The sequence below is a fragment of the Paenibacillus glucanolyticus NBRC 15330 genome (genome assembly GCF_004000885.1).
In the GTDB taxonomy this organism is placed as follows: domain Bacteria; phylum Bacillota; class Bacilli; order Paenibacillales; family Paenibacillaceae; genus Paenibacillus_AQ; species Paenibacillus_AQ glucanolyticus.
On sequence record NZ_BIMC01000001.1, the window covers coordinates 692060 to 749730 of the forward strand.

60 protein-coding genes (2 of these 60 running past the window's edge) are annotated in these 57671 nt (G+C 48.6%); 22 read left to right on the forward strand and 38 right to left on the reverse strand.

Features of this window, described 5'->3' with window-relative positions; translation table 11 throughout:
* Positions 1 to 131, reverse strand: the 5' portion of a protein-coding gene (locus PGL02S_RS02950) for a DivIVA domain-containing protein (protein ID WP_036642178.1). Its footprint begins 247 nt before the window's first position; the window shows 131 of its 378 coding nt (coding positions 1–131); its start codon is at positions 129 to 131; its stop codon lies off the left edge, out of view.
* A 235-nt stretch (positions 132 to 366) separates the two neighbouring features.
* On the opposite strand from PGL02S_RS02950, the gene PGL02S_RS02955 reads away from it, so the two are divergent.
* Entirely contained in the window at positions 367 to 930 is a 564-nt protein-coding gene (locus PGL02S_RS02955; protein WP_036642174.1) for a TraR/DksA C4-type zinc finger protein, read from the forward strand.
* A 65-nt stretch (positions 931 to 995) separates the two neighbouring features.
* On the opposite strand, the gene PGL02S_RS02960 is transcribed toward PGL02S_RS02955, so the two are convergent.
* From PGL02S_RS02960 to hrpB, 7 genes are all read right to left on the reverse strand, one after another.
* Complete coding sequence (locus tag PGL02S_RS02960) at positions 996 to 1556, reverse strand: winged helix-turn-helix domain-containing protein (protein ID WP_036642173.1); 561 nt, start codon at positions 1554 to 1556, stop codon at positions 996 to 998.
* Positions 1557 to 1639: 83 nt separating this feature from the next.
* Positions 1640 to 2914 (reverse strand): MFS transporter, encoded by a 1275-nt coding sequence (locus PGL02S_RS02965; protein WP_036642172.1) that lies wholly within the window; start codon positions 2912 to 2914, stop codon positions 1640 to 1642.
* Between the two features lie 196 nt (positions 2915 to 3110).
* Positions 3111 to 4115, reverse strand: a complete 1005-nt coding sequence (locus PGL02S_RS02970; RefSeq protein WP_006211191.1) for a Gfo/Idh/MocA family protein — start codon at positions 4113 to 4115, stop codon at positions 3111 to 3113.
* A 42-nt stretch (positions 4116 to 4157) separates the two neighbouring features.
* Positions 4158 to 4517, reverse strand: coding sequence for a helix-turn-helix transcriptional regulator (locus tag PGL02S_RS02975; RefSeq protein WP_006211192.1), 360 nt, complete (start codon positions 4515 to 4517; stop codon positions 4158 to 4160).
* A 310-nt stretch (positions 4518 to 4827) separates the two neighbouring features.
* A complete protein-coding gene (locus PGL02S_RS02980; protein WP_036642170.1) occupies positions 4828 to 6015 on the reverse strand; it encodes an acyltransferase in 1188 nt (395 codons plus the stop codon).
* 183 nt (positions 6016 to 6198) lie between these two features.
* The gene (locus PGL02S_RS02985; protein WP_006211194.1) at positions 6199 to 6750 is read right to left on the reverse strand and encodes a general stress protein; all 552 of its coding nucleotides are present in this window, start codon (positions 6748 to 6750) and stop codon (positions 6199 to 6201) included.
* A gap of 81 nt (positions 6751 to 6831) precedes the next feature.
* Positions 6832 to 9342, reverse strand: a complete 2511-nt coding sequence (gene hrpB, locus PGL02S_RS02990; RefSeq protein ID WP_036642474.1) for an ATP-dependent helicase HrpB — start codon at positions 9340 to 9342, stop codon at positions 6832 to 6834.
* A gap of 191 nt (positions 9343 to 9533) precedes the next feature.
* Between hrpB and gluQRS the strand changes: the two genes are divergently transcribed.
* Positions 9534 to 10511 carry a tRNA glutamyl-Q(34) synthetase GluQRS gene (gene gluQRS / locus PGL02S_RS02995; RefSeq protein WP_036642168.1) on the forward strand — a complete coding sequence of 326 codons (978 nt, stop codon included), beginning with the start codon at positions 9534 to 9536 and terminating at the stop codon, positions 10509 to 10511.
* 60 nt (positions 10512 to 10571) lie between these two features.
* Here the strand turns inward: gluQRS and PGL02S_RS03000 are convergent, their stop codons facing one another.
* The 10 genes from PGL02S_RS03000 to PGL02S_RS03045 form a co-directional block, all read right to left on the reverse strand.
* Positions 10572 to 10952, reverse strand: coding sequence for a DnaJ family domain-containing protein (locus PGL02S_RS03000; protein ID WP_036642167.1), 381 nt, complete (start codon positions 10950 to 10952; stop codon positions 10572 to 10574).
* Positions 10953 to 10954: 2 nt separating this feature from the next.
* Entirely contained in the window at positions 10955 to 11752 is a 798-nt protein-coding gene (locus PGL02S_RS03005; protein ID WP_036642472.1) for an SDR family oxidoreductase, read from the reverse strand.
* A gap of 185 nt (positions 11753 to 11937) precedes the next feature.
* Positions 11938 to 12777, reverse strand: a complete 840-nt coding sequence (locus tag PGL02S_RS03010) for a PP2C family protein-serine/threonine phosphatase (protein ID WP_036642165.1) — start codon at positions 12775 to 12777, stop codon at positions 11938 to 11940.
* Positions 12778 to 12781: 4 nt separating this feature from the next.
* The gene (locus PGL02S_RS03015) at positions 12782 to 13534 is read right to left on the reverse strand and encodes a vWA domain-containing protein (protein ID WP_036642471.1); all 753 of its coding nucleotides are present in this window, start codon (positions 13532 to 13534) and stop codon (positions 12782 to 12784) included.
* A 43-nt stretch (positions 13535 to 13577) separates the two neighbouring features.
* The gene (locus PGL02S_RS03020) at positions 13578 to 15674 is read right to left on the reverse strand and encodes a protein kinase family protein (RefSeq protein WP_036642163.1); all 2097 of its coding nucleotides are present in this window, start codon (positions 15672 to 15674) and stop codon (positions 13578 to 13580) included.
* 165 nt (positions 15675 to 15839) lie between these two features.
* A complete protein-coding gene (locus PGL02S_RS03025; protein WP_006211202.1) occupies positions 15840 to 16115 on the reverse strand; it encodes a WXG100 family type VII secretion target in 276 nt (91 codons plus the stop codon).
* Positions 16116 to 16272: 157 nt separating this feature from the next.
* On the reverse strand, positions 16273 to 16785 hold the full coding sequence (locus PGL02S_RS03030) for a WXG100 family type VII secretion target (protein ID WP_036642160.1): 513 nt from the start codon (positions 16783 to 16785) through the stop codon (positions 16273 to 16275).
* A 27-nt stretch (positions 16786 to 16812) separates the two neighbouring features.
* The gene (locus PGL02S_RS03035) at positions 16813 to 17619 is read right to left on the reverse strand and encodes a hypothetical protein (protein ID WP_006211204.1); all 807 of its coding nucleotides are present in this window, start codon (positions 17617 to 17619) and stop codon (positions 16813 to 16815) included.
* A 16-nt stretch (positions 17620 to 17635) separates the two neighbouring features.
* Positions 17636 to 21625, reverse strand: a complete 3990-nt coding sequence (gene essC / locus PGL02S_RS03040; RefSeq protein WP_036642158.1) for a type VII secretion protein EssC — start codon at positions 21623 to 21625, stop codon at positions 17636 to 17638.
* A gap of 91 nt (positions 21626 to 21716) precedes the next feature.
* The gene (locus PGL02S_RS03045; protein ID WP_036642155.1) at positions 21717 to 22028 is read right to left on the reverse strand and encodes a hypothetical protein; all 312 of its coding nucleotides are present in this window, start codon (positions 22026 to 22028) and stop codon (positions 21717 to 21719) included.
* Positions 22029 to 22394: 366 nt separating this feature from the next.
* Here PGL02S_RS03045 and PGL02S_RS03050 point away from each other — a divergent pair, with 366 nt between their 5' ends.
* Complete coding sequence (locus tag PGL02S_RS03050; RefSeq protein ID WP_006211206.1) at positions 22395 to 22634, forward strand: hypothetical protein; 240 nt, start codon at positions 22395 to 22397, stop codon at positions 22632 to 22634.
* A 36-nt stretch (positions 22635 to 22670) separates the two neighbouring features.
* On the opposite strand, the gene PGL02S_RS28665 is transcribed toward PGL02S_RS03050, so the two are convergent.
* The gene (locus PGL02S_RS28665; protein ID WP_006211207.1) at positions 22671 to 22805 is read right to left on the reverse strand and encodes a hypothetical protein; all 135 of its coding nucleotides are present in this window, start codon (positions 22803 to 22805) and stop codon (positions 22671 to 22673) included.
* Between the two features lie 276 nt (positions 22806 to 23081).
* Here PGL02S_RS28665 and PGL02S_RS03055 point away from each other — a divergent pair, with 276 nt between their 5' ends.
* The 4 genes from PGL02S_RS03055 (at position 23082) to PGL02S_RS03070 (ending at position 25514) form a co-directional block, all read left to right on the forward strand.
* The gene (locus tag PGL02S_RS03055; RefSeq protein WP_006211208.1) at positions 23082 to 23411 is read left to right on the forward strand and encodes a PadR family transcriptional regulator; all 330 of its coding nucleotides are present in this window, start codon (positions 23082 to 23084) and stop codon (positions 23409 to 23411) included.
* Positions 23404 to 23964, forward strand: coding sequence for a DUF1700 domain-containing protein (locus PGL02S_RS03060; RefSeq protein WP_036642153.1), 561 nt, complete (start codon positions 23404 to 23406; stop codon positions 23962 to 23964). Before PGL02S_RS03055 ends, PGL02S_RS03060 begins: the two co-directional genes overlap by 8 nt.
* Positions 23961 to 24809 (forward strand): DUF4097 family beta strand repeat-containing protein, encoded by an 849-nt coding sequence (locus PGL02S_RS03065; protein WP_006211210.1) that lies wholly within the window; start codon positions 23961 to 23963, stop codon positions 24807 to 24809. Before PGL02S_RS03060 ends, PGL02S_RS03065 begins: the two co-directional genes overlap by 4 nt.
* A gap of 78 nt (positions 24810 to 24887) precedes the next feature.
* The gene (locus PGL02S_RS03070) at positions 24888 to 25514 is read left to right on the forward strand and encodes an FMN-dependent NADH-azoreductase (RefSeq protein WP_006211211.1); all 627 of its coding nucleotides are present in this window, start codon (positions 24888 to 24890) and stop codon (positions 25512 to 25514) included.
* Positions 25515 to 25669: 155 nt separating this feature from the next.
* Here PGL02S_RS03070 and PGL02S_RS03075 read toward each other — a convergent pair whose 3' ends face one another.
* The gene (locus tag PGL02S_RS03075; RefSeq protein WP_235187430.1) at positions 25670 to 25978 is read right to left on the reverse strand and encodes a DUF2087 domain-containing protein; all 309 of its coding nucleotides are present in this window, start codon (positions 25976 to 25978) and stop codon (positions 25670 to 25672) included.
* Between the two features lie 212 nt (positions 25979 to 26190).
* On the opposite strand from PGL02S_RS03075, the gene PGL02S_RS03080 reads away from it, so the two are divergent.
* From PGL02S_RS03080 to PGL02S_RS03120, 9 genes are all read left to right on the forward strand, one after another.
* Positions 26191 to 27168: a YpdA family putative bacillithiol disulfide reductase gene (locus tag PGL02S_RS03080; protein WP_036642150.1), complete on the forward strand. Its 978-nt coding sequence runs from the start codon at positions 26191 to 26193 to the stop codon at positions 27166 to 27168.
* 18 nt (positions 27169 to 27186) lie between these two features.
* Positions 27187 to 27630 (forward strand): DUF441 domain-containing protein, encoded by a 444-nt coding sequence (locus tag PGL02S_RS03085; RefSeq protein WP_006211214.1) that lies wholly within the window; start codon positions 27187 to 27189, stop codon positions 27628 to 27630.
* 231 nt (positions 27631 to 27861) lie between these two features.
* On the forward strand, positions 27862 to 28767 hold the full coding sequence (locus PGL02S_RS03090) for a decaprenyl-phosphate phosphoribosyltransferase (protein WP_036642148.1): 906 nt from the start codon (positions 27862 to 27864) through the stop codon (positions 28765 to 28767).
* 28 nt (positions 28768 to 28795) lie between these two features.
* Positions 28796 to 29428: an HAD-IB family hydrolase gene (locus PGL02S_RS03095; protein WP_006211216.1), complete on the forward strand. Its 633-nt coding sequence runs from the start codon at positions 28796 to 28798 to the stop codon at positions 29426 to 29428.
* Positions 29416 to 29757 (forward strand): DMT family transporter, encoded by a 342-nt coding sequence (locus PGL02S_RS03100; RefSeq protein WP_006211217.1) that lies wholly within the window; start codon positions 29416 to 29418, stop codon positions 29755 to 29757. The genes PGL02S_RS03095 and PGL02S_RS03100 overlap by 13 nt, the downstream gene beginning before the upstream one ends.
* Positions 29747 to 30067: an EamA family transporter gene (locus PGL02S_RS03105; RefSeq protein WP_006211218.1), complete on the forward strand. Its 321-nt coding sequence runs from the start codon at positions 29747 to 29749 to the stop codon at positions 30065 to 30067. Before PGL02S_RS03100 ends, PGL02S_RS03105 begins: the two co-directional genes overlap by 11 nt.
* Positions 30068 to 30144: 77 nt before the next feature.
* A complete protein-coding gene (locus PGL02S_RS03110) occupies positions 30145 to 31419 on the forward strand; it encodes a DUF6080 domain-containing protein (RefSeq protein WP_255308608.1) in 1275 nt (424 codons plus the stop codon).
* Positions 31420 to 31690: 271 nt separating this feature from the next.
* Positions 31691 to 32065: a BlaI/MecI/CopY family transcriptional regulator gene (locus tag PGL02S_RS03115; protein ID WP_036642147.1), complete on the forward strand. Its 375-nt coding sequence runs from the start codon at positions 31691 to 31693 to the stop codon at positions 32063 to 32065.
* A gap of 9 nt (positions 32066 to 32074) precedes the next feature.
* Positions 32075 to 33499: a M56 family metallopeptidase gene (locus tag PGL02S_RS03120; RefSeq protein WP_036642146.1), complete on the forward strand. Its 1425-nt coding sequence runs from the start codon at positions 32075 to 32077 to the stop codon at positions 33497 to 33499.
* Between the two features lie 118 nt (positions 33500 to 33617).
* On the opposite strand, the gene PGL02S_RS03125 is transcribed toward PGL02S_RS03120, so the two are convergent.
* The gene (locus PGL02S_RS03125; protein WP_036642144.1) at positions 33618 to 35363 is read right to left on the reverse strand and encodes an ABC transporter ATP-binding protein; all 1746 of its coding nucleotides are present in this window, start codon (positions 35361 to 35363) and stop codon (positions 33618 to 33620) included.
* Positions 35364 to 35611: 248 nt separating this feature from the next.
* Here PGL02S_RS03125 and PGL02S_RS03130 point away from each other — a divergent pair, with 248 nt between their 5' ends.
* Positions 35612 to 36124: a hypothetical protein gene (locus PGL02S_RS03130; RefSeq protein WP_006211223.1), complete on the forward strand. Its 513-nt coding sequence runs from the start codon at positions 35612 to 35614 to the stop codon at positions 36122 to 36124.
* A gap of 148 nt (positions 36125 to 36272) precedes the next feature.
* On the opposite strand, the gene PGL02S_RS03135 is transcribed toward PGL02S_RS03130, so the two are convergent.
* Together PGL02S_RS03135 and PGL02S_RS03140 are read right to left on the reverse strand one after the other, a co-directional pair.
* Positions 36273 to 36722, reverse strand: a complete 450-nt coding sequence (locus PGL02S_RS03135; protein WP_006211224.1) for an NUDIX domain-containing protein — start codon at positions 36720 to 36722, stop codon at positions 36273 to 36275.
* A gap of 47 nt (positions 36723 to 36769) precedes the next feature.
* Positions 36770 to 37075, reverse strand: a complete 306-nt coding sequence (locus PGL02S_RS03140; RefSeq protein WP_006211225.1) for a HesB/YadR/YfhF family protein — start codon at positions 37073 to 37075, stop codon at positions 36770 to 36772.
* Between the two features lie 577 nt (positions 37076 to 37652).
* Between PGL02S_RS03140 and PGL02S_RS03145 the strand changes: the two genes are divergently transcribed.
* Together PGL02S_RS03145 and PGL02S_RS03150 are read left to right on the forward strand one after the other, a co-directional pair.
* Positions 37653 to 39410 carry an ABC transporter ATP-binding protein gene (locus tag PGL02S_RS03145; RefSeq protein ID WP_036642464.1) on the forward strand — a complete coding sequence of 586 codons (1758 nt, stop codon included), beginning with the start codon at positions 37653 to 37655 and terminating at the stop codon, positions 39408 to 39410.
* Complete coding sequence (locus tag PGL02S_RS03150) at positions 39411 to 41516, forward strand: ABC transporter ATP-binding protein (RefSeq protein WP_036642143.1); 2106 nt, start codon at positions 39411 to 39413, stop codon at positions 41514 to 41516.
* Positions 41517 to 41624: 108 nt separating this feature from the next.
* Here PGL02S_RS03150 and PGL02S_RS03155 read toward each other — a convergent pair whose 3' ends face one another.
* The 4 genes from PGL02S_RS03155 to PGL02S_RS03170 form a co-directional block, all read right to left on the reverse strand.
* Positions 41625 to 42551 (reverse strand): S-layer homology domain-containing protein, encoded by a 927-nt coding sequence (locus tag PGL02S_RS03155; protein WP_006211228.1) that lies wholly within the window; start codon positions 42549 to 42551, stop codon positions 41625 to 41627.
* Positions 42552 to 42618: 67 nt separating this feature from the next.
* Entirely contained in the window at positions 42619 to 43083 is a 465-nt protein-coding gene (locus tag PGL02S_RS03160; RefSeq protein ID WP_006211229.1) for a hypothetical protein, read from the reverse strand.
* A gap of 80 nt (positions 43084 to 43163) precedes the next feature.
* A complete protein-coding gene (locus PGL02S_RS03165) occupies positions 43164 to 43871 on the reverse strand; it encodes a hypothetical protein (protein ID WP_244892280.1) in 708 nt (235 codons plus the stop codon).
* A 20-nt stretch (positions 43872 to 43891) separates the two neighbouring features.
* Positions 43892 to 44791, reverse strand: a complete 900-nt coding sequence (locus tag PGL02S_RS03170) for an ABC transporter ATP-binding protein (RefSeq protein ID WP_228030027.1) — start codon at positions 44789 to 44791, stop codon at positions 43892 to 43894.
* 286 nt (positions 44792 to 45077) lie between these two features.
* Here PGL02S_RS03170 and msrA point away from each other — a divergent pair, with 286 nt between their 5' ends.
* Positions 45078 to 45599, forward strand: a complete 522-nt coding sequence (gene msrA / locus PGL02S_RS03175; protein ID WP_036642461.1) for a peptide-methionine (S)-S-oxide reductase MsrA — start codon at positions 45078 to 45080, stop codon at positions 45597 to 45599.
* A gap of 177 nt (positions 45600 to 45776) precedes the next feature.
* Here the strand turns inward: msrA and PGL02S_RS03180 are convergent, their stop codons facing one another.
* Together PGL02S_RS03180 and PGL02S_RS03185 are read right to left on the reverse strand one after the other, a co-directional pair.
* Entirely contained in the window at positions 45777 to 46115 is a 339-nt protein-coding gene (locus PGL02S_RS03180; protein ID WP_006211234.1) for a four-helix bundle copper-binding protein, read from the reverse strand.
* A 126-nt stretch (positions 46116 to 46241) separates the two neighbouring features.
* Positions 46242 to 47336 carry a CobW family GTP-binding protein gene (locus tag PGL02S_RS03185; RefSeq protein WP_036642139.1) on the reverse strand — a complete coding sequence of 365 codons (1095 nt, stop codon included), beginning with the start codon at positions 47334 to 47336 and terminating at the stop codon, positions 46242 to 46244.
* Between the two features lie 108 nt (positions 47337 to 47444).
* On the opposite strand from PGL02S_RS03185, the gene PGL02S_RS03190 reads away from it, so the two are divergent.
* On the forward strand, positions 47445 to 47963 hold the full coding sequence (locus PGL02S_RS03190) for a MogA/MoaB family molybdenum cofactor biosynthesis protein (RefSeq protein WP_036642137.1): 519 nt from the start codon (positions 47445 to 47447) through the stop codon (positions 47961 to 47963).
* Positions 47964 to 48039: 76 nt separating this feature from the next.
* Here PGL02S_RS03190 and PGL02S_RS03195 read toward each other — a convergent pair whose 3' ends face one another.
* Together PGL02S_RS03195 and PGL02S_RS03200 are read right to left on the reverse strand one after the other, a co-directional pair.
* Complete coding sequence (locus tag PGL02S_RS03195; RefSeq protein ID WP_036642135.1) at positions 48040 to 48567, reverse strand: hypothetical protein; 528 nt, start codon at positions 48565 to 48567, stop codon at positions 48040 to 48042.
* 87 nt (positions 48568 to 48654) lie between these two features.
* Complete coding sequence (locus tag PGL02S_RS03200) at positions 48655 to 49653, reverse strand: NADPH:quinone oxidoreductase family protein (RefSeq protein WP_036642133.1); 999 nt, start codon at positions 49651 to 49653, stop codon at positions 48655 to 48657.
* Between the two features lie 475 nt (positions 49654 to 50128).
* Here PGL02S_RS03200 and PGL02S_RS03205 point away from each other — a divergent pair, with 475 nt between their 5' ends.
* Positions 50129 to 50683 (forward strand): hypothetical protein, encoded by a 555-nt coding sequence (locus PGL02S_RS03205; protein ID WP_234973026.1) that lies wholly within the window; start codon positions 50129 to 50131, stop codon positions 50681 to 50683.
* Between the two features lie 82 nt (positions 50684 to 50765).
* On the opposite strand, the gene PGL02S_RS03210 is transcribed toward PGL02S_RS03205, so the two are convergent.
* The 7 genes from PGL02S_RS03210 to PGL02S_RS03240 form a co-directional block, all read right to left on the reverse strand.
* A complete protein-coding gene (locus tag PGL02S_RS03210) occupies positions 50766 to 52220 on the reverse strand; it encodes a nicotinate phosphoribosyltransferase (RefSeq protein ID WP_036642127.1) in 1455 nt (484 codons plus the stop codon).
* Positions 52221 to 52300: 80 nt separating this feature from the next.
* Positions 52301 to 52855: a cysteine hydrolase family protein gene (locus PGL02S_RS03215; protein WP_036642124.1), complete on the reverse strand. Its 555-nt coding sequence runs from the start codon at positions 52853 to 52855 to the stop codon at positions 52301 to 52303.
* Between the two features lie 64 nt (positions 52856 to 52919).
* Positions 52920 to 53705 (reverse strand): NUDIX hydrolase, encoded by a 786-nt coding sequence (locus PGL02S_RS03220; RefSeq protein ID WP_036642123.1) that lies wholly within the window; start codon positions 53703 to 53705, stop codon positions 52920 to 52922.
* Between the two features lie 162 nt (positions 53706 to 53867).
* On the reverse strand, positions 53868 to 54317 hold the full coding sequence (locus PGL02S_RS03225) for a RicAFT regulatory complex protein RicA family protein (protein ID WP_006211244.1): 450 nt from the start codon (positions 54315 to 54317) through the stop codon (positions 53868 to 53870).
* Between the two features lie 109 nt (positions 54318 to 54426).
* Positions 54427 to 55986 (reverse strand): tRNA (N6-isopentenyl adenosine(37)-C2)-methylthiotransferase MiaB, encoded by a 1560-nt coding sequence (gene miaB, locus PGL02S_RS03230; protein WP_006211245.1) that lies wholly within the window; start codon positions 55984 to 55986, stop codon positions 54427 to 54429.
* A 244-nt stretch (positions 55987 to 56230) separates the two neighbouring features.
* On the reverse strand, positions 56231 to 56803 hold the full coding sequence (gene pduL / locus PGL02S_RS03235; protein ID WP_006211246.1) for a phosphate propanoyltransferase: 573 nt from the start codon (positions 56801 to 56803) through the stop codon (positions 56231 to 56233).
* 176 nt (positions 56804 to 56979) lie between these two features.
* Positions 56980 to 57671: the 3' portion of a dipeptidase gene (locus PGL02S_RS03240; protein ID WP_036642119.1), read on the reverse strand. Its footprint extends 268 nt past the window's final position; only the last 692 of its 960 coding nucleotides appear in the window; the start codon falls outside the window, past its right edge — the gene reads right to left on this strand; it ends in the stop codon at positions 56980 to 56982.

The window sequence follows — 57671 nt, forward strand, 5'->3', positions numbered from 1 at the left end:
TCCTCCTGATCATAACCCCGCAGCTTATTCGAAAAATTCTTTTCATGGATAGACAAAGCGTCCAGTTGAATGCCTAGTTGCCGAAAAAGCTTTTTCTGTTTATCCAATCGGCGTTTCATGTGTTCATCCATAATGATTTACCTCCAAATATTGGCGCAGCCCGTCTTTAAAGACTTCTCTCTCCATCTTTGTTTATATCATATTAAGCACATCGATTAAAACACTCCGGGGCTTTTTTGGAGAATGTTCCAAAAACGATAGGCCGCCATTCCCATAATAAATGTGATTGTTACCAACACATTTCGGGTATTGAAAATACATGGGCAGCTTTTAATGGAGCTAAGCTAGAGAGGAGCGACTTTTGATATGACTTCCATAACAAAACAACAATACCATGAACTTCGACAACGGTTGCTCAGCGATCAGGAACGATTAGAGCAGCAGCTCGAGTCCCATGAGGGAACCAACACGAACACTTCGCTTCGCGATTCAACGGGTGAGCTGAGCGCTGCCGATAACCATCCTGCCGACGTAGGAACAGAGGTCTTCGAACGCGGGCGGGACCTGGCCATTCAAGAAACACTCGCTGACGAGCTGGAGCAGATTCGATCTGCATTACAACGAATGGACCAGGGGCAATACGGTACTTGTGCGGAATGCGGACAGGAAATTCCCTATGAGCGGCTGGAAGCTATACCTTATACCGCCTACTGTGTCGAGCATTCTCCTAGACAGGATCTATCCGATAATCGACCGGTTGAAGAAGATGCTATAACTCCGCCACCCTCCGGATCAGGTGTCAACCGCCAACGAGAAGACGGAAGATTTGACGACGCCGGTGCATGGGAGGCTGTAGAAGACTATGGAACCTCCACATCGCCCGGCATGTCCACTCAGCCTGGACAAGATGACTATAAGAACAATGTATGAACCCGTTTAGCAAAATAGAAGGCAAAGCTGGTACCAAGCCCTTAGGTACCAGCTTTATTTCGGATTCAGGATTCTTCCTTATTCCGAATATTAGAAGCAAAGAACTCGTATTCGTGATATCCTTCGCCGCGTTTCTTTTTATACGGGGTCAGCATTTTGTCCAGTTCAACAAAGAACTCACGCGCCTCATCCTCACTCATATACAGCGAAGTATTGGTTAGCATGGACGTCGTTTCGTCATCTTTGCTCATGTTCTTGAAGAAGCGGTCCCTGTTCTGATCGAACAGTTCGGATAATAGTTTGTTCGTCTCCGACCGAATTAATTCCTTAATGACAGGCTCCTCGGAGTTTTCTCCGCGTTTGATCTTTACTGCGCCTGAAAAGGGTTCATAATATTTAGCGATGATACCATTGATCTCTTTCGTGGATACGATCTTAACGAGTCCGATTCTCTCCAATTTCTTCATATGATAATGAACTTTAGCCGGCACGTCACCGATCCTATCCGCTACTTCCTTCACCGTTGCCGCACGATCCATCCTGTTCAATACATTCAATATCTGGAGCCGATATGGATCTGAATATATTTTGATCTCTTCCAGTGTAGTGAGTTCCTTCGTTTCCACACCGTACACCTCAGCTTCACGTTAATTTTTCACTTCTTTTCATTATAGGCCGAGAGTGTCGAAATTACAAAACAGCCCAAAGTTTAGATGGCACGGAAACTTCTTTTTCGGATCAGAAACAGCACGGGCAGCATCATCATTAATCCCATCATCATAAAGAGCATCGGCGGCGATTGATGCTCTGCCACAAAGCCTGTGATTACACTGCCCACAGGGATTGCGGCCGTACATAACACCGCCATAAGGGCACTAATCCTGCCGAGCATATGCCTAGGCGTGACTTCCATCAGATAAGTGGATATCGGGGCATTCAGCATGGAAACCGCAAACCCTGTAATGAACATGCACACCGCAGCCGACTCAACCCGGAATGCAGGCAAATGCCCTGGAATCCCCAAAGCAAAGTAACCGATTCCGAGCAGTATCGAACCTGACATCATCAAGGTGCTCTTCTTGAAGCTCTTGCCGAAGCGCCCGATCCATAACCCGCTGCAGATCATGCCGATCAGCAGCGCGGTTCCGAGCACACTCAGTCCTCCCGCTCCCGCGCCCAAGGTTTCTCTGACATAAACCGGCTGCAATACATTTAGCGGTGCCAGACAGAAATTATTAATCATGGCGAGAACGGTTGTTATCAACAGCAGTGTATGCTGCTTAACAAACAGGAGAGCTTCTTTAATATCACCAAGGACTGTCTTCTTCTCTTCCACAGACTGTGTAGGAGTTATTCCTGCTTCAGCCGGGTCAGCAGCATCTGGATTTGGCATAAAACCGACAATGATGGCTGCAAGGATAAAGGTCACGGCATCAACCAGAATGGTACCCGAGATTCCAATCAGGGCGATGAGCGCTCCCGCAATGGATAAACCGATCAGTTCAGCGCTGCGGCTAATGGAAGTGGAGAATGAATTGCCTGTCAGCAGCTTCTCCTTCGGAAGCAGCCTGGGCACAATGGACGTCTCAGCGGGCCGCGAGAAACACTCGAGCGTTGAATTAATGAAGGTAAACACGAACAAATGCCATACTTCGAGTGAACCCAGTGCATATAAAATGGCGGTTATCGATACCATGACGCCACGGCTGAGGTAGGTCAGCATCAGGACCAACTTCTTCGGCCAGCGATCCACATAGGTCCCGGTAAATAAACTGAATAGCAACCCAGGCAAGAAGTTGAAAGCGAACAATGTACCCATTAGAAGCTCTGAGCCTGTAAGCATGTAAACCATCCAGCTGTATGCAATGGAATCCAGTGAATCTCCAAATCGGGTAATCGCCTGAGCTGACAAATAAATCATGTAGGGACGAATTTTCAGGAGCTGACCAAAGCCTTGCTTTTCCACAACAGCAGCATTTTGCATTTTCTTATCTCCTCTTCGTAAAATAAATAATTCTGCACGTTAAATTTTTTCGCTCGTTAAAATAATAGTTACGTTAAAATTATTTTATCGTTAAATTTATTTTAATGGTTTTGGAGGAAAATGCAATAGACAAAAAAAATAAACCGCCTGCTTCGGCGATTTATTACTCTGAAGGCCTATTTAGTTGGCTGCGGTTCTATTTGATCTCCACGCGCGATGAGGAACTGGCTGCACGGAGACAGGCTTCAATCGCTCGGATGTTGCTGATGGCGTCATCCGGGCCGTACGGTAAAGGAACGCCATCCATCACCGCTGCTGCCATTGCATCTGCCTGCAGAGCAAAGTGATTATAGATGCCTACCTTCTCTTCACGTGATCCCTTGGCGGTATGAACGAATATTTGAGACATATCCTCCATTCTCTCCCATCCGAAGGCAGAAGGCAGCTCAATCCTTCCCTCTGTACCCGCGATTTCGAGCGAGCATCTGGAATAGGTCCACATCCCGCAATCAAATGTCAGACCCAATCCATGATCGAATTCCATCATCCCGTGAACCATCATGTCTACACCGTCGTGCTCCTCCGAGAAAAAGGCATGGGCTGTCACGGCTTTAGGCTCCTGCCCGTAAATCATCCGGGCAGCGGATATGGGATAACACCCCACATCATATATCGAGCCTCCGCCCATATCCTTGCTGTATCGCACATTGTCTTTATCCTCTGCATTGTTGAAGGTAAAGGATCCATGGATTCCGCGGAGCTGCCCGATTTCACCGCTTTCGATGATTTCCCGCACACGCGCATGCTTGGGATGATACCTGTACATAAAGGCTTCCGCGAACAGCACGTTGTTGGCTTGAGCAACATCGGCCATTTCACGAACATCTTCCTCCGTCAGTGCTGCCGGTTTTTCACACAGAATATGCTTTCCGGCCTGTGCGGCTTTAATCGTCCAGGGTTTATGAAGGTGATTCGGTAGAGGAATATACACCGCATCAATGTCCGGATCATCCAGAAGCTCCTCATAGGAACCATAGTATTTATCAATATGATAGCGTTCCGCGAGCTCACTTGCTTTTTCGGCATTGCGGCTTGCGACCGCCCCGACTTCACAGCGTTCCGATTTCAATATGCCGGGTATCATGGAGTTTCTTGCAATTCGAGCAGTACTCATAATCCCAAAGCGCAGTTTTTTGCTCACGAGTTCATTCCTCCTTCGGCTATATTCCATACGAATGTGTATTCAATAATTATCGTTAACCGCTTTATGAAGTATCCCCAAACATCGATCCAAATCACTTTTAACTTGCTTTTTATAAAGCTTGGCTTTCTCAGCGCCGTCATCGGTAAAATGATAGAGTACGATTTCCTGAAAATCGACCCGCGGATCGTTCCCCTTCAGCTGCTTGGTACGGTATAGAACCCCCTCCTGCACCAACTCATGCAGAGCCCGGTAGATTTCGCTTTGCGGCGGTGAATACCCATGGCTCTTGAAGTCCTGACGCAGTTCTTCCAGCATTTGATATCCATATCCGCGCTGCTGCTCCACCATGGTAATGAGATAAACTTTGATAAATGCTCGCTGCGCAATCATAAATGCCATCTGGGCGCCTCCTTTTTCTCCAGAGCTATTTGTCCCCATACTTTCCTCATTATAACCCACAGTTTCCCAGTTTGCACAATAGGAGGCATCCTCTTCTTTTTAAACCAGGAAGGGGTGGATTGAAACGTGGAAGGCTGCTATGAGAGCTGAATGGAATAGGGAGTCTCAATGTAATTAACTATTGTGAATTTTTCATATGTTGAAATAACATAATTTATAATTTCTCACATGTTGTTGATTGGTTCGTTGATGCAAGGTTCGGCAGGCGGCGTTCCATAAAAAAACCACCCCTCAGGGTGGTTTCTAGCATTCACATGCCCGTTGTTGATGAATGAGACGGACTGGATGGCTGCAGGGTTCGATTTTTTCTTTTTCCGGTCATTCCGACCAGCCACTTGCCGAACGGCAGCATAGCCAGCAGGCGTGTTGCCCCATAGGCCGCAGCCGCACTGATGAGCCACGAAGAAAGGATCCGAATCAGAGTAGGCATGCTGATCAGCCATGATTCGTCAACCACATAGCTTATACGCAGCGTCAACAGATGCATCAGATAAGCTCCATAGGAATACAGTCCGACGGAGGTCAGGAGCGAATTCACCCTCGCCCCTCCCTGACGGCAGATCCAGCCGGTCACATCGTACATGACCAATATGGAACTGATCAGGAATACCGACATCATCGGCCGCAGCAGAGACAGCGAATAGAATGTGATCGCTCCATTCTCCGCGGAACGGATTTCATTCACTGCCTGGATGAGCATCCATCCAAACAGGAACAGAAAGATCAGCCATATTCCCGTGCGTGCCTTCTGGATCCATTTTTTCCAAGATGTATGGTACAATCCCGCCGCTGCCCCCAGCGCAAAATAAAAGAAATAATATAGTGCATTTCGATCCGCATAGGTCGTAAACAGCTCACTCCACACGGGAATGTCCAAGCTTCCCATCCATCGGCCGATATCGCTGATAACCCCTGTTAAGCCCACATACAGCAACCCGGACAAGAGCAGTATAATCAGCTGGGTTCTCCATCCCCATCGCTCCTTGATTCCCAATATGGCGGAACGGAACAAAGGATACAGCAGATAAAATTGAAACAGCATAATGATATACCAAAAATGCGAGCTGGATTTTCCGGTTAACAGTACTCCCCCAAGATATTTCCAATCCTCTGCCTGGGTAGGGTTGAACCTATTATTGATCAGCAATGTGATCAGTGTCCATACAGCAAACGGAATGTAGATATCACCAAAGCGCCTCTGTATGAACCGGCCATAATGCAATGAACCTTTATCATTATAAAACAGCACCATGCCTGTTATAAAAATAAAGACAGGTACTGCGAACTTGGTCACCATAAGCAGAACCGCCATCAAAATCCCATCTCCGGTGGTAATACCCGGTTCCACGGTATAATGCGCTATGGAGTGCTGCAAGACTACGGCCAGAAAAGCAATCCCTCGCAGTCGTTCCACTTCCGGTATTCTTTCTCTGGACATACCGCTCCCCCTTCACGCTGTCTTTCGTTCATCCTAACACACCTCATTGTAAGGGAGACTAACCCCGATCGGGTAATCCAAATTCTTACTGATCCAGATGGTTTAAGCAACAGACAGCTGCCTGTATTCATATGTATCATAACAAAACCCGGCTCCTCGCGGAACCGGGTTCGGGTTAACCTTTTACAGTAAATACGTTCCTCGCGGCGGCAGCTTGTCGTCCCGATTCTGATCAACGGCCCCATACTGGTCCTCATTCCTGTAATCGTAGTCGCGGAATATATCGTAAATGCCTGTGTTCTCTTCGTCAGCATCCACGAGTACCAATATTCGTCCTTGCTCTACATAGGATTCATATTCTTTGGCCTCATCCTCCGGTATGCCAAGACCGATGAAACCGCCGACGAGCCCTCCGGCCCCTGCACCCACCGCTGCTCCTGTAAGCGTAGCGGCAATAGGTCCTGCAGCAAGAATGGGACCGATGCCGGGAATCGCCAAGGCTCCAAGACCTGCCAGCAAACCAGCGGTTCCACCCAGAATGCCGCCCGTTGCTGCACCAGCCGCCACCCCTTCAGGTGCCATCGTTCCTGTCTGTTCAGCAATCAGTTCAGCTTCGCGTTTATCCTTCGCTATAATGGATATGGCATCATTCGGAACCCCGTGACGCTGCAGCTGCTCAATGGCCTGAGCCGCTTCTTGCTCCGAACGGAATACACCCACAACTTTCTTCTCCATGTTAAACCCTCCTTCATCGGTGGTTGTTCATATCTAACATTACCCGAGGGTACGAGGATTTAAACCTGGAGCCTTGCTTTGTTAAGCCCTGGGTCTGGTCCGATGGGTCGCGGTTGCTTCCAGTGGATCATCCGGCCAATAATGTTTAGGATATCTTCCTTTCAAATCCTTTTTGACCTCAAAATATCCGTTCTGCCAAAAGCTTGACAGGTCTGAGGTCACCTGGACCGGTCTTTGGGCGGGAGACAGCAGATGCAAGGTCAGCGCCACCTTGCCTCCGGCAATGCGCGGTGTATCCTGTAGACCAAACATCTCCTGAAGGCGAACGGCCAGAAATGGCTGTTCGGGGTCACTGTAATTGACCGGGATCATGGAACCGCTGGGTACCCTGATATGGGTCGGTGCTTCTTTGTTCAGCGACTGCTTCTGCTCCCAGCTGAGCATATGCTCCAAGAGAGTTCCCGGTGCAAGCCGCTTGATATCATTTCGATTCCGCAGCCCATCCAGATAAGGCAGCAACCACTCATCCGCACGATCCATCAGGCCCTCATCCGACACATCCGGCCATGAACCATCCGGCTCATGCCGAAACATGAACGCCATTCGTTCCCTAAGCTGCAGCGCGGCCTTGCTCCACTGAAATAATCCAATCCCCTCCTGCTGAACGCCCTGCAATAATGCCAGCGCCGTTTCTTCTCCTGTCGGATTCGGATAGGCTTGCTCCTTAATGACCATGGCTCCCAGCTTCAGCTTCTGTCTTGCCCTGATGCTTCCTGATACCGCATCCCATATAACTTCCTTATGGCTTTCCATCTCGTTGCGGTAATACTTATCCAGAAAGCGCTCATCCAGTTCCGCGGCAAGCTGTATGTTCCCATCCGCGCCTTGATCATCAACGGCAGCCACTACCACATACCGGGCTCGGCTCAGGGGCTGTATTGCAGGGAATTTCACTCCCCTTCCACTGCGCATCAGGAACCCGCTTCCTCCCCGGTTCTTAGCAATCCGGTCAGGGTAAGCAAACGACAGCAGAAGCCCGCACAGGTCAAGGTCCCCCCTTGTTGAATACGCGATATCCAGCTGTGCGTGGAGTTTCTTAATTTCCTGTCTCATTCGCTGTATAACAGCTTCCTCGCTCCTGTCTTGTGAATGGTATGACTGCGAGCCCTGCTCATAAGAGAGAATTCGTTCAACACGTGAGCGCAAATCCTGATCCCGTATCACTTCATTTCGGCGCATTATATCCCGTTCCTGAAGCAGAACGGCTATCCGAATGGCCAGTGATGCTTCGTCCATTTCTTGTGCCCTCAGAAGCATATGAGCCAGTCTCGGATGAAGTCCAAGCCTGGCCATATCGTGCCCGTGCCCGGTTATACTGCCCGAATCATCCAGAGCCGACAGCTCCTTCAGCAAAGTTTGGCCTTGGGTGTAAGCGATCTGAGGGGGTGCATCGAGCCATGCAAGCTGCTTCGGATCACGAGTACCCCACGCTGCCAATTCCAGAGCAAGCGGTGCCAGATCCGATTCGCAAATAGCCGGCGTGGTGTGCTCTTGCAGGTGGCGGTGTTCCTCCTCGCTCCACATGCGATAGCATGCGCCCGCGGATACCCGCCCTGCTCTCCCTCTTCGCTGATCCGCGGAGGCTTTGGACAGTCGTCTCGTAATCAATTGCGGCAGTCCCGTTCGCGGAGAGAATATCTCCGTCCGCATATATCCGCTGTCCACCACCGTTTTGATCCCTTCAATCGTAATGCTGCTCTCGGCAATACTTGTGGACAACACGATTTTGCGTCTTCCGGTCGCATCAAGTTGGATGGCTGCATCCTGCTTCTCAACCGGAAGCGAACTATACAGCTCACGTATGACCACATCATGGCCTAGACCCGTTCTTACTAATTCATCAGCCGTTCGCCTGATCTCACGAGCACCTGGCAAAAACACCAGGATATCACCTTGCTGTTCAGCCAATGCACGATGAATAACCATCGCCGTGCCTCTATGTATCTCGTCCAAGCCGGAGGAGCGCAAATAGTGCGTGGATACGGGAAAAGCCCGCCCCTCACTAATGATAACCGGCGCGCTGCCAAGGAGCTCCGCAACCGATTCAGCTTCAAGCGTTGCCGACATGATGAGCAATCTTAAATCTTCGCGCAGCGCTCCCTGTGATTCCAGCGCAAACGCCAAGCCGGTATCGGCCTGCAAACTGCGTTCATGAAATTCATCAAAAATGACCATGCCGATGCCGCTTAACTCCGGATCGTCCTGCAGCATGCGGGTCATGACACCCTCCGTCACGACTTCAATCAGGGTATCCTTTCCGATTCGGCTATCCATCCGAACCCGATACCCGATCGTCTCGCCTACACTCTCTCCCAGCGAGGATGCCATATAACTCGCGGCGGAGCGCGCAGCAATCCTCCTGGGCTCCAGCATAATGATTCGCTGTCCCTTAAGCCAAGGTTCATTCATAAAGGCCAAAGGCACTTGCGTGGTCTTGCCTGCTCCCGGCTCCGCGATCAGAACGGCAGCCGTTCCTGTAGATAAAGCCATTTTCAATTGTGGCAGCACTTGGTGAATGGGAAGTTCAGTCATGGATACATCTCCGTTATCCTCTTCATATAATTCCTTAATTATATAAGACACCTCCACTACGTCAAGTGAACCCTTGGCGAGAACAGAGGCTGCTGGCAAGAAACGATGTAAATACGCTACAATATGTGAATAACGTTCATCGTCAGATTCTGGGTAATCTATCAGATCCATTTCGTCAGAAGGTGATATATATGGAGCAGCACACCCCCATTCGCGGCCGCTTCGCGCCGACGCCATCCGGAAAAATGCATATTGGCAATGCATTGACCGCCTTGCTCGGCTGGCTGCAAATGAGAAGTATGAACGGACAATATATTCTTCGCATCGAGGATATTGATACACAGCGTTCCCGCCAGGAGCTTGCGGTTGAAATCCTGAGGGATCTGGAATGGCTCGGTTTGGATTGGGATGAAGGCCCGGGCCGTGTCGGCGACTACGGGCCTTACCATCAGGCGGCACGCCAGGCATTATACGAGAGGGAAATTACGAAGCTGCAGCACAATCTTCTGCTGTATCCCTGCTATTGCAGCAGGGCAGATATTTCGGCTGCATCCCGAGCACCGCATGGCATTGCTTCGGAAGGCCTCCGCTACCCCGGGACTTGCAGATATTTATCTGAGGAAGAAGCCACTATCAGGAAGCTGCGCAAAAAGCCTTCGCTGCGAATGAAGGTCCCGCAGCAGCGAATATCTTTTATCGATGGCATCGCCGGGGCACAGTCGTATCTGTTATCCGATGGAGGCGATTTCGTTGTACGCAGGGCAGATGATATGATCTCTTATCAGCTTGCAGTTGTCGTGGATGACGCGCTGATGGGCATTACTCATGTGCTGCGAGGAGCTGACCTTCTGGATTCCACCCCCCGGCAGCTTCTGTTATACCAAGCGCTGGGTTATGAGCCTCCACAGTTCGCCCACACCCCTCTGATGGTCGATGCCGAGGGCAGAAGGCTGGCTAAACGAAACCGCGGATTAAGCCTCTCTTTTTTACGCGGACAAGGCGTTAAGCCGGAACGGGTTATTGGGTGGTTAGCCTGGACCGCCGGTCTGCTGGAAAAGCCGGAACCTGTTACTCCTGCAGACTTGATCTCGTTGTTCGACCTGTCAAAAATACCGTCTTCCCCGATAAAAATATCGGATAAAACAAGGCAGCAGTTATTCGAAACATAAAAAACAATCAGCGCCTGTGCTTTCGTTCTTGTGATAAGAAGAAAGGCTGGCGCTGATCTGTTATTCCTCACGGGTTAAACGGTCTCTGACTTGGGTTTCATACTGCGCAAAAGCGCTGTTGCCGCTAAGCCTGCGCTGTTCCATGAGCAGCTGCAGTCTTAACTGCCTTTCATTCAGCTTGCGTCGAAGCTGGTCCTGTTCACCCTCGTTCTGGGCAGCTCCGAGCAGATCGTACAGCTGAACACATTCCTTGCGCAGCGTCACTTCTTCGGGCACATAACCTGCATTCTTCATGATTCGATAGGACATTCTCATATCTTCGGGTAGGTGCGACAGATCGTCAATGGGCAGCTTCTTGCCGGCAAACGGCAGATTATCCAGCTCTCCGTTACGAACCGCTTCTTCGATCTTCTGCTCCGCCAATCTGGAAAAAATGCTCATATCTACAGAAGCGATTCCGCTCCATCAATGAATATTTGCGCCCCTGTAATATGCTTTGATTGATCCGAAGCCAAAAACGCCACCAAATCCGCAACCTCCTCCGGTTTACCAGGTCCATCCGACAGCGGCTGGCTTCCCTCCGGGTATTCAACCGGAATCACGATCTCCTCCAGATCCCCTTGTTTCTTCGTGCTTTGATCAATGTTGGTCGATATGGCGCCAGGACAGATTACATTTACCCTGATCTTGAATTGGGCCAGCTCCAATGCAGCCATCTTCGCAAAAGCCACCTGTCCTGCCTTGGTTGTGCTGTAGGCACTCATTCCAAAGTTGGAGAAGGTTCGTGTCCCATTTACGGAGCTGGTGATGATGATGCTGCCCTGTCCCCGCTTCTTGAGGTGTGGAATCGCATATTTGACCGTCAAAAACGTACCGTTCAAATTCACGCTGAGCGTCTTGGTCCATTCTTCCAGCTTCATGTCATCGATAGGAGTCATCACGCCGTTGATGCCTGCATTGGCAAAAACAATATCGATTCCGCCAAAAATCTCTACGGTTTCCAGAATAGCCTTCTCCACTCGGTCAGGATCTGTTGTATCCACATCGAAGGCTCTGGCAGATCCTGCCCGCAACTGATTGATTTCCGCTTCCGCTTTGTTCGTACGGTCATCGAGCAGATCGAACAGCGCCACATTTGCGCCTTCCTTTGCCAACAAGACTGCCGCAGCCTTGCCTATACCAGAACCTGCACCCGTGATGATGGCGGTTTTTCCTTGAAAACGTCCAAATCCTTCATTCATCATAAACACGCTCCTTTTTCTTCGTAATCCGTATACATTCATCTGTCACAAGATTACCCAAAAGTGCCTGTTTTATAATCATGTTTTTCAATTTAGCCGCAGCATCATGGCCATCAACGAAAAAAAACCGGCCCCCGAAAGGTCCGGGTCCGGTTAATCGTTAACATTGTGTTGCATCCATATAACTACCACATGAATTCCAAGAAGGAAGCGTCATCTTCCAAACCATCCGTATGAAGGGCATTCATCAGCACCTGAACCTGTTCATCCGGAATATGCTCCATCACAGCATCCAGGTCATTCAAGCCATCACTGTATAGCTGCAGGCGATATTCACTCTCATGATCCAGTCTGCTGCTATACACATGCGGCTTGCCTCCTACTGGACCGATGCGGGATGACCAGCGTTCCGCCGTACGAAAATGGTCTCCGAATAGAGAGGTCAATTCCCTCTGCTTATGCCATAAGCGCACACGAGAATCGCCCTGCCAGGCCAGCCATAGCCTTCCTTTGCGGCGAAAGCGCGTGGGAAGCTCGATACGCCCGCAAATATACATCGCTTCGCTTCCCATGCGCTGTTTCTCTTCCAGAACCTCGCGAAGCAGCTTAGGTGTAGCGGAATCTACTGAAAGATCGCGCAGCTCCCGATCCGCTTCGTGCGAAAGCTCCTTCAGCTTGCGTTCCAGCGATGCGGAGGAGAGCTCCTCCTGATTCTCCAGCCATTCCATAAGCCCCTGACCCAGCAGGCGCGAGGCTACATCCCCACGGTAGCTCAGTCCGACGCCGTCACACAGCACAAATCGGCACACATCTTCGTTCAGTGAAAATGCCAGGAAATCCTGTCCCTTCTCGGACAGCTTCACCGATTCGGCCGCCCTACCATAAGCATAACGACATGTAAATAGATCACGAATCCTCGTAAGCGGCTCTTCCCCGGTCTGTTTACTCTCGTAATAATACGTGGATGTCGGAGACTTCTTCCGCGCTCCCCAAGAATCCATGCTTCCAGCATATGATCGCTTCATATTCTTACCTCACCGGCGTGGCTGCCGACATCTGGAATCCGATGGATACCAGCTCCGAGCATGTGCCCGGAAGCATCATCAGGGCGCCGGGACTTAGCTGATAATCAGCTTCGAGCAGCATTTCACGATAGCTTTCAGGAAGAAGCGAGGACATCATTTTAAGTTTTCGCGCGTGCTCATCCTCCAATGATGTGTCCGTCAAGATTCCCTTCCAGCGACGAGGTTCAGTGATCGGCTGGTTCATCAGATGATCGGATATAAATATATTCTCGACAAGCACGTTCCCATCCGGAACGCTCATGCTCATAATCCGGCGGGCAATCGGTTCTGGATCGTCTCCTGTCGACACCCCATCTGTCATATGGCACACAAGCGGTGCAGGACAATCCTGCATATTCGGAATTTCCGATTGCAGAATTTTCTCTGCCTGAAGAAAGGCTTTAGCCGAATCAGAGAACCTCTTTGGCGTCAAATCAGGCAGTGAACCAATTGCCGCAATCTCGTCAATGCCCTTAATTCCGTTCAACAAATCATACACATCATCGCTATAGGCAAGTATGGCAATCCGGTACCGTGGTGTTAACCGGTTACCCTTGGTCGAACGGAATACCATTTGCCGAATGGCCAGGGATAATGCTTCGTAAACCACGTCGATCCGCCTGCGGTCCTCCATCAGCATATTCATAGACGCGCTGATATCAATCAAATATATGATGAGCGCTGGCGTGCGCTGTGAAGCCTGTATGGTATAGTTCATCGTGAATAACATTCACCCCTGCATTTCGTTATGTTTACTTCTTTTACAGTTTTGGTATCCAGTGACTGTCGTCACTAATGAATTTTTGCAAATTGTTGCGGCGACTGCTCATTTTGCCAACGGTCTTATAATAGGACTGATCCTTGTTATATAAATTAATAAATTCATGAGCAGCGTTCCTGGCCCGGTCTTTGTTGCCGGCTACCTGTGCATTGTATGCCTTATTGTATAAGGCAACCAGTTCCACAACGTTCTGGGAACGCTGCTTCTGGAGCTGGGCTGCCTGCGCTTGCTGAGCCGCCCTGGCTTGTGCCTTGCGATTTGCCTCGGCCTCGGCTGCTGCCTGAGCCGCCGCCTTGGCAGCTGCTTCATCCTGCGCGGCCTTCTTCTTGTTCTCTTCCTGCTGCGCTAGATAAGCCTCGTATTTGGCCTGGTTATCGTATTTTTCTTGCAGCTCTTGTTTCTTCTTCTTCTCTTCTACGGATGCCAGGTAAGCATCATACTTCGCCTGCCTATCATACTTGGCTTGAAGATCGGCTTTTTCCTGCTCTTTACGAGCCTGCTCAGCTTCCGCCGCCTTCTTGGCTTCCTCTTCCTTCAAGCGCCCCGCTTCCGCGATTTTTGCTTCTTCTTCCTTCTTGGCCGCTTCTTCCTGCTGCCTCCGTGCTTCTTCCTCCTGCTTGCGAATGGCTTCTTGCTCCTGCTGCGCCTGCTGCTCGGCTAAACGCACCGCATCCATTTGCCTGCTCTCTGCCTTCTCAGCCAAAATCTGATTGACCGTAATCGCCGAACCAGCCAATATGACAAGTGCAGCCGCACTTGAGATCATAAATTTACGAGATAATAACAGGGCTTTGAATCCTTTGTTCGATGTGTCTTCGACCGGCCGAAGCTGCTCCTCCAGCCCCTGAATCGCAGCGGCGAGCTCCACCTCAAGCGGACTGTCCTTCTTCACAAAATGATACGCGGAACGGAATATTTCCAGTGCACCTGATAAATTACCCGCCTTCTCCAGGTCACGGGCTTGATGGAACAACCGTCCAACCACATTATCATTAACTTCTCTTGTACCCGGCTCGATTCCTAGCGATGCCATAACCTCTGCAGGCACTTCCTTCGAACGTTCTGGAGCGGCTTCTCCCTCATCAGGAGCATTAGCTGCTGCAGCAATGGCTGATGCGGCCGGAACCTCTTTCACCACTTCTTCCTCGTTCAAGGTAGACAACGCAATGAGCCACTCGCCGAATGTCGGACAACTGCTCAAATCCTGACTGTCCCATGCTCTGCCGAACAAGTCCGAAATCCGTGCACCCCAACGCTGACCCAGCGATTTTTTCAGCAGAAAATATCGTTCGCAAGGTGTCTGCATTTCATGCTGGTCAAAATAGCTCTCGCCCCATGCCCGATTCACGATGGCCGAATCGCTCCAGCCCAGCATTTCCGCAATGATGACAGCCCCTGCAAAACGGTCAGCATATGCACTCCATAGCCCACTGTGCACCGTCCGATGAGCTGCATAACCTGGCGAGCCAGCCAGCAAAACATCGGGGCGGTCCATTTTGGGACTGTACATCTGCTCGACATCAACAAGCTCAACGGCGGCTGTGCCCTCCGGCAGCTTCACTTCCGAAAAAAACGGAAGCATGACATTCGGCGCAGACAGATCGCAATGCGCTAATCCACGCTGCTCCATGCTCGAACCAATAGCTGCCAATGCCTTGGCCAGCATCAGACTTTCAGAACGTCCCAGATTCCGCTGATCACTGATAACGTCAAACCAAGTGCAGCCATGAATCCATGGCATAATGACCGCGTACAGCAAATCCGGATATTCCGCTATCAAATCTCCGTTTCTTTCGGGAGTGAGCACCTCTCGGCTGCTTACTTGCAATCCCGGAATCTCGCGATAACTGCCCATATGCTCGGATTGATAAACCATAGCCGGAATTCTGAATTTCGGAAAAAACACTTTAAGCGCTTTGGCCTCATGCAGCTTCCCATCAACAGGAATCAGCTGGTAGACAATGCCTTGCCTTCCTGCCTGTGCATAAGCTACGCCAGGTGCTGCGGGATGTTGTCCTACTGTATAAGCCCTTCCATTTACAACAATCCCATCGCCCGGGTTTGGCTGAAATGTCATGAACATCACCCTCTCTATAACTCCATTACCAACCTATATGCTCGATTAAACGGCAAGCCGTAAATTTCAGTCAAAACAAGCTGGATTGCAAGAAAACCGGGTTATCTACCACCCGGTTTATTCTGCCTATTAAACTATTATAATGCAAATGCGGCCGAATGAATATTAACGGGATTCATCAGCCATACGGAATTTCTGAGCGATCGCTTTCAGCTCGTTGCTGATGCTGTCAAGGGTTTGTACGAAGGAGTTCATCAAGCGGCTTGCCTCCTGGAATTCCTGGAAAAAGCGCTGCTTCGTCATACCGTCCCATTGACCTTCCATTCCGTTGATCGATTGAGTCAAGCTGTTGACGATCTGCTGACTTTGATCACCGCTCTGTTTAAATTGGTTCGCTACTTGCTCCACTTGTTCTGGCGTTATTAAAATACGTCCTGCCATTTATGTAACCTCCTTGAAATTCAATTTCTGATGACACTTGACATCTTAGCCCAATAGACTTGGTTTATCAAAATGTCCTCAGACCTAATTTCAAGTTACCCTACACGTCCCAATTTGAAACTTTTACCATCTTGATTTTTCCAAAGAAGCAGGGAAATCAGTTAGCAATTCCAAACGAAGAAGGATCCGTAAAGGTCCAACCCTGACCGGACAAAGCCGCTTGTTTAGCCGAGTTTCCGTTATCCCCACTTGTCATGCCAACGGCAGCCGCTACGGAACTCGGATTCGAAATAACAGTAGAGGAGTTTCCATAATCCGGCAATATCGATAAACGTCCATCCATTCCGGAGGCAGCAAACAGAGCTGTTGGCGATACGGTATTTACGATCGCATGCTCCAAAATGGTATGGTACTGATGATCCGTTTCTTGAAATTGATCGGCTTTACTTTGAAGATGCTTGCCCAGCTGAGCAAGAAGAGCTCCCAGATGCTCTCCTAAACTTCGGGCATACTGCCACTCATCGATAACCGCCGCTTTGAGAGACGTCTCCCAGACGAGTGAATTCATTGCTTGGTTGAGCGTTCTCGTTATCGCCAAATATTCATCGCCACTATGCTGCAGCTGACGGCTTAACGTCCGGAGTGACTCCGGCTCGACAGAAATACGCATTGGTCCTCACCTTTCATACAGGCTCTGTTACTGTTTCAGCCACATGAGAAGCATATGACGAAACTGCTCTTTGGTCGCTGGTGCTGCGGTTAGCCAGTCCTGGTCTCCCTCCAGGCTCATACGCAGCAGCCAATTCATGGACTCGTTCACTATAAAAGCTGCATTCTGACTTTCCCAGCTGTTTCCGTTCCAAATCGACAGCTGGAGTTCCCCAGAAGATACCTTGTTCTTCATACATTTCGCGAGCGCAATGGAACCCTCGGCATCATCTGTCAGTCTCGCTAAACGATCACTGATATCATCGCTTTTCTGTTCGGAGGCAGAGGTATAAATATCTCCGAACTCCTTTCGGCTGAGCAATAAAGCCGGGATATCCCCCCAGTTCTGATCGCTTAGCGCCAGATCCTCCACCAGATGATTGCAGGTTTGTTCGATTGTTCCGAGTTCACTAAGCATGTAACGCCGGTTATCCTCACCGCTCCTGCATACTTGTATAACTCGTTCGTCCGTTACATGTATATATCCTTCAAACGACGAACCCTGATTTTCATACTTTAACCAGCACGCACGCTCCGCAAGTCCGGCAATCGCCACTCGTGAGAAGACATCAGGTGGAATCGACAATTCCCCGCCTTCCTCTTGAATCAAATATTGCTTGCTTAGGAGCGATTGTTTGGCTTTTTCCCATTCAACCGCGATTTCTTCGGTTAAGTATCCTACAAAAGGATCTTCTACACCAAGTAATCGGTCCGATCCGATAATTCCAGCCAAGAAGAAAAATTCCTTATCGTTCAGTGTGATCGTTTCTTGTTTGGAAGCATGAATTGTCAACATTATGAGCCACCTCCCCTCAAACTACAACATGCCATCGGTCGCGAATTTCTGTGACCCATCTCTGGGCATTCCATTCGTCATCGAACGGAACTGCGCCTTTTATTCTGGAAAATTTTCGTTTTACGTAGTACCCTTGTCCCGGCGGAAGAATTTTTAGTCCTCCAGGACTATTCGAAGACTCGGAAAAAGGAATTCTGAAGAACGATAAATCGTTTGAATCCAAAGTCCCGAATAAAAATCCGTTCTGTGCAGCCTTAATATCCGTAAACCAGTCCACGCCATACGTCGGGAAGTCGGCCGGAACGCCAGCAACAACGACATGAACCCGGCGGTCTCTTCCCTGTCTTACGATGGCAGACAATTGGTCCTTCAAGGTGAAATCAGAGAGCTGCTTGCTTAGAACATCAGCATCATCAATCATAAGCAGGATAGCCGGGTCTTCCCCGTCCTTCGATCGGGTCTGAACCCGTTCATGAAGGCCCGAAATGAGCGGTGCCAGATCCTCCTCATTCTCCGCATGTCCTCTGACATGCGGAAGATGGTTCATCCGGCTTAGCCCGCTGCTGCCATAGCGTGTGTCTACCGTATAGATTTCCAGCTCATCCGGTGACGTATGATACGCAAGCGATAGCATCCAGCTAAGAAGGAATGACGTCTTGCCGCCTTCCATCGGACTTGCAACGATAAAATGCGGCCCATCCTCAAGATTGATCGCAAAAGGCGTCAAATCATCCGTCGTCACGCCGACAGGAACCTGATATTTCTCCATGCCTGCACTTTCATAAGGATGTTGAACTTTAAGTAACTGGTGAAGCGGAATTCTGTCAGGCAGCGATTCAATATGCGGCGCATGTTCCCCTTGCCACGATTCATGATGAGCACGAATGCTATCGCGAAGCGCTGCGGAACGGCGTCCTTCGTCCTGACCTGAAGCCGGCAGTGCCGTTTGGAATTCAAGCGGCGGCACTTGTCCCTTGACCAGGCCTCTCCCGGGAGGAAGCTGGCTTGGAGCTCGTGCAGGACGTCCTACCGCATAATAATAATCAGCAGGGTCGGCGAGTTCATACGATACCGCCTGCGAAATATTGCTCCGGACTTTCTCGAACATATCCGATATCCGATTGGCGGTTATCACGAATGTGATTCCCAAACTGCCACCCTCACGCAGCAAATATTCCAGCATATCATTCTCATCGGGATATGAGTTCCGGAAGTTTAGATACCCATCAATAATCACGACTATTTGAGGAACTGCGATTGCATTCGACCGGCGATATGACGCAACGGTTTTCACTCCCGCATCAGCGATCATATCCTTCCGCAGGGCCGCGGTTTTCGCGAGAAAACGGAACAAACGCTTGATCCGATCCTCCTCTTCTGCGGTCATGACCGCTCCGATATGAGGCAGTCCTGCAAAGTCCCGCATCATCCGACCCATATCCACGATATAGCCGTGCCAAAAGTCCGGGTTGTACCGATGGGCAAGGGACATCAGCATCGTCTGGATGAAGGTGGTCTTTCCGAGGCCCGGCATTCCGTAGACTGCCCAGTGCCCTTGTTCCAAGTTTAAGACCAGCGGCTTTTGACACTGATTAGGCAGGTCATCAACCATCCCGACATAAGATGTAAGGGTCCATTCACAGAATGGATCCGTCTTTTCATATTCCATACCGGACTCAATCGCATCCAAATCCAGACTTTCGGGAAGCGGAGGCAGCCATGGTCCCTGAAGTCGGACTATCCCTTGTTGTCTTGCTACCTCAGCCACATGATCGATAAACACTTGCAGCTGTTTAGGCACTTCAAGATGGGCTCCTATCGAGGGATTCGAAGCAAGCAGGGGTTCTGTCCTGCCGTTGATCCTCACCTCGCGTATTGCCACAGCGCCAGGTGTATCCTTCTCTTCAATATAAGGAGCACCGCTCCAGGCATACTGCATTTCCTCAAACACTTCGTCGCTGCCGACTTGGAAATAACCTCTTCCCGGCTTGTTGATCCAGGCTGCGTTCGGAATCTTCAACATGTCCCGGCTGTCTCCCTCGCTTTGCACTCGAAGACAGATCCGAAAGCGCGAATTACTCCAAATTTTATCATCTACTACCCCAGCCGGTTTTTGTGTTGCAAGAATAAGATGGACACCGAGCGTTCGCCCGATCGCCGCAATGCTGATTAATTCATCCATGAATTCCGGTTGATCTTTCTTCAGCTGAGCAAACTCATCAATAATAATAACGAGATGGGGCAGCGGTTCGCCGTGGCGGCTGCGCAGCAATTTGTAATACTCGTCAATATGCTGCAAATTGCCCGCATCATTCAGGATTTTTTGTCGGCGTACAAGCTCGGCCTTAAGCGAAACCTTTGCCCGTTCGATCAGATTGTTATCCAGATTGGTAATCGTACCTACAACATGCGGCAAGTTTACAAACGTGTTGGACATGCCGCCGCCTTTATAGTCAATAAGCATAAATGCCAGGTCATGTGGATGGAATTCGGATGCCAGTGAAGCAACAATCGATTGAATAACCTCACTTTTGCCAGAACCCGTCGTCCCCGCAATGAGACCATGCGGTCCATGTCCTTGACGTTCTATTTTATCATGAAGATTCAAATTAATCTTCTTTCCGCCCGCGCGGACACCCATGGGAACGGGCAATGAGTCCGGATAACGGTTCTGCTGCCATCGTCTGTGCACATCCAGATCGTTGATTCTCTGAATATCCATCATTTCAAAGAGAGGCAGAACGCTAGGGATATCGGATGCAGAGGATCGTTTCAACCGGATCGGCGCCATATAACGGGCCAAGGCTTCGATCTGGTCTTTGCTGATCTGATGTGACTGGAACGATTGCCTGGAGACGGTGCCATCCTGTTTCTTAATGGTGTAAGCTGACTGCTCACGCTCTACCTCCACAATAAGCTGGCAGTGCATCGGCAGGCTTTCCTTCCGGTCAGACAAAACGATCGTGACCACATCAGCTGTTTCACCGTCTTCCAGCAACAGAGGAAGCAGCGGTTCTTCCTCGATTAATTGGGCAGCGGATAAAATTACAACGTATGCAGGTGTCTCGATCGATTTCTTGCCGTGCTCGGAGCGATTGTTCTTACGGCGGTATAAGTGCGTAAACAGCTCATCGGCAAGCTGATGCGCATTACTGCGCCGATCAGCAAGATAGCGGCTGGAGCGGTCATCATCCCATGTGTGCGGAAGCCATCGCAGCCACTGCCACTCACTCGCCTCTTTCTCCTCATAGAACGCGGCAATCTTCACTTCGTCCGGCGAGTGTCTTACAGCGGTTTGGGCCATCATGACACGAAGCATATTCAGTACCCGATCTCTTCCGCCAACAATTCCTATCACTTTGGATTCGAACAGCGGCAGAGCAATCGATGCCTCGTCAACCGTCTGAAACTCCGCAGACAGCAATTCAGCCGCCTCAATCAACGGGTCCTTGTCATATCCATCCGCACGGGGAGGCTTGACCTGAATGTAAAAAGGCACCTCCCCCTTGCCGACGCAAATCTCCAGGAAGTCCGTATCCTCCGGTGAACGCTCCCACAAGCTGCTGCTGCGGTTCTTTGCTACGTTATAACACACCTCCGGATCGCCATGGATGTCAAACAGGATATGAACCTGGTCCACCTGCTTCTCCTTAAGCTCGTCTCGGTGCAGATCAAGCTGTGCGCGATATTTCTGGTCTCGTTCCGCCAGCTTGATCTGGTAGGTCTTCTTGTTGCTTAAATACATGAAAAATGGCAGCGTATAGGATGTCAGCATCATAAAGATGGACAACATCTGAAACATCATGTAGTTGGGGTTGGACATTTTGCCGCTCATGCTCATATAGACATAGAAACCTACCGTCACGGCAGTCATAATAATCGGGATAATGATGGCAATCATCGAGAATGACGGTTTGCTAGGCTCGGACGGAGGTCTCAGAATCTCCATGTCTTCATTCGGTAAAGCCGGTCTAATACGCGGCGAACGTTGATATAACACGTTCATATGTTCACTTCCTCCTAATCCAGAGAGCATCTGAAAAGTACAGTATGTATGTTGTTGTTTCAGTCAAAACCAATGGGTTATTTACCCAATCCTAACTATCTTGAAACAACGATCTTCTGCCATAGACAGGAGCTTCCTCGGTTGTTGTAGAAAATGCCCGCTGTAAACGTATATAGGAGCCTTCTCTCAATCCAGCCTCAACAAGGCTTGAATGGCCCCCTACCGTAAACCACAAGCCTTCCGGAAATTTTGCTTCTAATATATATTGAATCCCTTCACTGGAGGGTTCATGAAAGAGACGCAGTCCCAGCAGCTCATTCAACCGTCCAATCGAGCATTCATCGGGCACGTCGATATCAAACCAGTCATCTTCATTGCGCCCGCTGATCACGGTGAGTATCATCTGGTTAACCTGCCTTCCCAAAAATGTTAATTCTATATGTTTATTCCATACTTCATGTCCAAACACCTATTTCAATAGGCACAAAAAATAGTTACATTATTGTAACTATATCATTACAGGATCTGTTCTGTCAATTTGTGTCATATTTCCTTTTTCCTATTTTGGCTGTGAAAACGTTGGTTCAGAAGAACTATTTATGTACTGATTATAGGCCAAATCGGGGCTTTTCGTTGTTAAAAAGTCGCTGTTCACAAAAATGTCACGCTCACAAAAATGATTCTGATTAATTATACGAATTTAAGGTTATTTTAAGATTGGCAATTTATAATGCAATTATCATGAAAAAACTTTCGTGAGGTGATTGATATGAAAACACTTATAATGTTCCAAAACAAGCCGGTTCCCGTGTACTTTACAACGGACAGCAAGCAGCCGGTACAGAAGGTACTAAAACTGCTGACCAGCGCGCTTGACCATAAAATTCAAACCGGCAAAAAGGCGCTGCAAAAATGCCTCAACTCCCTCATCAGTATTGAAATCGAGGGATCCGAGGCAATTCTTCACAGCAAAAGTGAAAACGACTCTCTTGCGCTATCTCTCTTTTAAAAAAAAGAGGGGTAGCCCTTTTTTTGTTTAGCTTCATTATAACCCGTAATGGCGCTCCTCGGCTATCTGTGCTCTCTGAATTCGAATCTGAAACAATTTCACGAGATTTCTCCGTGTCGTTAACTCCTGGCAATGGTTGAGCTTTTTTAATATAAACCGATCGATAGACATACAATTCATCCCTCCACTTCCTCACTTGGAAAAACGACCCTATGTTCTGATAACTTCTATTAACCGTGCTTTTCCGAGATTAAACGAAACTCCCTTCCTTATACAAAGCTTCTAATGAATCGACTTTTTTTTCGAAACAGTCAAACTGCAGCCCATTTATAGTCAGTACCTTGCATTGATCAGTACTAAGTGATATCTTATTGTAGACACTACTGAATATTAATTACTACCTCATGATGACAACACGAACAAGGATTTATGAAAGGAGGTATCGACATGGATGTCAGTATTCAATTTAAAAAAGGTGTTCTTGAAATTTGCGTGCTTGTGCTTATCCATCGCAGGGACCAATATGGCTATGAGCTGGCCCAAGCGGTATCTCGGCATATTGAGGTCGCGGAAGGAGCTTTATACCCCCTTCTTCGCCGGCTTGTGAATGAAGGCTACTGCACAACATACCTGCAGGAATCAAGCGAGGGGCCACCCCGTAAATATTATAAGCTGACCCCAAGCGGTGTGATCTATATGAGGGCGATGGTAAAGGAATGGAAGACTTTTGTTAGCAATGTGACCAATCTGATAGAGGAAGGAAATGGGTATGACTAAAAAACAGTTTATTTCGATTTTGGAATCGCGTCTGGCTGCGCTTCCTCCCCATGAGCGCCGGGAATTCATCGAGGACGTGGTGTCCCATTTTGACATCGGCATGCAGAACGGACGGTCCGAGCAGGAAATCGCCCGTGAGCTGGGAGATCCCTTTGAAATGGCAAAGGAAGCATTAGGCGACCGTTATGTAGACATGGAAATCCCGGTCCCTGCAAGTGCGGGAAAACCGTCTTCGTTCGGCAAAATCGCCATGGGAACGGGTTTATTCTTCTGCGCTATGGTCATGATTCCTTTCCTTGCGGCATTATGGTCCGGGGGAGTTGCCATTGCAGCTGGCTCGCTCGCCACCCTGCTCAGCCCGGTGCTTGTCCTGCTTGATTATATGGTGAACGGGACGTTTTATCCCGCCAAATTGTTCTTGTCCGTTTCATTCGTGGGAATCGGCATTCTTCTTGGTTATCTAACCCGCTCCATTATATCGGGATTGTTATCGATAACCCTCGGCTACTCCAGATGGAATACTCGCATGATGAAAGGTCGTGACGCAAAGTGAACAAGAAATGGTTGTTCAGTACAGCTATTGCACTTATATTGGTTGGCATCGTCGGTATGGCTGCGTATCAATTTAAATTTGGGGAGGAGCTTATCAGCTATCAGAACAAATGGGAGCTGCAGGATGCGGAAAATCTGAAAAAACTGAGGATTTCCAGCAACATCGAAATTGACTTTGCCTTCGAAGATAGCGGAGATTCGGGAGGATACATCGCTTTTGACGGTAAGTTAAGACCCGAATATATCGACATCCTCCAATCTTTTCATCCATCTGGTTCGGAAATCGAACTGGATCTGACCCCATCCTACAAGATTCAGTTTATGAGTGTGGACTTCCATTCACCCAAAGGAAAACTGACCGTTGTTCTGCCATCAAGCACAAAACTCGATGATCTGGAATTGTCAACGTTCTCCGATAACATCCACGTCAAAGGTGCATCATCCAAAACGGTGGACATTTCCGTGAAATCAGGCAACATTAACATGAGTGAGATACGTGCCGAGCAACTAAACGTGGAAAATATTTCGGGGAATATTCGCGGCTTCGATATTCAGGCATCCACGCAGCTTGTCAATCATTCCGGCAATGTCGTGTTGAAAGATCTGGAAGGCCCCGTAGACATCGAAGTTTCTTCAGGAAATGTGAACCTGGGCCTGGTTGGTGTTTCGCCCGTCCAAATTTTATGCAGATCCGGTGATGTGAAAGTGCAGCCCGATCCGTCATTCCGCGGATTCTATGATCTCAAGTCGCTGTCGGGATCCGTGAAGGCACCGGAAGCAATGGAGGAAACAACCGACACTATCCAAATACAAACCTACTCCGGCAACATTGATATTGTTCACTAGGATGTCATTGACAAACCATACAAATGAAATATACTATAATTTATAAAGTAAACCATACAACAAGGAGAGTTTTCATACATGTCTAATGTACTATTCATCAAAGCAAACAACAGAGCCATTGAGCAATCGGTAAGTGTAAAAATGTATCACGAGTTTCTGGAGTCTTTCAAAGCAAGCCACCCGGAAGATCAAATCACGGAGCTTGACCTCTTCGCAGAGAACCTACCTTATTATGACGGTGTTGCCATTAACGGAATGTTCAAAGCCTCCAAAGGCTTCGAAGCAACACCGGAAGAGCAAACTGCTGCAGCGAATGTCAGCAAATATATTGACCAGTTCCTCGCTGCTGACAAAATCGTTTTTGCCTTCCCATTGTGGAACATGACGGTACCTGCCGTACTGCACACCTATATCGACTACCTGAACCAAGCAGGCAAAACCTTTAAATATACGCCTCAAGGCGTTGTAGGTCTCGTGACCGGCAAGAAAGTTGTGATCTTGAATGCACGCGGCGGCAACTATTCCGAAGGACCTATGGCAGCAGCAGAGATGGCTGTAAACTTCGTGATGGGTAATCTCCGTCAATGGGGCGTACAAGACATCGAGACGTTGATCATCGAAGGTCATAATCAATTCCCGGATGAGGCTGAACTGATCGTCCAAAACGGTCTTGAGCTTGTTAAAAAGGCTGCTGCTGGATTCTAATAGAGAACTTATACTAACTTAATCTTATATGGTTACACACACGAAAACCACCGTTCCAATGAACTCCATCCCAATGGTTAGACACTATCTAACATTGGAGGTGCGGTTCAAATGAGGGTGGTTTTTTGTTTTGTCTATTGGCGGCTTGTTAAGATTTAGATCTTGTCCCATTGAGTCCATAACTCACGCGGATTTCGTACATAGACCCCGTTATCCCGGCTCATATACTTATGAATGATAAATTCCCGCCGGATGGTTGCGTAATCCGCATGATATTGCTTAATAAACTCGTTGATCTCCTTCTCAGGGTATTCCCGCCCCATTTCAAGCTGTTCCACCAGGTGCTCCATAATCACCAGCTTCTTCTTGTACTGTGCCGGAATTTGCCGCAGGCTTCCATCCTCAGCCATAAAATTTCTTAGTACGGAGGCTTTATACGCCTCACTTGCTGTCAATTCCATCATGATCAACCCTCCAAAAAACAAATTTTATAAGCATCTAATTTAATAAATATCTAATTAGAAGATAATCTAATTTCTAATGATTGTCAATCCCTCCCCCCACTCATGTGAAAAACCGTACTGCGTCAACGGGAAATCTGGATTTATCATTTTATTTGCTGTAGGATTATAATGCTGATCCATAGCGTAAGGTTAAATACATAAGGAGGTTCACCATGCTCGACGTCTTAATTATCGGCGCAGGCCCATGCGGTCTCGCAGCTGCCATTGAGTGCGGCCGCCAGGGCCTCAGCAGCGAGATCATCGATAAACACAATGTAGTCCATTCCATTTATCTTTATCCGACGCATATGCAGTTTTTCAGTACAGCTGAAATGCTCGAAATCGGCGATGTTCCATTTGCCATATCGAATGACAAACCGTTCCGGCACGAGGCGCTGGCCTATTACCGCAGAGTTGCCAAGCATTTTAATCTTAACATTTTCCCATATGAGGAAGCCCTCACGATAACGAAGCAGCCGGACGGCAGCTTTCAAGTGAAAACGCAGAAGCGCGGCGGTGAGGAGTCCATTCGACAAGCCAAACACGTAGTCATCGCTACGGGTTATTTTGACCATCCGAATTATATCGGCATTCCTGGTGAAGACTTGGAGAAAGTAACGCACTATTTCCGTGAAGCTCATCCTTATGCCGGCATGAAAACCGTTGTCATCGGAGGCAGTAACTCCGCTGTCGATGCAGCCATGGAGCTCATCCGCGTTGGAGCAGAGGTCACGATGGTGTACAGGGGCGAAGAAGTGTCCCAGAATATCAAGCCATGGGTACGTCCTCTGTTCGACGGCATGGTTCAGAAGGGACATTTACAGCTTCACCTGAACTCCCGTGTCGTTCAAATCGCGGAATCCTGGGTAACCGTTCTTTCGAATCAAGGTCAGGAAACGATCATTGAGAATGATTTTGTCTTGGCATTGACCGGCTTTCGCCCTGACCGCAAGCTGCTCGCCTCCTCTGGCGTCGAACTGAATGAGGACATGGAGAAACCGCTCTATAATCCGGATACGATGGAGACCAACGTTCCAGGACTTTATGTGGCTGGCGTCATCGCATCGGGCCGTAACGCTAATGAGGTCTTCATTGAAACGGGCAGATTTCACGGGCGCTTGATCGCACAGCACATGGTCTCGAATGTTTAACAAAAGGAGGGATCTCCCATGGACGTAACTTCACTCATCCTGCTGGCCATGGCCGGACTTGGCATTATCAGCAGCAACTCTGCTGTGACCATTGCGATGCTGACTTTGCTAATGCTCCGCGTAACCGGCTTTCAGCAGGCCTTCCCATGGCTGGAGAAATACGGACTGACCCTCGGTATCATCATCCTCACCATAGGGGTGATGTCGCCGCTGGCCAGCGGTAAGATGAGCCTGCAAACCATCGGCGAGTCCTTCCTCCATTGGAAATCACTGCTCGCCATTGCCGTCGGCATGCTTGTCGCTTATCTGGGAGGACGCGGAGCTACCCTGATGGGAAGCAACCCGACCGTGGTTGCAGGGCTCCTCGTTGGCACCGTCCTCGGTGTTGCTCTATTCCGCGGCGTTCCCGTGGGGCCGCTGATTGCCGCCGGTCTGCTCTCCCTGCTTATCGGCAAATCTTGAGGAAGGCTTGTTTGCCTTCACCTGCCATGCAAACAAGTAATAACACGTTGAATGATGGCCTCCCTGCTGGTTCAAGGACCCTTGGGGAGGTTTATTTTTTCTGTAGTGCGGCAACAGCTTGTTCACTCATCATTACCATATATAGTCTATTCTATGGTATGATAGCTATCGTATTTCAGCTCTTCTTCCCTACATCCCAGTGAAACATGATTGATCAGGAGGTTACATCAATTGTCATCCACAAATACGAATTCAGCGGCTGCCCCATTGAGGCAGCTTCCTGTGCTGCTCTTTAGGCAGCTTAGACCGAAGCAATGGACCAAAAATCTGCTTATTTTTGCCGCCCCCCTGTTCTCGTTCGAAACGATAAATCCTGGATCGCTCCTCGATACGCTGATCGGTTTTCTTCTCTTGTCCTTCGTATCCGGCTGCGTCTATATCGTGAACGACTATGCGGATCGCGAAGCCGATCGCAACCATCCGGTGAAGAAGTACCGTCCGATGGCATCCGGTGCACTTCCGCCCAAGCTGGCGCTTGTGTTTGGTGCGTTGTTGTTAGCAGCTTCTCTAGCGGTATCTTATGTTCTTAATCCGTTGTTTACCGGCTTGCTGCTGCTCTACTTCGCAATGAATGTTGCTTACTCGTTCCGGCTGAAGCACGTTGTCATCATCGACATCATGATTATTGCGGCAGGGTTTGTACTGCGGGCCATTGCAGGCGGTCTGGTGATTCATGTGCCCTTCACGCCGTGGTTCCTGCTGTGCACCATGCTGTTGTCGCTCTTTCTTGCTATCGGCAAGAGACGGCATGAGCTTCATCTGCTGCAAAATGACAAGGGCTCTCACCGCAAGGTGCTGGATCAATATTCATTTGATCTGCTGGACCAGATGAGCAGCATTGTCACAACGGCAACCATCATCAGTTATTCGCTGTTTACCTTTACATCGGGCAGAACCGTTCACCTCATGTGGACCATTCCGCTTGTCATCTACGGCATGTTCCGCTATCTTTATCTGATACATATCGAGAAGAAAGGCGGTGCGCCTGACCGGGTGCTCCTGGAGGACACTCACATCCTGGTTACCGTCATTCTCTATGTAATAAGCGTTGTCGGAATTTTGGTGTACTTTGAATAATACAGAATTGGTAATAGAGGGATCCCATATGAACCAGAAATTCGCTATATTCGATATCGACAAAACGGTGATTCATACGGACTCCATGTTTCAATTTTTGCAGTATGGTATACGGAAAAAACCTTCCACGGCACCCGTCATTCTGAAGGTCGTGCTGCATTCCGTGCTGTACAAGCTGAAGCTCTTGGAAGCCGAAAAAGCAAAAAGCGCTTATTTCCATGCGATGCGCCATATGGAAGACTCCGATCTGGAGCATTTTTATCAAACAGAATTAAAGCCCGCCATCTTTCCCGATGCGCTGAAAGAGCTGCAGCTTAAAAAGAGCGCGGGTTATCATGTCCTGCTCGTAACGGCATCCCCGGATGCGTATATGAGATACTTTGCAGAGCTGCCATGCGTTGACACCGTGATAGCGACAAAATTGACCCGGCAGGACGAACGCTTTACCTCAATGATTGAAGGCAGCAATTGCAAGGGAGAGGAGAAAGTGAACCGCATTCAGCAATATCTGGACGAGCAACAGCTGACCATTGACTATGAGTCATCCTGTGCTTATTCCGATTCCTTATCCGATCTGCCGATGCTCCGGCTGGTCAAGCACAAATATCTAGTCAATCACAAATCCGCTCATGGATGCGAGGGATTAACATGGAGCAGGTAAAAGCACAGGACTCTCCGCGCCACCTCGGCAAGCTGCTGATGGTTGTATCGGCCTTTTTGACGGCTACCGGGCAGCTGTTCTGGAAGTGGGGTCATACCAACTTGCTGTATATGGGGATCGGGTTTGTCTGCTATGGCCTCGGGGCTGTACTCATGATCAAATCATTTTCCCTGGAGAAGCTATCCGTAGCCTACCCCCTGATGTGTATCAGCTATATTGTGGCCCTGTTTTATGGTGATTTTTTTCTGGACGAACCTCTTACCCTAAAAAAACTGGCCGCTGTAGCCCTGCTTGGAATCGGGGTGACCTTAACTTCCTATGAAAAATGACATCCTGCTCTACTCACTTCTGCTCTTGATGACACTTCTGGGCTCGCTTGGGAGCGTATTCTTCAAGGGGTACACCGCGGGCAAACAAATCAAGCTGCTTCTGATCGGTTTTTTCTGTTACGGTTTGGGGGCGCTGCTGAACATTTACCTGCTTGGCCAGCTTCCCTACACACTGGTTATGCCAGCCAATGCGCTGACATTTCTGTGGGCATTGCTGTTTGCCAAACTGGTATTCAAAGAAACCATAGGGATTCGAAAAATCGCGGGTGTCGCGTTTATTATTTCCGGATTGCTTATGCTCATCTGGTGAATGCATGCAGAACGGCTCACTTTGAATACATAAAATGATTAGATTGGTGGAAAGCGAACATGACTTTTTTCCGTTATTTGTTTCGACATAAAAAAGATAATTATACGGCCATCGGCTTAAGCATCTGTCTTGCGCTATGGTATGTTTTCATGAATCTTCCCTTCGTGACCTACATTAAGGATCATGCAGCCACCCTGATGCCCCATAGCCCTTTCTATGGTGCACCTTTTACCTTGAATCTGTTTAACTTCGACCCTTCGATGGAATATGGCCCGGAAAATATCTCGATCATACACCCGTTCATTAATTTCCTGACAAGTCCGTTAACATCGATCATCGGGAGTTCCAACCTCCCTTATCTTCTGATTCAGTCAGTCTTGAATGCCTTGAGTGCAGCTCTGGTATATTACATCATCCGCAGAGGCGGAGCAGGCTGGGTGCTTTCCCTCGTCACAGCCGCTTTCTTTGGTTTCAGCTCTTACTCACTGTACACGGCTTTTATACCGGATTCCTATGCTTATGCGCAGTTTATGATCATTTTATCTGCGGCTTACTTGCAGCATAACCGAATCGAGAATCGGTTTGGGGTAATGCCTAACGCCTCCCTGGCCCTTATCAATTTCGGAATTACATCTACGAATGTAGCAACCTTCTCGGGAGCACTGTTGATCAGTATGTTGGATAGACGAATGAAACACGCGTTTAAACGGTTTATCATCATAATGCTGGTCTTTCTGGGCATGGTTGTAATTGTTACACTGCTTCAGCACCTGCTGTTCTCAGGCAAATCGTGGATCGGGAACGTATTTACAAGCATGCAGAACGGCGCGCTCAGCTACGTTTCTCCCTTCTCCTTCACGCATCATTCACGCGTGTTTTACATGCTGTTTGTAAGTCCTATTCTGTCGCCCGAGCTTGCTATGATTGATCCGGGAATCGCTGCGTTTGTGACGGATTTGTCCAAGCCGTATCCGATCCATGTCCATATCGTCGGTCTCGGCATGCTCTTGCTCGCCGTGCTCTCCTTCATCAAAGGCATCAAATCCCGTGATACGTGGGCGTTCAGCATCTACATTCTGTTCGCGATCCTGCTCCACGTCATCGTTGGCTTCGGTCTGGCTACGTATAATTACGATATGTACTTGTACGCAGGGCATTATCTGTTTGCGGTATTCGTACTCGCCGCGATGTTCATTGCAAAATTGAACAGCTATCGTATTCAGCAAGCTCTGACCGGCATCATGATCCTATTCCTGTTTATCACCTTGGTGAACAATATCGTATTACACGGTCAGACGCTGGATTATATTCAGACGACTTATGACACGGTGTTCCATAATATCGAGAAATAAGCATTGCCTCAAAGGGGGTGTCCCGAAAGATCTTAGATCTGGCCGGACGCCTTCTTTTTCCTATTAATAGACACTTTCTCTACGAATCGTTCCTCGTATCACTACCGCTTATCTACTCACTTACCAAGAACAGAATGCTATCAAATGTAATAAATCACTTTCTTTCTTCTTCTCTTGACGAACCACTACATAATGTAGTAAAGTGTAATCACTACGTAGTGTAGTAATTCATTTCGTTATGGACGCATAACGAACTCAAGAGGTGCTCACCGTGAAACAGGTACAAAAATTATCGGATACTGAAATGGAACTAATGGAAGTAATTTGGGAGTGTACGCCGCCTGTGACATCCACCGAACTTCTGCGTTTGTTTTCTCAAAAAGGAAGGGAATGGAAACCGCAGACTATATCCACCTTTTTATCGCGCTTGGTGGACAAAGAGGCGCTTGCAGTTACGAGGCATGGACGGACAAATCAATATATGCCTCTCATTTCTCCTAAAGATTATAAATTACTCGAAACGCAAAACGTGCTGGACGGGTTATATCAAGGCTCGGTGAAAAACCTAATATCGGCTCTATACGATGGCGACAAGCTATCAGATAAAGACATTTCAGAACTGAAGAAATGGTTTTCGGAAAAGTAGGTGCACCTTATGAATACGATACTTGAATTGCTGTCTATCCTTACCGTTGCCGGAAGTGTCGTCGTAGTCTGTATTCTTTTACTGCGGATCGTATCCATCCATGCTATTCCACCAAAATGGCGTTATAGAATTAGCAAAATGGCTTTAGGCTTTTATCTTCTACCTGTAGTGCTTGGTATACAGTGGGTTTCACGGTTCTTTACTTTCAAGTTTAAAGCAACCACCCCCATCTCAAACCAGTTGCCATTAAATGTACAACATACGCTACCTGGACATTCAGGGTTCAATCCGAAGCCATTTATGGCAGAGCAGACTATTTCAACCCATATAGCCCTTCTCCTCCTCAGTCTATGGGGACTCGGAGCTGTAGCCTTTGCCGCTTGGCAGACCGTTTCTTATCGCAGATTATTGAAAATACTGGAACAGACGCGTTCCTCCGTTTCGGAGAATAGTGAAGCAGCTAAACAACTCCTTTTTACCAAGCAAGCTCTTGGTGTTACTAGCAAGGTCCAGCTTGCGTACAGTTCTGCCGTTCGGAGTCCAGTGCTTGTCGGCCTTTGGAAGCCAACCATTTATCTCCCTATGGAGAATACCGTAGACATGGATATGGGTATGGTGATCCATCATGAGTTGATTCATCTGAAGCGAAAAGATTTATGGGTCAAGGCGTTCACCTTGGGAGCCAGTGCCTTACATTGGTTTAATCCCTTGGTACACATTCTTCAGAAGGACATTCACACATGGAGCGAGCTTTCTTGTGATGAAGAAGTCGTAAAAGGGATGTCCTACGCCGAACGAAAACGCTATGGAGAAACCATCTTGAACGTCATGGCAGGATCAAGAAATTTACCCGTACGATTTTGTGCCTCCTTATCCGGTGACGGAAAACAATTAAAAAGGAGATTAACGATTATGCTCAGCGTAAAGAAATTGAAAAAGAAAACAGTGTACCTCACGATAACAGCTGTATTTTTGGTGGCCGCAATTAGCACAACAGCAGCGGCATGGGCTTCCAGCAACACGCCCAAAGTAGTAGAAGATGAAAAAAGTCAATTTAAAGCTCAATCAAATGAAGTTACCTTAAAACCTATAGACGAAACTAAAACAAATGAGGTGGAAGTTTCTCGTTCTACACCTGCATCTGATAATGAAACAAATACAGGATCGCAAATCAAAGAAAATACGGATATACCCAAAGCTCCAGATGCAAGTGAAAAAAGCGCTCCTGACCCTCTAGCAGTTGAAGAACTGATTATGCCAGTAGACGAAGGTTATAGAAAGTCTCACCTAATTGAAATCCCTCCGGGCACTTCGATCACGGTAAGATCCATGACACCTGAAAAAAAGACTTCGATGAAGGAACTTGAAGAGGAATTACAAGCAACAATGAAACTCGAGGAGTCTATCGACTATGATGAACGTTCTCATAAATAACAATTTTGAAAAAAGCACTGCCTCAAAGGCAGTGCTTTTTTCAGATATTGTTGCCTTTATTTGTACACCTTTTCCATTTTTGATACCCTCCGCTTATTGCTGAACACCCCCTGCAGCTTTAAGTCTCCAAATGCTGCACGTTATACAATCTCGCATAACTTCCTTCGAGATTCATCAGCTCGCTGTGCGTGCCCTGCTCTGTAATCCGGCCATTCTCTAACACGACAATCTGATCGGCATGCGTAATCGTCGAAAGGCGATGAGCAACTATCAAGGTTGTACGGTTATTTGACAGGGAGGCAAGCGCCTGCTGTATCAGGTGCTCCGACTCCAGATCCAGCGCCGAGGTTGCCTCATCGAGGACCAGAATGTCCGGGTCTTTAAGAAAGACGCGGGCGATCGCCAGTCGTTGCTTCTGTCCTCCCGAAAGTTTAACGCCTCGTTCACCCACCTCTGTATCATAGCCCTGCGGCAGCTGGGTAATGAAATCATGCGCATTGGCCGCTTTGGCGGCTGCAACTATCGCTTCTTCCTCTGCTTCCGGATTACCGAACAGAATATTTTCCCGAACTGTGCCACTGAACAGGAAGTTATCCTGCAGCACCATACCTACGGCCCCCCGCAAACTGTCCAGCGTCAAATCCCTGACGTCGTGTCCGTTGATCCTCACAGCGCCTTGCTGCACGTCGTAGAATCGGGGAATCAGTCCGATGAGTGACGACTTGCCGCCGCCGCTCATGCCGACAAACGCAACGGTCTGGCCTTGCTTAATGGTCAGGCTGATATCTTTAAGCACCCAGCCTGCATCGTCATTGTACTTGAAGCAGACACGATCAAACTCGATCTGTCCGGCTCTCTTGAGCGTTTTGGCATCAGGACGGTCCAGGATGTCATAAGGCTCGTCCATGAGCTCCTTGACCCGCTCCAGCGACGCTGAGGCCTGTGTCAGAACCGTTGAAGAGTTGATCAGGCGGCGAAGTGGAGCATACAGCCTGTCAAGGTAGCCAAAAAAGGCTACAAACGTACCCAATGTCAGATCCCCCTGAATTACCCGGTACCCTCCGTAACCGATCACCAGGATCGGCGCAATATCCGTCAGCGTATTGATTATCGAGAAGGTGAGCGCGTTCCAGCGGGTCTGGGCCATCGCTTTATTCAGAAAATTTCCGTTGATTCCTTCAAATTTCTTCTGGTCATAACGCTCCAGGGTGAAACTTCGGATAACCGAGATGCCCTGAATCCGTTCATGCAAGTACGCCTGGATGCCTGCCAATGCCTGAGAGCGGTCTTTGGTCAGCCGCTTAAGCCGCTTGTACAGCAGATTCACCGCGAGTCCATACAAGGGCAGAATCGAGATGGCGACCAGGGTTAGCACCGGATTCATAAAGAACATAACAATCAAAACAAACAGCAATGTAAACATGTCCAGCCAAATGTTCATCATACCGACTTCGACCAGATTCTTGGACTGCTCCACATCGTTAATAAAACGCGATATCGCTTCGCCTACCTTGGTATTCTGATAGTAACGCAGAGATAAGCGCTGCAGATGTGCATAAAGCCGGTTACGCATATCAAACAAAATTCGGCTGGTAATAAACTGGGCAAAGTACTGCCTCAAGTATTCAACCGGACCACGCACAACAACAAACAGCACAAGTGTACCGGCCAGAATCCACATCAAATCCTGAATTTTCTGCTCGATGGTCATCTGCTGGTTAATCAATAGATCATCAACAACGTATTTCATGATCATCGGCAGTAATAACGGGATTGCAAATTTGATCATGCCGATAATGAGAGTCAGAATGATCCACTTCATATAAGGCTTTACGAAGGGATAATAGATTTTCCATGATTTCAATAGTAATAACAGCCCTTTCCCAAGATTATAGAATTATAAGTTTTCCGCGAGGCTGAGCCTATTCGATAATCGCAAGAAAAAACACCCTCCAAAGCGGGTCTGTCTTCTGTGAAAGTACATGGATAGACGTTTATATAGCGTAACATCCACCCGGTTGTTAGGGGAAGAGCAGTTGACAATTGTGAACTTCAATGCTTTATTAGTTCTAAACTTATAAATAGTATCATGTCACGCAGGAGGATTTAGTCATGACCAGAATTTTCGTGACGGAGGCCGTTATGCTAGCCATTTACGGCCAGCTGTTAATACCATCTAAACCCGTCGAATACATCATTCCATACACTACGATTTTGGAATTATATGAACTTCATACCACCGATGAACATCTCATGAACAGCAGTGCTGATGATCAGCACGTCAAGATAAAGATCGGCGAATTGATTTCCTATTTTGAAGAGCCGTTGAATAAAAAGAAGATCGAACGGGCCCTTCAAGTTCCCTGGGCGAAAAGCCCATCCATTCCCGTTGGCGAAACCACCCGGGTATCCGTTATGAACACGATGGACACAGCACCGTACGGGGAGTCGTTTGATCCGATTGAAACCGAGCTGCTCCTGGCATCCCAAAGAGCGGAAGCTCCCATTCTAACAGATCAATACGAATTGATCCAGCGTATCGTTGATAGCGCTCTTCCTGTTCAGGTCTATGATATCGACGATTTTGATTTTGCACTGGAGGTCCCGTTTTCCGGTCTGACTTAATGGTTGATATCGGATTGTGCGGAACACAAGCTAATATAGCAAAGGAGTCCCTCCCCCGGTTTGAATGGGGCAGGGACTCCTCATTATGACCGAAAAAAATTCCCCAAGCGGGGAATTGAAGGCATGCACGCTGATGCCACCTAGGCTTTCAGATTTTCTCTTTTACCTTATCCAGCAAGTGCACCGTAATGGCATCCATGGCCGGCAATGCATGAAAGTCAAAATATTTAAGTGATACTTCCGTATTAGGAGACAGATGAATTGCACTGTGCAGACCGGTTGCTGCATACACGCCAATCACATAATACTCCTCATCTCCGCCAAGATGCTTCTTCCTATACTCTGGACCCGATACAAGGTCCAAGAGTCGCATATCATCCGCTGTCAGGCCACTCTCTTCCCACAGCTCTCTGGACGCTGTATCTTCAAGAGCTTCGCCAGGCTTCAGGCTTCCCATCGGGAGCCCCCACTCGTCCTTGTTCTGCCGCTTCAGGAGCAGAATCTCTCCATTCTCGTTCAGCACAAGCACCGCCGCTTTCACACGGACCACCGAACGTTTGCCGATGTATTGGCGAATATCACGGTGATATACGCTCATCTTGGGAACCTCCTCTCCCTAGATGGCGCTGCAGTCTCTCACTCAAGTTAATTTACTGCGCCCTCTTCTTCATAAATATACGAAATGTCATCCAACGATTCCTCATATTTCACGCGAAGCGTATAACCGTTCAAATACCATAAATCCTGCTCTTCCATAAAGAACGTTACCTCTTCCGAACGCTCTGTCAGTCCCGCTTCTCTTGGTTCTTCTACTGAAATGCCTAGCGAAAAGCCGGGATGCAGCCCCCCGCCTGAACTATATCGCGGAAAGAAGCGAACGAACGTGCCTGCTTGAAGATCAAGTTCCTTCTTGTACCAACGTGCCGCCTGATCGCTGACTTGAATTTGCATGTATCGTACACCCTCCTTAGACGTCATATAATGTTGACCCCATCGTTATTAAGGACGGAGACCTTAGGAACGGTTCATATTTGGTTGTAGTATTATCATAACGCAAACGTATGTTAGGATACAAATCATTTTGATAATAAAATAGTGACATAAGGTTGTCCACTGCCTGCTGTTTGAAATAACCTGCCCTGTTCTCGAAAAAATAAGTTTGACACATTCCAGTTCATGGTGATAAAATTCAGTCCATACAAGAGCGATTTGAATAAATTGTAAAAATGACGAAGAAAGGGTGAGTGACATGTTTAAACTTATTGCTATGGATAAAGATCATCTGCATCCATTCCTACAATTAAATATGGATCGACTCTCCCATGGTGCTGTCTCATAGTCATTAAGCTTCGTTCATTCGCAAGAATGACCAGAACGAAGCTGCTAACCGCTGCACGGAAGTCATGATCACCGTGCGTATGATAAATTCAAAATTAATGAAGCATATCGTCCGTCCTCGGATGATGTGCTTTTTTTGGTTTTTGCGGGTGATATGATGTCAGAACTGCATACGAAAGGAAGGGATAATGTGTTTGCCGTACTTAAAAATTTAGGCTGGTTTTTCAAGCGAGAGAAGAAACGTTATTTGATCGGCCTTGCACTTCTCATCTTTTGCGGACTGGTTGAACTTCTGCCGCCGCTCTTGCTCGGAAATGCCATTGACGATATCGTCAGCAGTTCGATAACCTGGGCCTCCCTGGTCCAGTATTTGCTCATGATTCTCGGCATCGTCGCTGTTGTGTACTGTGCCACGTACATATGGATGCACCGGCTGTTCGGTGGAGCGAACCTTGTAGAGCGCCTGCTCCGCACCCGGTATATGAATCATTTGCTCCGAATGCTTCCGCCTTTCTTCGAACGAAACCGTACCGGAGATCTGATGGCAAAAGCAACGAATGATCTTCGCTCCGTGGCAGCCACCGCCGGTTTCGGCATGCTGGTCATGACGGATTCCACTATATATTTGATCGTGGTCCTGTTCGCCATGGGTTTCATTGTCAGCTGGAAGCTGACACTCGCTGCCATTTTGCCTATGCCGATCATCGCGATTGGTATGGTGATCTACGGAAGAGCCATTCATAAACGCTACACGCTGGCGCAGGATGCTTTCGGCGACATGAATGACCAGGTTCTGGAGTCGGTTGCAGGCGTGCGTGTCGTACGTGCTTATGTACAAGAGCGCGCCGATCAGAAACGCTTCCAGGACATCACGGATGATGTATATCGCAAAAATCTGGCCGTCGCCAAAGTAGACGCCCTGTTCGAACCGACCATTAACTTCTCCATCGGATTGAGTTATGTAATCGGTTTAACCTACGGGGTATACCTGGTGTTCCAGAACCAGATCACCCTCGGAGATCTCGTATCGTTCAACATGTACCTCGGGATGATGATTTGGCCGATGTTTGCAATCGGAGAATTGATCAACATTATGCAGCGGGGGAACGCGTCCCTGGATCGGGTTAACCAGACGCTGAATACTCCGCCGGATGTAACGAATGCTGAAACGACTGTAGACGTGAAGGTTCCGGATACCATTCAGTTTCGGGATGTGACCTTCCGGTATCCGAGCTCTACTATAGATAATTTGAATAACATCAACTTTATGCTGCAGAAGGGCCAGACGCTCGGCGTTGTAGGCCGTACGGGCAGCGGTAAATCTACGCTGCTCAAGCAGCTTCTTCATGAGTATCCTACCGGAACCGGCGGCATCCTTATATCCGGTGTGCCGATGGAGATGCTCTCCACCGACCAGCTCCACAGCTGGATCGGGTATGTACCGCAAGAGCAGATTCTATTCTCCAAAACGGTTCGGCAGAACATCCAGTTTGGCAAAAAGGATGCAAGTGATGAACTGATCATGGATGCCATCACAACGGCCGCTTTTGACCGGGACTTGGTTACCCTCTCCGATGGGCTAGATACGCTTGTGGGTGAGAAAGGCGTTGCCCTATCCGGGGGACAAAAACAGCGGGTCTCGCTGGCTCGCGCTTTCATCGGCGACCCTGAAATCCTGATTCTGGACGACTCCTTGTCCGCGGTGGATGCCCGGACTGAAGCCAGAATCATTGACAACATCCGGAGCAAGCGCGCCGGCAAAACGACGCTTATCTCCACGCACCGTCTCTCGGCGGTTCAGCATGCCGATGTCATCGTGGTGCTGGAGGAAGGCCGAATCATCGAGCAGGGAACGCATGATGAACTGCTGGAGCTCGGCGGCTGGTATCGTGAACAATACGAACGCCAGCAAGTAGAAAACAATCTAACCTCTGAGGAGGTGTCTTAATTGACTCCAACGGATACAACCATATCGAATGAATCCGGAATCGCCAAACGGCTGTTCCGGTATGCCTTAACGGCAAAAGGCACCTTCATCACGGCTTTAATTCTGCTGGCGATTGGCGTTGCCGCAGAACTGGCAGGTCCCTTCATAGCAAAAACGATGATCGATGAGCACATACTTGGCATCGAGCGGCCTTATTACGAAACCACGCAAGCCGAGGGTGCTGCTGCGTATAACGGGACTTACTACAAGCGTGAAGATCGCTTTCAACTAGGCGAGACACGCGGGCAGGAAGTACGCCTTGTCCAATCCGGCCGCAGTTTCTATTTCATCAACGAGCCGGTCGCCCGGGTAGAAGGCAAACGTTCCTTCCAGGATGGTGTATTGACGATTTCTTACGCCTCGGAGAAACAGCAGTATCCGGCTGTCCCATTATCCAAGGAGCAGCTGTTTGAATTTTATAAACCGGAGCTTCCCAGCATTTATAAGCTGGTCGGCCTGTTCCTGATCTGTCTGCTTATTTCCATGATCACGGTATTCGGCAGAACCTACTGGCTGCAATCCGCTGCCAATCGGGTCATTCAGAAGCTGCGTACCGATGTTTACGCCCATATTCAGCGGCTGCCCGTGAACTTCTTTGATAACCTGCCGGCAGGTAAAGTCGTTTCCCGGATCACCAATGATACCGAGGCGGTAAAAGACCTGTTCGTTGCAGTATTATCCAACTTCAGCTCCGGAGCCGTGTATATAACCGGTGTCTACATTGCCCTGTTCCTTCTGGATATAAGATTAGGCCTAATCAGTTTGTTTGTAATCCCGATGTTGATCGTGTGGACCATTCTCTATCGCAAATTCGCGACCAAGTACAACACCGTGATCCGCTCACGTTTGAGCGAGATCAATGCCATCATCAATGAATCCATTCAAGGTATGGCCATCATCCGTGTATTCCGCCGCCAAAAGGCTACCCAGGAAGAGTTCGAAGCACTGAATGCGGACTACATGGCCCATCAGAACAAAATGCTGAACTTGAACTCCTTCACCACCCACAATCTGGTGAATGTGCTCCGTAACATTTCCTTTGTAGTCGTTCTCTGGTATTTCGGCTCTGCATCGCTGAACGGTGCCGGCATTGTATCGATCGGGGTGCTGTACGCCTTCGTTGATTTACTCGGCCGTATGTTCCAGCCGATTACAGGTATGGTGAATCAGCTGGCAGCCCTCGATACCTCCATTGTCTCCGCTAAACGGGTATTTGAGCTCATGGACGAGACTGGAGAGAAAGTAACCGATGGCGGCATGCCGCGTTATATGGGGAATGTGGAATTTCAAGACGTGTCGTTTGCCTACAAGAAGGATTATGTTCTTAAGAACATTTCATTTGAAGCGAAGCAGGGGCAGACGGTTGCGCTTGTAGGACATACCGGATCCGGAAAAAGCTCCATCATCAATCTGTTGTTCCGTTTCTACGATCCGCAGAAAGGAACCATCACCATTGATGGTCAGCCTGTTACCGACATTCCGAAACAATGGCTCCGCAAGCATATGGGTATCGTACTGCAAGACCCCTATCTGTTCACCGGCACCATTGCTTCCAATGTCAGCCTGGGTGATCCGAGCATTACCCGGGAACAGGTGGAGCAGGCACTCCGTGATGTGGGTGCAGACCGATTGCTGGCTCACCTGCCGCAAGGCTTTGATGAGCCTGTCCTTGAGAAGGGCAGTACGCTTTCTGCCGGTCAACGGCAATTGATCTCATTTGCCCGGGCCTTGGCTTTCAATCCGGCCATTCTGATTCTCGATGAAGCCACGGCTAACATCGACACAGAGACGGAAGCGCTGATCCAAGATGCGCTGGAAGTATTGAAGCGAGGTCGTACCACGTTTATCATTGCCCACCGCTTATCCACAATCCGCAGCGCCGATCAGATACTGGTCCTGCACCGCGGGGAAATCGTTGAGCAGGGCTCCCATGATGAATTGATGGAGCTCGGTGGAAGGTACTTCAAAATGTACCAGCTCCAGCAAGGAAGCACTGCCTCCCTGCCGGACGGCAAGGAAACGGTTGGCGCCGCTGCCCATAGTAAGCTGGCTGGTGGCCATGTTTAGCTGATAAAAGAATGCAGGTAAAATAGAAGAAGGCTTCCCCATGCACGAATGCAACATTCGCACGGGAAAGCCTTCTTTTTACATTATATATGGACTGGTTCTATAAGATCACTTCGTGAAATTAATGATACCGGCCGATTTGACCGTGATTTTGGAATACTTGGCTGGCACCAGCACGTCATCCGAAGACTTGGAGATGACTTGCGGGTAAATGTTATCCGGATCGGGCTCAAGAACTTTGTAATAGATAACCGCTTCGGAATCACTGACATAGTCGACCGAGGATATTTTAATGCCATAACCCGGATTTGGCAGATCATCTTTGGTTACCGTTACTTTGTTCTGCGATTCATCCACCTTGACCACGCTGGTGCTTATACCCGATTCGGGCTGTTCGGGTTTCTCGGGTAACGTGATCTGCGGGTGCTCTTCAATGAACTGGATCGAATGATAAGCAAGCTCTGCCGCCTCAATCCGCGTTAAATGATTCGTTGGATGGAACTTGTCATTGCTATCCAGCTTAGCGATTTTGGTTAAGAGCAGGAACTGCACCGCTCCCCGGCTCTCCTCCTTCATCAAGTCCTCGTCAGCCACATGCAGATACATCGCAACGACAGGATAATTTCCCGTCTGCTGAATGGCTTCCGAGAGCAGAGTCGAGAACACTTCCCGCGTTATCGGTTCATTCCACTTCATGTCTGAGGATACGGATAATCCGTTCTGAACCGCGATATTCACGGCGTTGGCATACCAGGCATCCTTCGGCACGCTGTCAAACGAACGGCCGCTATAGTTCGGCTGCACTTTCAGATCAGCCACATTAACAATCATCTGGACCGCTTGGGCAGTTGTAATCGTCCTGGACGGAGCGAATTTGTCAGCACTTATGCCTTGGATAATCCCTTTCGCCTGCAGCTCCTTCACCATTTGCAGCGGCTTCTGCTCCTGGATATCCGTGAAAGCAGAGGCGGCGCCAGCACCGAGTAGTGACGAAGTAACAAGCATTGCAGTTAACAATTTGGTTGTTTTTTTCATATTTACACCTCCTATAATCTCTGACGCAGAGGTGCTGGAATATGTTTCATCTCCGCCCTATTTTCTTCTAAACACTTTTTTCGCTGTCCAAGCCCAGCTTCACGTACATTTCACGGGAATATCCTTGCAGTTTCTGCTCCAGCGCCTGGGCCTGGTCCTTGAATGCAGTCAACTCCCGAATCATTCGGGATCGACCGGCAGGGCTGAACGTCTCATGAATCCGCTCTTTGAAATAATCATGAACGATATAATTCCGCTGCTTCCACACTTCCTTTAGTTGAAGTGTTTCTTCTTCGGAGAATGGAAAGTAATGCTGGATCTCGTGCACCAGCTGACCGAGAGAACTGCTTAATTTCCGCTGATATAACTGCGTGAAATCTTCTTCCGAAGGCACGTTCCCTTGGGAGAGCTTGATCAGCATCAACAAATTCGCAAGCTGCTGCTCAAGAGCCTGTGAATAATACACCGCTAATCCGAAATAGGCAAACAGCTCTTTGGAGTGGTCACTGTCCAACAGTCGAGATTGTTTCATGGTATCCTCCTCTAGTATTGGCTGTCTTTACCGTTTCTATTTGTGTATATCCTATATGGTAAAGGAAGACTGCACCTACTTCAACCTACTTTTCGGATCGCATTCGCCGCATCCTTGCGGCAGGCAATCCATAGATATATCACCAGTAAAATAAAGCTGTATATGAACAAATATGTAATTGTCAAAGTCAACATCAGCATAGACATTCCTTCAGCATGCATAAACAGATTAATCATAACGGAGACGGGTGGCAGTATATAAGGGACAAATCCAAAAGAATCCGGCAGCCCCTGAACGATGGATTGTCCTGCTAATGCAAGTACGATAACCATGAACAGCAAGCCGGCTGCTCTCCCCTGGTTCTCCATGAAACTGATTTGAAAAAATAAGGACAGCGAAATGCCAAGCAAGGCTAGTCCAGCATGGCCCACGTAACCTAGAGCAAGCTCATCGAATGTAATCGGCTTATCAAACATCCCGAAAATGATGGGGTAAAGAACCGCAAACAAGCTGAAAATCAAAGACAGTAAAGCAACCGTGGAATATTGAGCGGTATAAAATCGTCTAGAGCTGCCGCTATGAACAATAAGGAGTATGGATTGACGACCTTGGTCATGATTAAGAAAATTCATGCCGAGCCAGGCTGAACCGATAAACAGCAGCACAGCGGTTACGGCATAACTGTCCAATATCGGATTTGGCCGGTAGGAGTATATAAATACCACCGAGATCAATATAAAGGCGACTGGGGCGAAATACCGGTACGATCTCGTGTAGCTCGCCAGCATGTACTTAATCAACGGAATTATCATGCCCTCATCCCCTCAACCTGTTGGCTTAAAGGAGATTCCACCTGCTCCATCGTCTCCCCGCTCCACGGCTCAAGGCGGATTATGGATCCCCCCGACTGCAGAATCCGGAGCAAGATATCGTCTGCTGAATGCTTGCGTACAACCATCGATGCCGGATTCCCTCGGGATATCCAATATAGAAATCCAGGCTCCCCTTCCAGCTCCCGCAATCGGTCCGGTTGAACGTCAGCGAATTCCAGCTTCGTTCTTGCGTCAACATTATGGATAGCGAGCACACCGTCTCGTTCCATCCGCCCCCGCTTCAGTTGTGTCACCCGATCGGCTAGCGAGGCAATCAGCAAGGGTTCATGAACGGACATCGCAATCGCTGTTCCCTGCCTCTTCATTTCGCCTAGGATACCGATCATCTCCATCTGGGAAGACTCGTCCAATCCTGACAGAGGTTCATCCAGAACAAGCACATCGGGCTGCCGAAGCAAGGCCTGCATTAAATTGACCTTTTGGAGCATCCCCTTGGAGCATAATGTCATTTTGATGTCCTGCAGCTGAAAAACGTTCAGCATCGCATCGATCCGCTTCGTCGCTTCTTGTGTATCCAATCCTTGAATGCTGGCCATATGGTGCAAATATTCTGAAGGACGAAACCGAAGAGCAGGAAAGCGCTCCGGTACATATCCGAAACGCAAGGATGCTTCTAGTTCAACTCTGGATCCCTCAGAGGGAATCGCAAGTCCGGCTATGATATGGAGCAAGGTGCTCTTTCCCGCTCCATTGCCTCCAATTATGGCTACGCACTCGCCTCGGGATAAACTCCAGCTGATATTTTGCAATACAGCAGACTTTCCGAAACGTTTATGTACTCCGTTTAATTCGAGCAGCTCCTGCAAACACTTCAACTCCTGTTCCCCTTGTTCTGGTGCTGTATGTATTGTAGAACTTCTCTATGCGAAAGCACGGCAGCTCCATTTACTCTTGGACAAGGCTCGTATCTTACATGACAATAACATTTTATGGACGTCGTTTCAATGATGGCTACCTTTCGTGTAAGTTTTTTTAATTGACGGGCAAAGGGGGTGCCATTATTTTAATAAGGTATCGTAGACGAATGGGGAATAGGGGCTTATAATTACTTATTTATAGAAGCATTACACACCATCATCTTAGAAATGGGGAATCAATGTGATACAAAAAGCAACGTTTGCCGGAGGCTGCTTCTGGTGCATGGTTAGTCCGTTTGAGGAACAGCCGGGTATTCATGGCATTATATCGGGATATATGGGCGGGACGCTTGAGAATCCTACATATGAGCAAGTCTTAACAGGAGAAACTGGCCATTTGGAGGTTGTGCAGATTACATTTGACCCGGACATTTTCCCCTATGAGAAATTACTGGAGTTGTATTGGCCGCAGATCGATCCTACCGACGCTACAGGCCAAGGCAATGATCGCAAGAGCCAATACCGTGCAGCTATTCTATATCATAATGAAGAACAACGCGAGCTGGCCGTCAAATCGAAGGAAGAACTCGCCAAGAGCGGACGCTTTGATCAACCGATCGTGACCGAAATCCGGGAAGCATCCGTATTCTATCCTGCGGAAGAATACCATCAAAACTTCCATCGCAAAAATCCGAAACACTACAAGGAATCCAGAGTATACTCCGGCCGCGACGCCATTATCGAAAAGTACTGGAAATCATTCTAAAGTGAGAAAAGGCGGCCCCACGGGTTCGCCTTTTCTGTACACAGCAGCCAACCATCTGTCTGCTGTTTAATCATTCGCCCAAACCTCAGTCCATACTAGGCTTGGCGGATCAAACCATCTGCTATCAAAAAACCTGTTCCCTGATTGACAAAGGGGACAGGTTTATGTACTTCTATTTTAGGCGTGGCTCAGCATTTCCTGGCAGACCTCGGCACATCTACGGCAAGCCTCCGCACATTCTTTGCAGTGCTCATGATCGTGCTTTCCGCACTCTTCCGCACAAGCCAGACAAGCCTTGATACACAGTTCGCAAATCTCCTTGACGTAAGGGCTTTTACGTGACATTGCTTGAGCTGCAAACGCACAAATATCGGCACACTCTCTGTTGAGTGCAATACAATCGCGAAGCATAGCCAATTCGTATTCTTTCAGACAGGATACATAGCATACATTGCAAGCGTTCATACATTGGAGACATGCTTCGATGCATTCTTTATATTTGAGTTCATTTAACATTGTGGATATCCTCCTTGTAGTTACTACGCTATGCCTTAGTATTAAACGCTGGATGGCTGTCTGAATCAAATGCAGGTGGGAGAAGCCCAAGGTACAATTAGCCAAAAGAATCCACAGCAGTACAGCTTATGCCAAACGGTTCTTCCCCTCCAGCGCTTCAAGCTGCTGCTGGAGCAGCGATTTCTGGAAGTGCTCACCGATAAACACGACCACGTCCGGTACTTGACCCTGAGGCGTGATTTTCATAAAATCGGATTCGCGGAACGCATACTGGAACAGAAAACGGCTGTTGGTATCGCTAAAGGTAAGAATGCCCTTGGCCCGGTATACATCTCTCGGAAGCTCCGCTATCAAACGTTCGAACTCCACACTGTTCACAGGCTGGCTGAAATAATACGTGTACGACATAACATGATCGTGAGAGTCGTGCGCGTGGTTATGGTCATGAGAATGAACATGAGTAGGGTCATGGCTAGAGTCATTATGTAGAGAATGCGCGGCATCTTCTTCACGAACATGAGCATTCATTGTTTGCTGATCATGACCTGCATCTTGAGTGTCAAAATTGGCCGGGTTCACGCCCCCTCCAATGCCGGTTTCCATCGCCGCACGCTCTTCACCTTGCAGCAGTTCCTCCACATTCACCGCACAGCGCACCGCAGGCAGAATCGGCGCATACGGATTCCAGCGCTCCACCAACTGCCGGATCGTTTCTTCATCCTGTTCGCTGACCTGATCCATCTTGTTCATGATCAGTGCGGAAGCCGCGCGAATCTGCTCCTGCATCAGTCGGTAGGTCTTTCCTTTTTGCTCGGCATTCAGATGCAGCAGATGTGCGGCGTCAACGACCGTAATCATCTTTTTCACATCGATTCTCATATATAACGAAGCTTCCGCGGCGGCATCCAGAATCTCCATTGGATTCGCAATCCCCGTCGCTTCAATAACGATGACATCCGGCTGCTCCCGCTGAACCAGCGTCGCAATCTCCGACGACAGATCAGAGCGAATCGTACAGCAGATGCAGCCGCTCAGCATTTCAGCTGTCGGAACCTCTTCGCCGGCGATAAGTCCATCAATATTGACCTCGCCGATCTCGTTCATTACAATAGCCGGTCTCAAACCCTGCTCCTTCCAATGCGCGATAAGCCGGCTAAGCAAGGTCGTTTTTCCACTGCCAAGAAAACCTGATAGAATATATATGGGTGTTACGTGTTCCACGTTCCATACTCCTTTGCGTGCATAATTTATTATGCTAGCGAGTGTACTACATTTCATCCACCTGCTGCAAGCGTCCTACCATTAACCTAAACAGGAGTCGTGATTCAGATGAACTCAGCACAAGAACATAAACGGCAATCCCCCGATTCCGTGAACTGCATGGTCATCACCGTCTCGGACACACGGACCGTTGACACGGACAAGAGCGGTAAACTGATGATGGGCTTGCTGGAAGAAGCCGGGCATGCGGTTGCGGCCTACACCATTGTTCAGGACGAATATGAAACGATTCGGGAGCTGATATACACTGCAGTGAGCAACCCCGGAATTGATGTCGTGCTATTAACCGGCGGAACAGGCATATCCAGCAGAGACACCACTTATGAAGCAGTATCCTCCTTGCTGGACAAGGAACTCCCTGGATTCGGGGAGATTTTCCGCTACCTCAGCTTTACCGAAGACATTGGTTCTGCTGCGATCTTAAGCCGTGCTATTGGCGGTACGCTAAGCCACACGGCCGTCTTCTCCATGCCGGGGTCTGCCGGAGCCGTACGGCTTGCAATGAACCGTATTCTTCTGCCAGAGCTGCGACATATAAAATATGAGCTGGACAAACACAAGTCATGATCACCCTTCGAGAGATCCAGGAGAATATAAAGAAAGCCGGATGCTTGTAGTCATCCGGCTTTCTTTTATTTTCGCACTAACTGCTGACGCGCCCTTGATATTTGGCCAACAGCGCGGGCGCTATTTTTTTGACCTGGCTGTAATAGTTATCCGTCTTATCTCCAGTCGATGTGTAGACGATCGACGTTTCCTTGTCGCTGATGATCAAATTGTGCCCGCCGGCCACGTTGGCGTCACCCTCCGTGACACCAAAAATCTCCTTGATTCCTTTTTCCCTGGCCGCTTGATCCTGGTAGACGTAGACGGTAATAAACTGGCTGGCATCATAATTGATCCGGTACTGATACGTGATGTTGCCAATTTCATCCTCCGCATAGGTCTCATTGGTCAGCGGCATCTTCACTTTGCTAAAAGAAGCTTGAAGCTCCTCAAGAAACTTTCCGTTCATACCACGTCCTGATATCCGGGCCTCTCTTGAGCCTTCCTCATAAGCCTTCATGTTGTATAGGCGCATTTCATCCTTGGCCACTTGTTTAGAGCAGCCTACCGATATGGCAAGAATGGAACACAGCAATACTGCTGCAGCGATTCCGCGATAATTCATGTTCACTCACCCTTCCCTTGGTGTCAAAGGTTACCTTGCCTTAGGATGCCTGCGGGTAATGAACATTATGCGAATTCAAGCTAATAATTAAAGCGATATGACACTTCTTCCGACTGCTCCTCCCTGCAAGATGGTATTCAGCACGTCAGGGAGATCGGTCAACCCGTATTCCCTGATTCCTTCTTGAAGTACGGCTGTCGGCTTCCATTCATCAGCAAGCCTGGACCAGACGGATCGGCGATAGACCATTGGGCAGTATACCGAATCGATCCCCAGGAGATTAATCCCTCTCAAGATAAACGGAAACACCGTGGTATCAAACGCACCGCCGCCAGTCATGCCGGAAACGGCGATGCCCCCGCCGTATTGTACACTTTTTAGAAGTGAGCTCAGCTGGCTGCCCCCGACAGGATCCACCACCGCTGCCCACCTCTCAGCCGCTATCGCTCCTTTTGAGACAGACTCGGTTTCTTCCCGGGATATAACTTCATCAGCTCCAAGCTTCTTGAGCCAATTCGCCTGACTGGATTTGCCGGTCGATGCCGTCACACGGTAACCCAGCTGACTCAGGATCGATACGGCAAAACTTCCAACTCCACCCGTTGCACCCGTTACAAGAACCGGTCCCTGATTCTGCTGGAGTCCGTTTCGCAGTAATGCCTCAATCGACAGGGCAGCGGTAAAACCTGCAGTGCCAATGGCCATCGCCTCTCTTGGCGACAAGCCTTGCGGCAGAGGCACAAGCCAGTCTCCCTTGACCCTGGCATATTGGCTGAATCCACCTTCATGCGATACGCCCAGCTCGTAACCGGTGCAGAGGACATCATCACCTTCCTTGTAACCGGGATGCGAGGATTCCACTACGGTTCCCGCCAGATCAATGCCTGGAATGAACGGATACCTGCGCACTATTTTGCCTTCCGGAATGCTGGCAAGCCCGTCCTTGTAATTAACCCCGCTGTACAATACCCGGACAGTAACATCTCCTTCAGGAAGCTGATCGATGGAGATGTTCTCCACGCTTCCACGAACCTCTTGCTCCTCTTGACGAAGAACATAGGCTTGAAAATTGGTTTGGCTGCACACACTGCTCACTCCTTCAGTTTTATATTTTGATTGTATCCCCGTATAAAATCTGCGCCATGAATGTTGAAACTGTGCATATCCGCCGGAATAAGGCGATTTCTGCGCTTTCCCGAGAAATAATCCGCAGCAACAGATTCAAAAGTAGTTACAGGTTATGTTAGGATGAAAAAAGAATCCTCCTCTTGCTATAACTACTTCATATACGGGAGTTGAACTGAACATTATGAACAATTCTATACAGGAAACTCAAGCGTCATCCTTCCGCTTTTCGTTCCTGCTTACCTTAGTGACATTACTTCTGTTACCCATCGCCAGCAAGCCCGTCAGTCAAGCTCTTAAAAGCATTGGAATACATACAGAATTGGGAGGCGTCGCCGGTTCATTTCTCGTTTTTTTTCTGAGCTTGGGACTTATCCTTTTATTTCTTCGCTTAGTCTACGGAGCTGTTCCCTTCATTACCCGGCCTGGCCTTAAAGTGTACTTACAGATGGGTCTCCTCTTTATCATCATTACAGGGACCTGCGAATACTTCAGCACTTACCGCTCGGTTGAAGCATCTGTATTGGATAAAAGCCATGCTTACCTTGAAGCCCCCTTCAGCGTGGAGAATGCCCGTATTATACATCCGAAAGCATCTTCAGATAAAGCCTATGCCTTTGTCATCACACCTGGACTGGGTCTGCAATTATCAGCCCATACCAGGGGATGGTTCGGATGGGATATGTCCGTTGTATCCACATTCTACCCTCCGGCTGAGAATTCCTCTTCGCCTTCCATATTTTCAGAGACAAATGTTCACTCATCGCTCGCCTTCGGGATATACAGAAGCGAAGAACCGCTTCGGATCTATGTGAACGGTCAGCCTGCACCATCTATACCTTATCGCCAATTAAGACCATATGTCAGTGAAGATTTGTACATGTGGTATTACGAACATCAGCCTGACCCTGTCATGAATAAGGATAAACTTCATCTGATCGCCCGCGATGCAAACGATAGCGTTATAGCTCAAGATCAGCTTGATTTGTAGCCATGCACAAAAAGACACTCCCTCGCATGCCAAGCAGCAGATAGGGAGCGTCTTATTTTATTTCCACAGGTTAATTCTATTTCTATTCTTCATGCTGTTCCATAAACTCAGCCATCATGCGATGCTTGACTTCCCAGACCTGCTCACTAAGGTTAACCCGGTAAATCTCCGGATTCAGCTTGCGCAAATATTCCGGCCAGAACTGATCAAGCTGCGTGTTATGATAACTCCGTATCTCTTCCAGCTTCGGCAGCTCATATACCAGCTCACCCTGCAAGAACACCGGTTCAAGCATGGATACAGCCTCAAAGTTCTGCACATTCTTACGCATATAAGGATGCAGCGGATTAAACAGCTTTAGCTTCCCGCTGTCCGGCGGCATCTCCTCTTCAGGGAAGCAGATGTAATCGGCAATGGCTTTACCGCTGCCTTTGGATATGATGCGGTAAACCTCTTTTTTGCCTGGCGTCGATACTTTTTCGGGATTGCCTGAAATCTTGATGGTCGGGACCATCTCACCGTCAACCTCACGCTCTACCAATTTATAGACGCCTCCGAGAGCCGGCTGGTCTGCGGCGGTGATTAATTGGGTTCCGACACCCCAAGTGTCAATTTTGGCTCCCTGTGCTTTAAGATCCAGAATGGTTCCTTCATCCAGATCATTCGAGGCTACGATGCCCACATAGTCAAGACCGGCCTCATCCAGCATTTTACGGGCTTGAATGGACAGATAAGCCAGATCCCCGCTGTCCAGACGGATGGCATTCATCCGTTTCCCCTGGGCTTCCAGCTTCTTCGCGGTTGCAATTGCATGTGGAATCCCACTCTTTAACGTATCAAACGTATCCACCAGCAGGGTGACCTGATCCGGCATCACCTCAGCAAATATGTCAAAGGCCTCCTGCTCGCTCCGGAAGGTCTGTACCCAGGAATGCGCATGCGTGCCTTTGGTGGGAATACCGAATTTCTCCCCTGCCAGCATATTCGAAGTGGCGTGGAAGCCCGCCAGATAGGCTGCACGCGCCCCCCAGACGGCCGCATCGGCTTCCTGCGCTCGTCTTGTGCCAAACTCCAGCAGGATGTCCCCGCTGGCAACCTGACGGATTCGGGAGGCTTTGGTGGCGATCAGCGTCTGGAAGTTCATGAAGTTCAGAAGCGCGGTTTCCACCAGCTGCGTTTCGAATATGGTGCCTTCAACCCGGATGAGCGGCTCGTTCGGGAAGACCAGCGCCCCCTCCTTCATGGAATGAATATTCCCTTGGAAGCGGAACTGGCGAAGCTCCTCCAAAAACTCAGGTTTATACTTCTCTTCCTGTTTGGCCAGATAGGCAATGTCATCTTCCGAGAACCGCAACGATTCAATGTAATGTACAATCCTCTCCAAACCGGCAAAAACAGCGTACCCGTTGCCGAATGGCAGCTTACGAAAATAAGCCTCAAATACCGCACGCGTACGATGAGATCCGTTAATCCAATGAGCATACATCATGTTGATCTGGTATTTGTCCGTATGTAGTGCTAATCCTGCTGTCAGCATCACGATCATCCTCCAGTGTTACCCGTTTGCCCCTTTATGCTTCCGGGCAATTCACAAGCTGTCATCTTAATTCGTTCATCTTATTTCGTACCATCTTCACTGCGCACAACCGCTGCACCGAGACTGCCTTGAAAATGACCTAAAGCCCACTGATGGCCCTCTGGATTGAAGCTTGCAACAGCATCCTCATAAACCGTAATCTTATATCCGTAATTGTAGGCATCCACCGCCGTATGAAGGACACAGATATCCGTGCATACCCCGACCAGATCCACTTCGGTAATCCCGCGTTCACGCAGCTTTTGATTCAGATCGGTGCCGCAAAATGCACTGTACCTCGTTTTGTCCATCCAATAGATCGTTTCCTTGCGTTCCTCGTACACCTGTTGCAGATCGCCGTATAATTCGCGCCCCCGCGTGTCCCGAATGTTATGAGGCGGAAACAGCTTCGTTTCCGGATGGTAAGCATCATGTTCCTCGTGAAGGTCTACAGCCATCACAACGAAATCCCCGTTGTCATTATACTGTCTGGTCAAGTCGACAATTCTATGCTGAATGTTAATGGCCGGCTTGCCTACAGGCAGACTGCCATCCACGAAGTCATTCGTGAAATCTATCACGATTAAAGCCTTCATCTGACACACTCCTCTGTACATTGATTAATGTGGCCGATAAAAAACAGTGGCTTGAGATTACATGTTACGTATAAATAGATAGCAGCGGTGCATGATCCGTAAATCGATACAATTGGGCCGGTCGTTGGGAGTACTGATTCGAGTTTAGAGGTTTGCCATCCTCATCACGGGCTTCCTCCAAAATTCCCTGCCTGCTTCGGGTAGAAGTAATCTTACGGATAAAGTTGGGTTCATTGAACTCCGGCACGACGGTTTGGATAACCTGATACAGTTCGCTCAGTGTAAAATGCTCCGGCAAAAACTGTCTGGCAATCGTCGTTTGCAGCATTTGCTGCTGAATCTTGTGATACGCATCCATGATGATATCCCGGTGGTCAAAAGCAAGCTCCAGCTCCTCCAGAGCCTCCGCTACCGTGAATAGTCCAACCTCTTCTGCATCATCGGCAGCCTGGCGGTGCTCCAGCATCCATTCTTCCACCAACGCGTAGAACGCATGGCTGATGATCCAGCCGCGTGGATCGCGACCGGGCGCGCTATACACACCCAAATATTCCAAATGACCGCCATCCACCCCGGTCTCTTCTTTCAGTTCCCTCTTGGCTGCATCGTAAATAGACTCACTCTCACGGCAAAAACCGCCTGGAAGTGCCCACATACCGGCACAAGGCCATGATCTGCGCCTAATCAGCATCACCTTAAGCTCCCGTATAGGCAGTGTCTTGGTGAAGGTCTTCCGCTCCCGCTTCGTCAAGGTAAACATGACGATATCAGCGGGTACACCATCCGGTGTTCTATATTTCTTGGCATTGCGCTGTGGCGCCTGTTCATGATCCGTCATTTCCATCACCATAACTATTAATTTGATAATTTCATTATGACATATTTAAAGATGATGTCAAGGATTTCCTCATCCCATCTTCTGCATAAGATTACTATGCCCTATTCAGCCTCATTCTGTGCATGATGGATACGAATAGAAAAGGTGCGGAACCATTCCGCACCTTCGAATCGCCTAACCGCAGCTGCTTGGCGGCGTATCTTTTCCTGTTTCTACATTGACTTTTTCCGAAACGGTATCATGAATCACGGATACGACCAGTTGAAGAAGATAGTTGATATCGCTTTGACTCTGCTGGAATTCCATAACGAGCGGGATGCCGTCAATCTCCTCTTGCAGCTCTTCGATCTCGCGTTCGATTTTCGCAACCATGTCCTTATTCTGAAAGGATTCAAAAGCAACGATTTCTTTTTGCTTTTTCTTGATGGTCTTGATCAATCCTTGAACCCGTTCGTGGTTTTGGATTTTCTCTTCTGCTTGCTTAAACATTTGGACTTCTTCGCTTGTGGATATTAAATTCGCCAGCTCACCGGCTTTTGCCAAAATATCATCGCGTATAATCAATTCACGCGAATTGAATGTTGACATACCATATGTGTTCGTACGAACATGATCTTGTGCCAAGGTTCATCGCTCCAATTCTTCATCATCTATAAGCATATACGCAGCGCCGGGCCGAACTCACAAGGACGGCCTTTACGTACGTCGTGGTAAATTTCTGCCTGCCTCTCTATTATACAGCATCCGATGCAGGAATCGGATTGGAAATCATATCGCCTTTAATATACCAGGTCTTCGTATCGGTAATTTGAACATTCACGAACGTTCCCACCAAATCCCTGGAGCCTTCAAAATGCACCAGCTTGTTCGTGCGCGTGCGCCCTGACAGCATGGAATCATTGTTCTTGCTGACACCCTCTACAAGGACCTCTACCGTAGCACCCAGCAGCCTGTCATTGCTCTGGCGGCTGTACTCACTGATAGCTGCATTCAAACGTTGAAGTCGCTCGCTCTTGACCTCCATCGGCACATTATCCTCCATCACCGCTGCCGGTGTTCCTTCACGGGGAGAATAGATGAAGGTATATGCAGCGTCATAACCTACTTCGCGGACAAGAGACAGCGTCTCCTCAAACTGCTCATCGGTTTCTCCAGGGAATCCGACAATGATGTCCGTTGTAAACGCAACATTCGGAATCGCTTTTTTAATCTTATGAGCAAGCTCCAGGTACGTCTCACGCGTATATTTGCGGCTCATTTTTTTGAGCACCTGCGAGCTTCCCGATTGCACCGGCAGATGAATGTGTTCTACCAGATTTCCGCCCTTCGCCAGCACCTCGATCAGATGATCGTCGAAATCTCTCGGATGGGATGTCGTGAAACGTACACGCGGGATATCGATCTTATGGATCGCATCCATCAGATCGCCGAAGCGGTACTCGATATCCTCAAAATCCTTGCCGTATGCGTTCACATTTTGCCCGAGCAGCGTGATTTCCTTGTAACCCTGACGGGCTAGTTCACGTACCTCAGCTATAACATCCTCCGGACGCCGGCTGCGTTCCTTACCGCGGGTATACGGGACTATGCAGTATGTACAGAATTTATCGCAGCCGTACATAATGTTAACCCAGCCGCGAAGCCCTTCCCGCTTCTTCGGAAGGTTCTCAATGATGTCACCCTCCTTGGACCACACTTCAACAACCATTTCCTTGCTGAAGAGCGCCTCCTGTATAAGATGGGGCAGACGGTGCACGTTGTGCGTACCGAAGATGAGGTCAACGAAGCCGTGTTTCTGGAGAATGCGATTAACTACGGACTCCTCCTGCGACATACAGCCGCAAACACCAAGCAGCATATCGGGCTTCTCGATCTTCAAGTGTTTCAGATGGCCGAGCTCGCCGAAGACCTTGTCCTCCGCATTTTCACGAATGGCGCATGTATTCAGCAAAATGATATCCGCCTGCTTGCGATCCTCGGTGGCTTGATAACCCATTTGCTCCAGCAATCCCTTAATGGTCTCGGAATCATGCTCATTCATCTGGCACCCATACGTGTATACAATATAATGCTTGCCCGCTCCGATGCGCCGGAACTCCTCCGGCAGCTCTGTATCGTACAGCACTTCTACGCTCTGCTTGCCGCGCTGCTTTTCCTGTCTATGATTAGGCTCCGAAAGAATATTGATTTCCCGGCCGTTGATGCGAATTCTCTTCCCGTGTTCATCTTCCGAGAGAACTTTGGCTCCTGAAAAATCAAAATATTTGGAGTAGTCCTTACTTTCTTTGGACATGCTTGGTCACTCCTTAGATCCACAAAATCTCTGGTTTTACATGACAAAACCTCTTAAATAGGCACTGTTTTAAATTATATCATGATCTTAATGCCTAAGCTACCACTCTGACATGATCGATGCAAACTTCAAAAAAGAGCCTGAAATCGAAATTCATCGATCCAGGCTCTTCCGTACGTGCTTCCTATAAGCGCACATACGTGACATATACCGTTTGTTCCTTCAACCTGACTGAAGTTATAAATTAGTCAATAATTTCAGCAGTATCTCCGTTGTTGGCACCAGCCGCATTCGCTTCGTCCGTATCGATGTGCATATCCAGCGCAAAGTTATCGGATACACGAGCAATCACATTTTCCAGTACAAGACCACGCTCACCGCCAAGACGCACTTTAAGCAGATCCTTGTCTTTAATGCCCCACTGATCCGCATCGGACGTATGGAAATGAATATGACGAGCGGCTACAATAACACCCTCATCCACCGTTACCTCGCCTGCTGGGCCTTTGATGGTGATACCAGGTGTTCCAGCGATATTCCCCGACTCCCGCACAGGTGCTTTCACACCAATTGCAAAGGAATCCGTACGGGAAATCTCAAGCTGGGTTGCAGGACGCGCAGGTCCCAAAATTCTTACTTTATCGAATTGTCCCTTCGTTCCAATTACCGCTACCGTTTCATTGGCTGCGAATTGTCCTGGCTGGGACAAAGGCTTGAATTCTGTAAGCTGATATCCAGGGCCGAATAATGCCTCAATATGCTCCTGGGATAAATGAATATGGCGGGCGGATACACCCACAGGTACAGTTTTACTCATCTGTCTCTCACTCCTTGTTTTTCTCTATATGCTGTACGTGCCATCACCTATTATACTCTCTATTACCCAAAAATAAAAAGGCAGCCCGATGATTCTGGGTGCCTTCTTCTCATTTCTCATATGATCTGCAACAGGATTGTCAAAGTTATCTTTGAATCATGGGCGTTATGCGAATTTTATTTCTCTTTGGACGGAGCCAAAGGCAAATTCTGTTCAAGAAACCGGAGCGCATAATCAGACATCCAGCCCTTCACCATTGATTCAGGATAATGCTTGAGGAGCAGCTCCTGGAAGTCTGGATATTTCCCCGGATGCTCAAGCCCGGCAACCCACTGATCAATCCCGTCAAAATCCGAACCGAACATCATGTGTTTCTCTCCGCCCAGCTCACAAATCTTCTCAATATGGGGCAGGATGTCCTCCGGCTTCACTCGGTCTGCATCACTCCGAATGAACCAAGGCACAAACGTAATGCCGATCATTCCGTCCAAAGCGATCAAAGCCCGAATCTGCTCATCGCTTAGATTCCGCGGATGCTTGCATACGGAGTACGCATTGGAATGCGAGGCCAGGATGGGACGCTGCGTAAGTTCGGTTAGCTCCCAGAAGCCGGCCTGGGACAGGTGGGAAACATCCAGAATAATGCCTGTGGAATTACACAGCTCCACCAGCTGCCGCCCTCGTTCCGTAAATCCACCATTCCGCTGCTCCAACGCCCCGTCCGCAGCCCAGTTGGCATAGTTCCACGTAATCCCCATAAAGCGTACACCCAGGTCATAACAGAGCTTAACGTAATGCAAATTGCCCTCCAGCCCGTCCACACCTTCCAGCGACAAAACACCAAAACGGCTATGACAGCTTTCTCTGA

Coding starts and splice junctions, on each gene's coding strand:
- PGL02S_RS02975 (WP_006211192.1), bottom strand. CDS start 4,517: ATGGCATTTATGATTGCGCAGCGAGCATTTATCAAAGTTTATCTCATT.
- PGL02S_RS03055 (WP_006211208.1), top strand. CDS start 23,082: ATGGATGTCAGTATTCAATTTAAAAAAGGTGTTCTTGAAATTTGCGTG.
- PGL02S_RS03195 (WP_036642135.1), bottom strand. CDS start 48,567: ATGAATTATCGCGGAATCGCTGCAGCAGTATTGCTGTGTTCCATTCTT.
- PGL02S_RS03210 (WP_036642127.1), bottom strand. CDS start 52,220: ATGCTGACAGCAGGATTAGCACTACATACGGACAAATACCAGATCAAC.
- PGL02S_RS03060 (WP_036642153.1), top strand. CDS start 23,404: ATGACTAAAAAACAGTTTATTTCGATTTTGGAATCGCGTCTGGCTGCG.
- PGL02S_RS03070 (WP_006211211.1), top strand. CDS start 24,888: ATGTCTAATGTACTATTCATCAAAGCAAACAACAGAGCCATTGAGCAA.
- PGL02S_RS03025 (WP_006211202.1), bottom strand. CDS start 16,115: ATGGCAGGACGTATTTTAATAACGCCAGAACAAGTGGAGCAAGTAGCG.
- PGL02S_RS03120 (WP_036642146.1), top strand. CDS start 32,075: ATGAATACGATACTTGAATTGCTGTCTATCCTTACCGTTGCCGGAAGT.
- PGL02S_RS03010 (WP_036642165.1), bottom strand. CDS start 12,777: ATGAAGCGATCATATGCTGGAAGCATGGATTCTTGGGGAGCGCGGAAG.
- PGL02S_RS03035 (WP_006211204.1), bottom strand. CDS start 17,619: ATGTTGACAATTCATGCTTCCAAACAAGAAACGATCACACTGAACGAT.
- PGL02S_RS03095 (WP_006211216.1), top strand. CDS start 28,796: ATGAACCAGAAATTCGCTATATTCGATATCGACAAAACGGTGATTCAT.
- gluQRS (WP_036642168.1), top strand. CDS start 9,534: ATGGAGCAGCACACCCCCATTCGCGGCCGCTTCGCGCCGACGCCATCC.
- PGL02S_RS03190 (WP_036642137.1), top strand. CDS start 47,445: ATGAACTCAGCACAAGAACATAAACGGCAATCCCCCGATTCCGTGAAC.
- PGL02S_RS03045 (WP_036642155.1), bottom strand. CDS start 22,028: ATGATACTCACCGTGATCAGCGGGCGCAATGAAGATGACTGGTTTGAT.
- PGL02S_RS03100 (WP_006211217.1), top strand. CDS start 29,416: ATGGAGCAGGTAAAAGCACAGGACTCTCCGCGCCACCTCGGCAAGCTG.
- PGL02S_RS03140 (WP_006211225.1), bottom strand. CDS start 37,075: ATGCAAATTCAAGTCAGCGATCAGGCGGCACGTTGGTACAAGAAGGAA.
- PGL02S_RS03215 (WP_036642124.1), bottom strand. CDS start 52,855: ATGAAGGCTTTAATCGTGATAGATTTCACGAATGACTTCGTGGATGGC.
- PGL02S_RS03005 (WP_036642472.1), bottom strand. CDS start 11,752: ATGAATGAAGGATTTGGACGTTTTCAAGGAAAAACCGCCATCATCACG.
- PGL02S_RS03030 (WP_036642160.1), bottom strand. CDS start 16,785: ATGCGTATTTCTGTCGAGCCGGAGTCACTCCGGACGTTAAGCCGTCAG.
- PGL02S_RS03130 (WP_006211223.1), top strand. CDS start 35,612: ATGACCAGAATTTTCGTGACGGAGGCCGTTATGCTAGCCATTTACGGC.
- pduL (WP_006211246.1), bottom strand. CDS start 56,803: ATGAGTAAAACTGTACCTGTGGGTGTATCCGCCCGCCATATTCATTTA.
- PGL02S_RS03080 (WP_036642150.1), top strand. CDS start 26,191: ATGCTCGACGTCTTAATTATCGGCGCAGGCCCATGCGGTCTCGCAGCT.
- PGL02S_RS02985 (WP_006211194.1), bottom strand. CDS start 6,750: ATGGAGAAGAAAGTTGTGGGTGTATTCCGTTCGGAGCAAGAAGCGGCT.
- PGL02S_RS03000 (WP_036642167.1), bottom strand. CDS start 10,952: ATGAGCATTTTTTCCAGATTGGCGGAGCAGAAGATCGAAGAAGCGGTT.
- PGL02S_RS03020 (WP_036642163.1), bottom strand. CDS start 15,674: ATGACATTTCAGCCAAACCCGGGCGATGGGATTGTTGTAAATGGAAGG.
- PGL02S_RS02980 (WP_036642170.1), bottom strand. CDS start 6,015: ATGTCCAGAGAAAGAATACCGGAAGTGGAACGACTGCGAGGGATTGCT.
- PGL02S_RS03155 (WP_006211228.1), bottom strand. CDS start 42,551: ATGAAAAAAACAACCAAATTGTTAACTGCAATGCTTGTTACTTCGTCA.
- essC (WP_036642158.1), bottom strand. CDS start 21,625: ATGAACGTGTTATATCAACGTTCGCCGCGTATTAGACCGGCTTTACCG.
- PGL02S_RS03085 (WP_006211214.1), top strand. CDS start 27,187: ATGGACGTAACTTCACTCATCCTGCTGGCCATGGCCGGACTTGGCATT.
- PGL02S_RS03135 (WP_006211224.1), bottom strand. CDS start 36,722: ATGAGCGTATATCACCGTGATATTCGCCAATACATCGGCAAACGTTCG.
- PGL02S_RS03075 (WP_235187430.1), bottom strand. CDS start 25,978: ATGATGGAATTGACAGCAAGTGAGGCGTATAAAGCCTCCGTACTAAGA.
- PGL02S_RS03165 (WP_244892280.1), bottom strand. CDS start 43,871: ATGCTGGCGAGCTACACGAGATCGTACCGGTATTTCGCCCCAGTCGCC.
- PGL02S_RS03220 (WP_036642123.1), bottom strand. CDS start 53,705: ATGGTGATGGAAATGACGGATCATGAACAGGCGCCACAGCGCAATGCC.
- PGL02S_RS03015 (WP_036642471.1), bottom strand. CDS start 13,534: ATGAACTATACCATACAGGCTTCACAGCGCACGCCAGCGCTCATCATA.
- PGL02S_RS02965 (WP_036642172.1), bottom strand. CDS start 2,914: ATGCAAAATGCTGCTGTTGTGGAAAAGCAAGGCTTTGGTCAGCTCCTG.
- PGL02S_RS28665 (WP_006211207.1), bottom strand. CDS start 22,805: ATGTCTATCGATCGGTTTATATTAAAAAAGCTCAACCATTGCCAGGAG.
- PGL02S_RS03050 (WP_006211206.1), top strand. CDS start 22,395: ATGAAAACACTTATAATGTTCCAAAACAAGCCGGTTCCCGTGTACTTT.
- miaB (WP_006211245.1), bottom strand. CDS start 55,986: ATGTCCAAAGAAAGTAAGGACTACTCCAAATATTTTGATTTTTCAGGA.
- PGL02S_RS03105 (WP_006211218.1), top strand. CDS start 29,747: ATGAAAAATGACATCCTGCTCTACTCACTTCTGCTCTTGATGACACTT.
- PGL02S_RS02955 (WP_036642174.1), top strand. CDS start 367: ATGACTTCCATAACAAAACAACAATACCATGAACTTCGACAACGGTTG.
- hrpB (WP_036642474.1), bottom strand. CDS start 9,342: ATGACTGAACTTCCCATTCACCAAGTGCTGCCACAATTGAAAATGGCT.
- PGL02S_RS03180 (WP_006211234.1), bottom strand. CDS start 46,115: ATGTTAAATGAACTCAAATATAAAGAATGCATCGAAGCATGTCTCCAA.
- PGL02S_RS03160 (WP_006211229.1), bottom strand. CDS start 43,083: ATGAAACAATCTCGACTGTTGGACAGTGACCACTCCAAAGAGCTGTTT.